At 51.7% G+C, this 57,671-nt stretch carries 50 protein-coding genes and 1 pseudogene (2 of these 51 cut by a window edge); 13 read left to right on the top strand and 38 right to left on the bottom strand.

The genetic code is table 11. The features are described from left to right. On the top strand, positions 1-201 hold the 3' portion of the coding sequence (locus AC0VZ8_RS06315; protein WP_475486398.1) for a PadR family transcriptional regulator. The gene continues 345 nt to the left of window position 1, outside the view; 201 of the gene's 546 nt are visible here — the last part of the coding sequence; its start codon lies off the left edge, out of view; it ends in the stop codon at positions 199-201. 43 nt (positions 202-244) lie between these two features. Continuing rightward, positions 245-1,396, top strand: a complete 1,152-nt coding sequence (locus tag AC0VZ8_RS06310; protein WP_475486397.1) for an MFS transporter — start codon at positions 245-247, stop codon at positions 1,394-1,396. On the opposite strand, the gene AC0VZ8_RS06305 is transcribed toward AC0VZ8_RS06310, so the two are convergent. Further along, positions 1,368-1,658, bottom strand: coding sequence for a hypothetical protein (locus AC0VZ8_RS06305; protein ID WP_475486396.1), 291 nt, complete (start codon positions 1,656-1,658; stop codon positions 1,368-1,370). The two genes, AC0VZ8_RS06310 and AC0VZ8_RS06305, sit on opposite strands and share 29 nt — an antisense overlap. On the opposite strand from AC0VZ8_RS06305, the gene AC0VZ8_RS06300 reads away from it, so the two are divergent. After that, the gene (locus AC0VZ8_RS06300) at positions 1,650-2,276 is read left to right on the top strand and encodes a DUF3298 and DUF4163 domain-containing protein (RefSeq protein WP_475486395.1); all 627 of its coding nucleotides are present in this window, start codon (positions 1,650-1,652) and stop codon (positions 2,274-2,276) included. The genes AC0VZ8_RS06305 and AC0VZ8_RS06300 overlap by 9 nt on opposite strands. Positions 2,277-2,386: 110 nt before the next feature. On the opposite strand, the gene htpG is transcribed toward AC0VZ8_RS06300, so the two are convergent. From htpG to AC0VZ8_RS06230, 14 genes are all read right to left on the bottom strand, one after another. After that, positions 2,387-4,264 (bottom strand): molecular chaperone HtpG, encoded by a 1,878-nt coding sequence (gene htpG, locus AC0VZ8_RS06295; protein WP_475486394.1) that lies wholly within the window; start codon positions 4,262-4,264, stop codon positions 2,387-2,389. Positions 4,265-4,511: 247 nt separating this feature from the next. Beyond that, positions 4,512-5,756: an MFS transporter gene (locus tag AC0VZ8_RS06290; protein WP_475486393.1), complete on the bottom strand. Its 1,245-nt coding sequence runs from the start codon at positions 5,754-5,756 to the stop codon at positions 4,512-4,514. A gap of 53 nt (positions 5,757-5,809) precedes the next feature. Further along, positions 5,810-8,908, bottom strand: a complete 3,099-nt coding sequence (locus AC0VZ8_RS06285; protein ID WP_475487649.1) for a glycoside hydrolase family 2 TIM barrel-domain containing protein — start codon at positions 8,906-8,908, stop codon at positions 5,810-5,812. 151 nt (positions 8,909-9,059) lie between these two features. Further along, entirely contained in the window at positions 9,060-9,872 is an 813-nt protein-coding gene (locus tag AC0VZ8_RS06280) for a carbohydrate ABC transporter permease (RefSeq protein ID WP_475486392.1), read from the bottom strand. After that, on the bottom strand, positions 9,869-10,882 hold the full coding sequence (locus AC0VZ8_RS06275; RefSeq protein WP_475486391.1) for a carbohydrate ABC transporter permease: 1,014 nt from the start codon (positions 10,880-10,882) through the stop codon (positions 9,869-9,871). The genes AC0VZ8_RS06280 and AC0VZ8_RS06275 overlap by 4 nt, the downstream gene beginning before the upstream one ends. Before the next feature lie 23 nt (positions 10,883-10,905). Next, positions 10,906-12,183, bottom strand: a complete 1,278-nt coding sequence (locus AC0VZ8_RS06270; protein WP_475486390.1) for an ABC transporter substrate-binding protein — start codon at positions 12,181-12,183, stop codon at positions 10,906-10,908. A gap of 141 nt (positions 12,184-12,324) precedes the next feature. After that, positions 12,325-13,497: a response regulator gene (locus AC0VZ8_RS06265; RefSeq protein WP_475487648.1), complete on the bottom strand. Its 1,173-nt coding sequence runs from the start codon at positions 13,495-13,497 to the stop codon at positions 12,325-12,327. Beyond that, positions 13,478-15,223, bottom strand: coding sequence for a cache domain-containing sensor histidine kinase (locus AC0VZ8_RS06260; protein ID WP_475486389.1), 1,746 nt, complete (start codon positions 15,221-15,223; stop codon positions 13,478-13,480). The genes AC0VZ8_RS06265 and AC0VZ8_RS06260 overlap by 20 nt, the downstream gene beginning before the upstream one ends. Before the next feature lie 210 nt (positions 15,224-15,433). Further along, positions 15,434-17,140, bottom strand: a complete 1,707-nt coding sequence (locus AC0VZ8_RS06255) for an amylo-alpha-1,6-glucosidase (RefSeq protein ID WP_475486388.1) — start codon at positions 17,138-17,140, stop codon at positions 15,434-15,436. 365 nt (positions 17,141-17,505) lie between these two features. Further along, positions 17,506-18,198, bottom strand: coding sequence for a YqeB family protein (locus AC0VZ8_RS06250; protein WP_475486387.1), 693 nt, complete (start codon positions 18,196-18,198; stop codon positions 17,506-17,508). Continuing rightward, complete coding sequence (locus AC0VZ8_RS06245) at positions 18,191-18,790, bottom strand: TetR/AcrR family transcriptional regulator (RefSeq protein WP_475486386.1); 600 nt, start codon at positions 18,788-18,790, stop codon at positions 18,191-18,193. Before AC0VZ8_RS06245 ends, AC0VZ8_RS06250 begins: the two co-directional genes overlap by 8 nt. A 166-nt stretch (positions 18,791-18,956) precedes the next feature. Continuing rightward, the gene (locus AC0VZ8_RS06240) at positions 18,957-19,154 is read right to left on the bottom strand and encodes a hypothetical protein (RefSeq protein WP_475486385.1); all 198 of its coding nucleotides are present in this window, start codon (positions 19,152-19,154) and stop codon (positions 18,957-18,959) included. A gap of 21 nt (positions 19,155-19,175) precedes the next feature. After that, a complete protein-coding gene (locus AC0VZ8_RS06235; RefSeq protein ID WP_475486384.1) occupies positions 19,176-20,384 on the bottom strand; it encodes a hypothetical protein in 1,209 nt (402 codons plus the stop codon). Continuing rightward, entirely contained in the window at positions 20,381-20,848 is a 468-nt protein-coding gene (locus AC0VZ8_RS06230; RefSeq protein ID WP_475486383.1) for an RNA polymerase sigma factor, read from the bottom strand. The genes AC0VZ8_RS06235 and AC0VZ8_RS06230 overlap by 4 nt, the downstream gene beginning before the upstream one ends. 147 nt (positions 20,849-20,995) lie before the next feature. Here AC0VZ8_RS06230 and AC0VZ8_RS06225 point away from each other — a divergent pair, with 147 nt between their 5' ends. Together AC0VZ8_RS06225 and AC0VZ8_RS06220 are read left to right on the top strand one after the other, a co-directional pair. Beyond that, positions 20,996-21,583, top strand: coding sequence for a TetR/AcrR family transcriptional regulator (locus tag AC0VZ8_RS06225; protein WP_475486382.1), 588 nt, complete (start codon positions 20,996-20,998; stop codon positions 21,581-21,583). Between the two features lie 195 nt (positions 21,584-21,778). Next, a complete protein-coding gene (locus tag AC0VZ8_RS06220) occupies positions 21,779-23,206 on the top strand; it encodes an MFS transporter (protein WP_475486381.1) in 1,428 nt (475 codons plus the stop codon). Between the two features lie 447 nt (positions 23,207-23,653). Here AC0VZ8_RS06220 and AC0VZ8_RS06215 read toward each other — a convergent pair whose 3' ends face one another. Next, positions 23,654-24,172 carry a TetR/AcrR family transcriptional regulator gene (locus AC0VZ8_RS06215; protein ID WP_071221261.1) on the bottom strand — a complete coding sequence of 173 codons (519 nt, stop codon included), beginning with the start codon at positions 24,170-24,172 and terminating at the stop codon, positions 23,654-23,656. A 242-nt stretch (positions 24,173-24,414) separates the two neighbouring features. On the opposite strand from AC0VZ8_RS06215, the gene AC0VZ8_RS06210 reads away from it, so the two are divergent. Further along, positions 24,415-24,885 carry a DinB family protein gene (locus AC0VZ8_RS06210; RefSeq protein WP_260067082.1) on the top strand — a complete coding sequence of 157 codons (471 nt, stop codon included), beginning with the start codon at positions 24,415-24,417 and terminating at the stop codon, positions 24,883-24,885. A gap of 122 nt (positions 24,886-25,007) precedes the next feature. Here the strand turns inward: AC0VZ8_RS06210 and AC0VZ8_RS06205 are convergent, their stop codons facing one another. The 7 genes from AC0VZ8_RS06205 to AC0VZ8_RS06175 form a co-directional block, all read right to left on the bottom strand. After that, positions 25,008-25,739 carry a nucleoside phosphorylase gene (locus AC0VZ8_RS06205; RefSeq protein WP_071221263.1) on the bottom strand — a complete coding sequence of 244 codons (732 nt, stop codon included), beginning with the start codon at positions 25,737-25,739 and terminating at the stop codon, positions 25,008-25,010. Position 25,740: 1 nt separating this feature from the next. Beyond that, positions 25,741-26,415, bottom strand: coding sequence for a sulfite oxidase-like oxidoreductase (locus AC0VZ8_RS06200; RefSeq protein ID WP_071221264.1), 675 nt, complete (start codon positions 26,413-26,415; stop codon positions 25,741-25,743). Between the two features lie 89 nt (positions 26,416-26,504). Next, positions 26,505-27,428: an ABC transporter permease gene (locus AC0VZ8_RS06195; RefSeq protein ID WP_113060298.1), complete on the bottom strand. Its 924-nt coding sequence runs from the start codon at positions 27,426-27,428 to the stop codon at positions 26,505-26,507. Continuing rightward, the gene (locus tag AC0VZ8_RS06190) at positions 27,412-28,479 is read right to left on the bottom strand and encodes an ABC transporter permease (protein ID WP_475486380.1); all 1,068 of its coding nucleotides are present in this window, start codon (positions 28,477-28,479) and stop codon (positions 27,412-27,414) included. The genes AC0VZ8_RS06195 and AC0VZ8_RS06190 overlap by 17 nt, the downstream gene beginning before the upstream one ends. Continuing rightward, on the bottom strand, positions 28,479-29,972 hold the full coding sequence (locus tag AC0VZ8_RS06185; RefSeq protein WP_475486379.1) for an ABC transporter ATP-binding protein: 1,494 nt from the start codon (positions 29,970-29,972) through the stop codon (positions 28,479-28,481). Before AC0VZ8_RS06185 ends, AC0VZ8_RS06190 begins: the two co-directional genes overlap by 1 nt. A 69-nt stretch (positions 29,973-30,041) precedes the next feature. Beyond that, a complete protein-coding gene (locus tag AC0VZ8_RS06180) occupies positions 30,042-31,085 on the bottom strand; it encodes a BMP family lipoprotein (RefSeq protein WP_475486378.1) in 1,044 nt (347 codons plus the stop codon). Positions 31,086-31,475: 390 nt separating this feature from the next. Then, positions 31,476-35,342 carry an RCC1 domain-containing protein gene (locus AC0VZ8_RS06175; protein WP_475486377.1) on the bottom strand — a complete coding sequence of 1,289 codons (3,867 nt, stop codon included), beginning with the start codon at positions 35,340-35,342 and terminating at the stop codon, positions 31,476-31,478. 189 nt (positions 35,343-35,531) lie between these two features. Here AC0VZ8_RS06175 and AC0VZ8_RS06170 point away from each other — a divergent pair, with 189 nt between their 5' ends. Continuing rightward, a complete protein-coding gene (locus AC0VZ8_RS06170) occupies positions 35,532-38,153 on the top strand; it encodes a winged helix-turn-helix domain-containing protein (RefSeq protein ID WP_475486376.1) in 2,622 nt (873 codons plus the stop codon). Between the two features lie 149 nt (positions 38,154-38,302). Here the strand turns inward: AC0VZ8_RS06170 and AC0VZ8_RS06165 are convergent, their stop codons facing one another. Continuing rightward, entirely contained in the window at positions 38,303-39,655 is a 1,353-nt protein-coding gene (locus tag AC0VZ8_RS06165; RefSeq protein ID WP_475486375.1) for an MATE family efflux transporter, read from the bottom strand. A 213-nt stretch (positions 39,656-39,868) separates the two neighbouring features. On the opposite strand from AC0VZ8_RS06165, the gene AC0VZ8_RS06160 reads away from it, so the two are divergent. Then, positions 39,869-41,143: a chitinase gene (locus AC0VZ8_RS06160; protein ID WP_475486374.1), complete on the top strand. Its 1,275-nt coding sequence runs from the start codon at positions 39,869-39,871 to the stop codon at positions 41,141-41,143. Between the two features lie 121 nt (positions 41,144-41,264). On the opposite strand, the gene AC0VZ8_RS06155 is transcribed toward AC0VZ8_RS06160, so the two are convergent. After that, complete coding sequence (locus tag AC0VZ8_RS06155; RefSeq protein ID WP_071221273.1) at positions 41,265-41,630, bottom strand: MmcQ/YjbR family DNA-binding protein; 366 nt, start codon at positions 41,628-41,630, stop codon at positions 41,265-41,267. A 213-nt stretch (positions 41,631-41,843) separates the two neighbouring features. Between AC0VZ8_RS06155 and AC0VZ8_RS06150 the strand changes: the two genes are divergently transcribed. After that, a complete protein-coding gene (locus AC0VZ8_RS06150) occupies positions 41,844-42,599 on the top strand; it encodes a YheC/YheD family protein (protein ID WP_475486373.1) in 756 nt (251 codons plus the stop codon). Positions 42,600-42,713: 114 nt separating this feature from the next. On the opposite strand, the gene AC0VZ8_RS06145 is transcribed toward AC0VZ8_RS06150, so the two are convergent. From AC0VZ8_RS06145 to AC0VZ8_RS06120, 6 genes are all read right to left on the bottom strand, one after another. Beyond that, complete coding sequence (locus tag AC0VZ8_RS06145; RefSeq protein WP_071221275.1) at positions 42,714-43,100, bottom strand: RidA family protein; 387 nt, start codon at positions 43,098-43,100, stop codon at positions 42,714-42,716. A gap of 82 nt (positions 43,101-43,182) precedes the next feature. After that, positions 43,183-44,712, bottom strand: coding sequence for a Na+/H+ antiporter NhaC (gene nhaC / locus AC0VZ8_RS06140; protein WP_475486372.1), 1,530 nt, complete (start codon positions 44,710-44,712; stop codon positions 43,183-43,185). Between the two features lie 142 nt (positions 44,713-44,854). Beyond that, a complete protein-coding gene (locus AC0VZ8_RS06135) occupies positions 44,855-46,027 on the bottom strand; it encodes a MalY/PatB family protein (protein ID WP_475486371.1) in 1,173 nt (390 codons plus the stop codon). 58 nt (positions 46,028-46,085) lie between these two features. Then, the gene (locus AC0VZ8_RS06130; protein ID WP_071221278.1) at positions 46,086-46,757 is read right to left on the bottom strand and encodes a helix-turn-helix transcriptional regulator; all 672 of its coding nucleotides are present in this window, start codon (positions 46,755-46,757) and stop codon (positions 46,086-46,088) included. 334 nt (positions 46,758-47,091) lie between these two features. Beyond that, on the bottom strand, positions 47,092-47,601 hold the full coding sequence (locus AC0VZ8_RS06125; RefSeq protein WP_071221279.1) for a CYTH domain-containing protein: 510 nt from the start codon (positions 47,599-47,601) through the stop codon (positions 47,092-47,094). A 127-nt stretch (positions 47,602-47,728) separates the two neighbouring features. Further along, positions 47,729-48,193, bottom strand: coding sequence for a DinB family protein (locus AC0VZ8_RS06120; RefSeq protein ID WP_260067096.1), 465 nt, complete (start codon positions 48,191-48,193; stop codon positions 47,729-47,731). 240 nt (positions 48,194-48,433) lie between these two features. Between AC0VZ8_RS06120 and AC0VZ8_RS06115 the strand changes: the two genes are divergently transcribed. Beyond that, the gene (locus AC0VZ8_RS06115) at positions 48,434-49,408 is read left to right on the top strand and encodes an aldo/keto reductase (protein WP_475486370.1); all 975 of its coding nucleotides are present in this window, start codon (positions 48,434-48,436) and stop codon (positions 49,406-49,408) included. A 131-nt stretch (positions 49,409-49,539) separates the two neighbouring features. Here the strand turns inward: AC0VZ8_RS06115 and AC0VZ8_RS06110 are convergent, their stop codons facing one another. Then, a complete protein-coding gene (locus tag AC0VZ8_RS06110; RefSeq protein ID WP_260067098.1) occupies positions 49,540-50,478 on the bottom strand; it encodes an aldo/keto reductase family protein in 939 nt (312 codons plus the stop codon). A gap of 160 nt (positions 50,479-50,638) precedes the next feature. Here AC0VZ8_RS06110 and AC0VZ8_RS06105 point away from each other — a divergent pair, with 160 nt between their 5' ends. Next, on the top strand, positions 50,639-50,977 hold the full coding sequence (locus AC0VZ8_RS06105; RefSeq protein ID WP_036642884.1) for a winged helix-turn-helix transcriptional regulator: 339 nt from the start codon (positions 50,639-50,641) through the stop codon (positions 50,975-50,977). A 139-nt stretch (positions 50,978-51,116) separates the two neighbouring features. Here the strand turns inward: AC0VZ8_RS06105 and AC0VZ8_RS06100 are convergent. From AC0VZ8_RS06100 to AC0VZ8_RS06080, 5 genes and pseudogenes are all read right to left on the bottom strand, one after another. Continuing rightward, a pseudogene (locus tag AC0VZ8_RS06100) lies at positions 51,117-51,323 on the bottom strand (KGG domain-containing protein); the annotation flags it as partial. Between the two features lie 72 nt (positions 51,324-51,395). Then, positions 51,396-52,247, bottom strand: coding sequence for a manganese catalase (locus AC0VZ8_RS06095; protein WP_475486369.1), 852 nt, complete (start codon positions 52,245-52,247; stop codon positions 51,396-51,398). A 164-nt stretch (positions 52,248-52,411) separates the two neighbouring features. After that, the gene (locus AC0VZ8_RS06090) at positions 52,412-52,912 is read right to left on the bottom strand and encodes a hypothetical protein (protein WP_071221286.1); all 501 of its coding nucleotides are present in this window, start codon (positions 52,910-52,912) and stop codon (positions 52,412-52,414) included. A gap of 172 nt (positions 52,913-53,084) precedes the next feature. Continuing rightward, the gene (locus AC0VZ8_RS06085; RefSeq protein WP_475486368.1) at positions 53,085-54,158 is read right to left on the bottom strand and encodes a glycosyltransferase family 2 protein; all 1,074 of its coding nucleotides are present in this window, start codon (positions 54,156-54,158) and stop codon (positions 53,085-53,087) included. 133 nt (positions 54,159-54,291) lie between these two features. Further along, positions 54,292-55,041 (bottom strand): MerR family transcriptional regulator, encoded by a 750-nt coding sequence (locus AC0VZ8_RS06080; RefSeq protein ID WP_475486367.1) that lies wholly within the window; start codon positions 55,039-55,041, stop codon positions 54,292-54,294. Between the two features lie 185 nt (positions 55,042-55,226). Between AC0VZ8_RS06080 and AC0VZ8_RS06075 the strand changes: the two genes are divergently transcribed. Then, positions 55,227-56,186: an LCP family protein gene (locus AC0VZ8_RS06075; protein WP_260067106.1), complete on the top strand. Its 960-nt coding sequence runs from the start codon at positions 55,227-55,229 to the stop codon at positions 56,184-56,186. A 49-nt stretch (positions 56,187-56,235) separates the two neighbouring features. Here the strand turns inward: AC0VZ8_RS06075 and AC0VZ8_RS06070 are convergent, their stop codons facing one another. Further along, entirely contained in the window at positions 56,236-57,015 is a 780-nt protein-coding gene (locus AC0VZ8_RS06070) for an AraC family transcriptional regulator (protein WP_475486366.1), read from the bottom strand. Positions 57,016-57,174: 159 nt separating this feature from the next. Between AC0VZ8_RS06070 and pyk the strand changes: the two genes are divergently transcribed. After that, positions 57,175-57,671, top strand: partial view of a pyruvate kinase gene (gene pyk / locus AC0VZ8_RS06065; protein WP_475486365.1) — the 5' end (the start) only. Its footprint extends 919 nt past the window's final position; only the first 497 of its 1,416 coding nucleotides appear in the window; its start codon is at positions 57,175-57,177; its stop codon lies off the right edge, out of view.

Raw genomic sequence — 57,671 nt, 5'->3', positions numbered from 1 at the left:
CTCGAGCAATATTTAATTTATCTCGAAACTAACCTCCAGCATGTAACGGATTTCGAGGCGAAAATCACGTTCTACAAGCCCGAGCCAGCGAAACAGCGGCTTCAATTGCTGAGGGTGCTGGATCACCGGAAGCAGATGGGAATGACGAATATCGAGTGGGTCAAGAAAGAAATAACGGCCGTTAACTCCGAAGAAGAATAGCGTTCAAGCGTTTTTCACATTGGATATAAGGAGGGATACGAAGATGGAACGTTTATGGACGAAACCGTTTATTCAGATGACGGTCGGGATGCTGTTTCTGTTTACGGGCTTCTATCTGCTGCTGCCCACGCTTCCGCTGTATATCAAGCATTTAGGCGGCTCCGAGACCCAGGTGGGCTTGGCGGCCGGCGCGTTCACGCTGACGGCTGTGGTCTTTCGCCCGATGGTCGGGGGATTGGTGGATCGGTATGGCAGAAGAGCTTTTTACATTTGGGGTCTTATCTTCTTTGTTCTTTCGATGTATCTCTACGATTGGGTCGGCAGCATTCTGCTTCTGCTTGCACTGCGGATCCTGCACGGCGCGAGCTGGGCTTTTTCGACAACCTCTATCGGTACGGTCATTACGGATTTAATCCCGGCCTCCCGCCGCGGAGAAGGCATGGGCTGGTATGGAATGGCGATGACGGTTGCGATGGCCATCGGCCCGATGCTGGGCACATATATTGTCGGTGGATATTCCTTTCAGACCCTGTTTCTTGTCGCTACCGGGCTCTCTCTGATTGCCTTCATACTAGCCTACATGACCAGAGCACCTTATCAAGCCAAACCTTCGGCAGGCCGGATTCAGCTTGTCGAGAAATCCGTTCTCCCTGTCACGGTCGCCATCTTTTTTCTGGCTGTCGCTTACGGGGGAATTACAACCTTCCTCCCGCTGTTTGCCGAGTCCATCCGGGTCAATCCGGGAACCTTTTTCCTGGTGTACGCCGTCGCTCTTACCTTGATTCGGCCTTTTGCCGGAAAGCTGTCGGATCGTTTCGGCGAAGCGGCTGTCATCATTCCGTCCCTTATCGTAACAGCTGGCGCTCTGATCGTCTTAAGCCTGTCGAGCGGATTGCCCGGACTCATTATCGCCGCTATTCTGTACGGCATCGGCTTCGGCTCGGCCCAGCCCGCTCTTCAAGCAGCCACCCTGCGCATTGCTCCCGAAGATCGGAGAGGCGCAGCCAACGCCTCCTTCATGACCGCATTCGATTTCGGCATCGGGCTTGGCGCGATCCTGCTGGGCCTGGTCTCCGAGCGTATCGGCTATGCATATTTGTTCGCGGTTACGGCAGTATCGGTTGTCGTATCCCTGGTCATATTCACGATCTTTGTAAGAAGACTGCTTACGTCTGGCGTTGCAGACAAAGAGTGAAGACTATCCGTTTTCCGGCAAACACGCCCCGGACCGAAACCGCCGCATAAGAGCGTTCTGTCTGCTCGAAAGCCGTTCCGCGGGGGATGACCGAGCTTCCGAGCCTCCGAATTTCCGAGCCTCCAAGCCCACCAGCCTCCGAGGTTCCGTACTTCCGCCGTTCCGGACTTCCGAGCCTCCAGACTTCGTAACCTTCGCGCCCGCTTCCGAATAGGCTAACGTATCTGATGGTTAGATTGGAGCGATGGTACGCATGGCGCAATATGTACCGCCGGTGAGCATCCATACCCTCACGCATACGGCACCCGGTCTCGTGATTCATTATCCGCAGGTATACGGCCTCATGAATCCTGGAGCAGAAGAAGCCATCAACCGGGCCATTATTGTTCAAATCCAGGATATGCAGCGTGAACAGCAGCAAGTTCAGACCGGCACCAACCCGCAAACGACGGGCACTTTTGAAATCAAAACGAATGAACGAGGCATCCTTAGCCTCGTGCTGACCAACTACACCTACTCCCAACCTATGGCACATGGACATACGGTAACGAAAGGCCTGACCTTTTCCACGGCCACCGGTAAATCCTACGCCTTATCCGACCTGTTCCGTGCGGGCGCCGGCTATCAAGCCGTTTTGGCCGCCGAAGTGAATCGTCAGATCAAGGAACGCGGCATTCCCGTGCTGGAGAGCGGTCCGGTCACCGTTTCGCCGAATCAGGACTTCTATTTGGCAGATAAATCACTGGTCATCTTCTATCCGCTATATGCCATCACGCCGTACTATGTCGGCTTTCCGATGTTCCCGATATCGGTATATGACCTCTTGGGCATGGCGCCCGAGAACGGATTGTTATCGGATCTTGCCGCGGACGTGGCGTAGAGAACTGCATCGTGTTCAGGTGACATACAGAAAAAAACAAACCCGAATTCCTGGTGCCATACCAGCGTTTCGGGTTTGTTTATTATCATCGCATGAGCCAGCTACGACGGTTACACCATGATTTTGCAAATATCGTTCGTGAATTCCACCGGATCGGCAATCGGCAAGCCTTCGATCAACAGCGCTTGATTGTACAGGAGATTCGTGTAGAGCTTCAGCTTATCTTGATCCGCTTGCTGTGCCTTCAGCGATTTGAACACCTCATGGTTCGTGTTAATCTCCAGCACCTTGTCGGCTTGGATATCCTGTCCGTTCGGCATCGCCTTCAAGATCTTCTCCATCTCAATCGAGACATCGCCCTCCGTGGACAGGCATACCGGATGGGATTTCAGTCGTTTGGAGGCTTTAACGGATTTCACCTTGCCGGCCAAGAGGCTGCCCATAGCTTCAAAGAGCTCCTTATTGTCGTTCTCTTCAGCTTCATTCTCCTGTTTGTCCGTCTCGGAATCGAGGCCAAGATCGCCGCTGGATACCGACTTGAATTCCTTCTCCTTGTATTTCATGAGCATCTTGATCGCAAACTCATCGACATCGTCGGTGAAGTACAGAATTTCATAACCTTTGTCGAGCACCATTTCCGTCTGCGGAAGCTTCTCGATCCGGTCGATGGAATCACCGGAAGCATAATAGATATACTTCTGATCCTCCGGCATCCTCGATACGTACTCATCCAGGGAGACCAGCTTCTTCTCCTTGGAGGAAGTGAACAGCAGCAGATCTTGAAGATCTTCCTTGTTCATGCCGTAATCGTTGTAGACGCCGAATTTCAGTCCTCTGCCGAAGGATGCGAAGAACTTCTCGTAATTCTCCCGCTCGTCCTTCATCATGCCTTGCAGCGCGCTTTTCACTTTGCTCTTGATGTTCTTGGCAATCAGCGTCAGCTGACGGTCATGCTGGAGCATCTCGCGTGAGATGTTCAGCGACAGATCCTCGGAATCGACCATCCCTTTCACGAAGCTGAAATAGTCCGGCAGCAGGTCGCCGCATTTGTCCATGATCAGGACGCCGTTGGAATAGAGCTCAAGCCCTTTCTCGTATTCCTTGGTGTAATAATCGAACGGCGTATTCTCGGGAATGAACAGAATCGCGTTATATACGACGGCACCGTCCGCTTTGACATGAATGTGTTTGAGCGGTTTATCGAAGCCGTACCGTTTCTCGTTGTAGAAATTCACGTAATCTTCGTCCGTCAGCTCGCCTTTGTTCTTGCGCCAGATCGGCACCATGCTGTTGATGGTCTGCTCTTCCTGGACTTCCTCGAACTCATTTTCGGCATCAGCCTTCGGACGCTGCGTTTTCACGTCCATCTTGATCGGATAACGGATGAAGTCCGAGTACTTCTTGATGATCGCTCTTAAGCGGTATTCTTCCAAATACTCGTCATACTGATCATCTTCCGTGTTCTCTTTGATCTTCAGAACGATCTCGGTTCCGACGGAATCCTTATCGGCCGGCGTAATGGTGTATCCATCCGCGCCTTCGGATTCCCACTTGAACGCTTCATCGCTGCCCAATGCACGGCTCGTCACGGTAACGACATCGGCAACCATGAAGGCGGAATAGAAACCTACGCCGAATTGGCCGATGATATTGTGGCCGTCCTTCGCTTCGTTCTCACTCTTGAATGCAAGGGAACCGCTCTTGGCGATGATGCCGAGGTTGTTCTCGAGGTCTTCCTTTGTCATTCCGATCCCCGTATCGGTAATGGTCAGCGTACGGTTTGCTTTATCTGCGGTAATCTTAACGTAGTATTCTTCTTTATTAAAGGTCAAATTGTCGTCGGTCAGCGCTTTATAGTAAATCTTGTCGATCGCGTCGCTGGCATTTGAAATCAGCTCACGCAGAAAAATTTCGCGCTGCGTATAGATGGAGTTAATCATCATCTCGAGCAGCCGTTTGGACTCAGCTTTAAACTGTTTTTTCGCCATGAAAAAATCTCCCTTCCAATCTGAACGAGGTTTCATTTAGCACTCTTTACAGCAGAGTGCTAACACTTCTTCTATTTAAACATGTACCAATTTTTGATGTCAATATGTTTAAAGACTTTCCATCGAACAAATACGGATTCAGCCTGCAGCAGTGAAGCAGACACCGTAAGATGAATTTGAAAGAGCCTGCTGCAATCGGCAAAAAGGCCGCCTAAAGGGGATTTCCCTCTTAGACGGCCTTTCACATTCATGGCTCGATACCGCTGTTTATTCTCTTGGATAAGACAGGGCGAATCCACCATACGTAATACAGGCCGCATAGGAGCAGCACGCCGGCCGTGGCCAGAAAGGGAAGCCGATAATCCTGCCGGGCCAGGATCAGTCCGGCAACAAAGGTTGCCCCGGACGAGCCTAAACTTCGGAATACCGACCTCATGCCGGCGTACAGATTCCGTTCCTTTTCATTAAAGGCCGACATCAGCAGACTGTCCAGCAGATTGGAGAGCATGGTCACGCCGCCGCCCCGCAGTAGAAACAGCCCGATAAACAGCCATACGGGGAGAATCATGTATAGAGCGGCAAACAGCAAAATATTAACGATAAATACCGAGATAATGGCCGTGTTATAACCGAACCGCTCCATGACGTACGGCGTCATCAACGAGCATATAAACAGCAGGATCGCGCCAATGGCCAGAATCAGGGATACCTGGTCGTCCATCCAATCCAGGCGGAACTTCACGATGACGTTCAGGAATGAGCCGGTCATGGCGATACAGCCGCCGAGCAGCGCCGTAAACACGGCGAACAGCCACAAGGTCCCGGAAGATAGAGGTCCCATTAGCCTGGAGATGCCTCTCGAAGGTGAAACTGCTGCCGCCGCTGCCTCCTCTGAAGCCTTGTTCTCGGCAGGCAGCCAGAACGCCCGGATGACGCCGTGAAGCACAAGCACCAGCCCGGTCAGCAGAAGCGACACTTCATAACCTCTGCTTCCTTCGAGCCCCTTCGAAATATATCCTGCTGCCAGCGTTCCGAGACCCGTAAAAGCCGTAAAGACGGCAAACATCAAGGAAAATGCACGGGCTTCCTCCTTACGGGAACGGCAATAATGGAAGAGAAGCTGGATCTCCGTCGTCTCCACCAGCGTCAAGCCGGCAGACACCAATATTTGAGCGGCATAGAACCACAGCAATTCATCGCTGACGGCAAACAGCACATTGCCCGCGGCAATAAAGAATACGCCGGTAACCAGCAGTTTTTTTCTTCCGGTCCGGTTAGCGAGCAGGGATACCGGAATGGCGAGAACGCCCATGATCAGTATGCCCATCGATACCAACGCGCCGATCTCGTCCTCCCTTAGCCCCCGGAAGAGCAGATGCAGATTCAGGACGAGTGTATAGAGACCGATTCCGATGCCGTAGAAGGCCTCGCTTATCAGGAACCGGCGCACCCCCGTAGACAGCTGCAGCAGGTCTTTGATGTAAATGGACATGTTATTCCCCTTCTCCAGAAAATCCGAAAACGATCTGAAATGAAATCAGTCGGTTACTTGTATAATTCCGCTTCCGAGCGCATCCGCCGGCTCAGCCGTACCGGGTCGGTATCCTCGGCAGCGTGAGCCATCAGCAGAATGCGGAACGAGAACGGCTCCGGCTTGATTGAGTGCTCGGGAGCCTGTGCCGGACCGCAGCTGTTGCTGCCAAGCCCGTTCTGCCGGTAATCCAGGTTCAGCGTAATGAAACTGCGCGGAACAAGATCGCTGGCATGCGCCGCAGCCTCGACATCCTGATCGGTGTACCGGCTCGCACTGAAGTTCAGGGCGGGCTCGCCAACGGCGAGAAGCCCCATTCCCGCGCCATCCGCAAGCGAGATCCAGCGGACATCCGATCGGTTCCCATTCTCCTGCGGATAAATATAAGGCGTAAACAAGCCGTCCACGGTGCTGCGGTATTCCCCGAACCGTCCCGCTTCCAGACTGTCCGGGTAGCTTTCCCCAGGTCCTCTGCCGTACCACCGGACATGTTCCATGTCGTCCGCGACCTGCATTTGCAATCCGATTTTCGGCAGCATGGCAGGCGGCGTGCCGATCGGCTCTCCCTTCACGTCCATGATCATCAGACCGCTGGAGGTGATCATATAGGTCGTTTCGCAGCGGAAGCCCCAGTCATATACCGGCGGGGCAATGCGGGAAACCCGCCGTACCTCAACGCATTCCTGGTCTAATCGCTTCCATTCGAAATGATCGATCCGTTCAGAGAGCCGGTCCAGATGGGCCTTGCGCCAATCCGGGAGCACGTACATATCGTTATCGATCGGCGGACGCCAGAAGTTCAGCGCGGGACCGCCAAGCATGATTCTTTTGCCATGCAGGGATAAGCCTTGGAAGCCTGAACGGAGAGCGCTGAGTGATAACTGAAAGCTTCCATTCCCCACTTGAAGGCTATGCTTCTCCTCGCTAATCTGCAAGGGGCCCCGCCGCAGGGCAGCCGTTGACTCGAATTCTGGCTTGGACGATTCCCGCAGCAGAAGCTGGGACCACGCCACCTCATGTCCCCGTTCCGCCCAGCGGCAGTCCGCAGCCAGCGAGAGGGATACCTCAAGCCACAGCTCGGCATAAGGACTCACGCCTATTGTCGCCTGCTCCAAAACCTTCGAGAGGCTAAGCTCTGCACTTGTGCCTGCTTCGATGCGGGGAAGCTCCAGCGCTCCGCTGTGGACAAGCTGCCCGTCGGACAATACCCGGTAATGAGCCTGCAAATGATCCAGCAAAATGAAATCATAACGGTTCATGATATGAAGCACACCGTGACTTCCCATCGTCATACGGACCGGTTCTATAACCTTTTTGTATTCCAGAAGCCCGGGTGAAGGCGTCCGGTCCGGACGAACCAAACCGTCAATGACAAAATTGCCGTTGTTCGGCACATCGCCGTAATCGCCGCCGTATGCATAATCCTTCTTGCCGTCCGGAGTCCTTCTGCTCAGCCCGTGATCGATCCATTCCCATACGAAACCGCCCGCCAGGCGGGGATACGCTTCAAAGGTATCAAAGTAGGGGCGCAGTCCGCCGGGCCCGTTGCCCATCGCGTGCGCGAATTCGCACAGAATATGCGGCTTGGGATGGTCGGTCATCTTGCCGAAGCCTTCCATCTTCTCAACGGAGGAATACATCGTGCTCACTACATCGCACACCTCGGCTTCGCGGTCCTCTTCGTAATGGATCAGCCTCGTGGGATCATTCTCCCGGCACCAGTCCGCCATTGCGCGGAAATTGCAGCCGAAGCCGGATTCGTTGCCGAGGGACCAGAACAGCACGGACGGATGGTTTTTGTCCCGCTCCACCATCCGACGGACGCGGTCCACGTACGCTTCCTTCCACTCGGGATCGTCGCTCAGGCGGGAAATGTTGCCGAGCGGCTCGAAGCCGTGGGTCTCCAGATCCGTCTCTTCCATCACGTACAGCCCATACACGTCGCACAGCTCGTAGAACCGCGGATCATTCGGATAATGCGCCGTCCGTACGGCGTTGATGTTGTGCTGCTTCATCAAGCGGATGTCCTCCCGCATCGTGGACAAGGTGACGGTTCGGCCCGTATCCGGATGATGGTCATGGCGGTTGACCCCTTTCAGCAGGATCGCCCTGCCATTAACGAGGAGCTGCCCGTCCTTTACTTCGATGGTGCGGAAGCCCACGCGCTGCGCCAAAATCTCCAGCGTCTCCCCCTGAGCATCCCGCAGGGTGATCACCAGATGGTACAGTGCCGGTGACTCGGCACTCCATAAATCCGGCCCGGCTACCTCTATGGCAAAGTCCTCCACGGCGGAGTGCCCGACGTCTTTCCCGATTGATCCCACTTCCGCTCCGTCTCCATTCAACAGCCGCAACTGGGCGGAGCCGTGCTCTCTTCCTCCCAGTTCCAAACGTACGTTCAGCTTGGCGTTCAGATACTCCTCATCCAGCTCGGTCGTTACGCGGAAGTCGTTGATGCGAAGCGCTGACGGCTCGGCCACCAGATACACATCCCGGAAAATGCCGCTCATCCACCACATGTCCTGGTCTTCCAGATAGCTTCCATCCGACCACTGGTATACCCGGACGGACATCCTGTTTACCCCAGGCTTTAAATAAGGCGTCAGATCGAATTCCGAGGTCAGCCGACTGCCTTGGCTGTAACCGATAAACGACCCGTTCAGCCACACATGAAACGCGCTGTCCACCCCGTCGAATTTAACGCAAATCTTTCTGCCGTCCCAATGTTCCGGAAGCTCGAAATCGCGTACGTAACTTCCGGTCGGATTCGCATTTGGCACATGCGGCGGATCCACAGGAAACGGATAGTACAGGTCCGTGTAATGCGGATGCCCGTAGCCCTGCAGCTGCCAGTGCCCCGGAACGGGAAGGTCATCCCAGGCCGATACATCGTAATCCTCTTGATAAAATGCTTCAGGAGCGCTCTCCGGCTCCTCGGCATAGTGGAATTTCCACACCCCGTTCAGCGATTGGTACCAGGCCGAGCTGCCTCTGTCATAACTGAGCGCTCCGTCCTCATCCGCGAACGGAATGAAATAGGCCCGGCTCTTCGCCCGGTTCCGTTCCAGCACGCTCAGGTTATCCCAGTCGCGGCCGATATGACGGTCTTTCATCATGTCTCTCCATCCTTTCCCAAGCGGTCTAAGCTTCTAGTTGTCGTTCAAAAGGTCAACTGTCCATGACTTTTTGAACACGCACTTCTATGTTTGGATATTGCATCATGCAACATATCGATCTTGGATGCCTATTATCAACCGGCACCGTTTATCCCTTGATCCCCGTCGTGGCAATGCCGCCAACGATAAAACGCTGCGCGAAGAAAAAGACGGCCAGCGGCGGAATCGAGATCAGGCAGGTGATCGCCATGATGGATTGCATATCGACGCCGTGCATGCCCTTGAATTGGGATAACCCCAGCGTCAGCGTATATTTTGTCTGATCGTTCAGGAAGATGAGCGGACCCAGATAATCGTTCCAGCAGCTCATCATATGGAACACGGCCACCAGAATGAGCGAGGGTCCCATCAGCGGCACGATGATCCGCAGCAGAACCGTCATTTTGCCCGCCCCGTCAATCGTTGCCGCTTCATCCAGCTCCTTCGGCAAGGTCATGATGAACTGGCGCAGCAGAAAAATAAAGTAGGCGGAACCGAACCAGGACGGAACAATCAGCGGTTTGAGCGTATTGATCCAGCCCAGGTAGTTGAATTCCATATACTGCGGAATCATGGTCACTTCCCACGGAATCATCATGGTGGCAAGCACGATCAGAAACAGCGCATCCCGCCCCTTGAACTGAAACCGGGCGAACCCGTACGCCACCAGCGTGCACGATATGAGCTGACCGAGCGTCGACAGCAGTGTCACAATCACCGTATTTTTCAAAAACAGGTTAAACGGCTGAATGCTCCAGGCTTCCGCAAAGTTGCTGAATCTCCACACGGAAGGAAACCATTTTGGAGGAAACAGATACAGCTCCTGCTGCGACTTCAGCGCTGTTGTGATAGCCCAGAAGAGCGGAGCAATGAACAACAGCGAGCACAAGATGAGCAGTGTGTAAGTAATTACTTTTTTCATGCGGAACGCCCCTCTCTGCCGGCAGGCACGCCTGCTTTGGCACGCTTCGGCTTCGGCTTCGCCTTCTCCTTCTTCATCTCGCCCTCATAGAACACCCAGGCCTCCGAGGACTTAAACACAAGAAACGTCAGCGTTAGCACGATCAGGAACATGAACCAGGCGTTGGCTGCGGAATAACCCATCTTGAAGTACTTGAACGCATTCTCGTACATGTACATCGCATAGAAAAACGTCGACTTCAGCGGGCCCCCGCCCGTAAGCAGAAGCGCCAGCGTCAGCTGCTGGAAGGCAGCAATGATGGACGTAATCAGGTTAAACAGCAGGGTCGGCGTGATCATCGGGATGGTCACATTGAAGAACTGCCTGATCTTGCCCGCTCCATCTATCGAGGCCGACTCATACAGGTCCTTCGGAATGCCTTTGAGACCCGCCAGAAAAATAAGCATCATCGAGCCCTGTCCCCACAGGCTTGCAATGACCATGGCGACCAGGGACCACTTCATATCGTTCAGCCAATCCGGCCCTTCGATGCCGACAAGCGATAAGAAAAAATTCAGGATCCCGTAATCCCCGCTGTACACCCAGGACCAGATCATGGCGAGGGCTACGCCGGAAATGACAGACGGCAGGTAGAAGGCAGTGCGGAAGAACGCGCTCCCTTTTACCTTCTGATTGAGCAGCATGGCGAGTCCCAGAGCCACGATGATGTTCAGCGGCACGAACAAAGCCGCGAATTTTAACGTAACCAGCAGCGATTTCCAGAACAGCGGATCGTTCGAGAACATCTCCACATAGTTGTCGATGCCGACAAAGGTCACCTGGCCAACGATCGGCCAATCAAAAAACGAAATGACGAGGGAAAACAGCAGCGGACCAAGCGTAAAAACGAGGAATCCGAATATCCATGGAAAAATGAAGAGGTAGGGCACGGCCCCACCCCATCGTTTTGGTCCAAGTCGCTTCGGGGCCGCTGTCTGCTGTTGTGAGTAAGGTGCATGAGTGTGGGCCATTTTCGCGAACCTTCTTTCTTCGTTTATTTCAAATAGCGTTCGCTATCCTTCACCGCCTGGTTCAGAACCTCCTGCGCATCGCTGCCGAACATGGCGGATTCCACGGCTGCCGACAGCTGGCGGTTGACTTCGTTCCATTTCGGATTCAGCAGGAAGGCCGGCGTATTGTCCGAACGCTCCAGCATCGTGTAATACGGCTTGTAGAGCGGATCCTGGTCCTTCTTCAGCTCGTTGACCACGCTGACCCGGACCGGCAAATCGGCCACGCGCATTTTGATCGCTTCATCCGATACATAGAACTTAATGAATTCCCACGCCAGATCCTTGTTCTTGGAATCCTTCGCTATGGATAGCGCGGATTCGGCCAACACGCCCTTCACAGGTTTGCCCTCGAAGGCCGGCATCTCCACCGTACCCACATCGATTCCGGCTTCCCTGAAGGATTCCAGCGGCCAGATACCGCTCTCCCACATGGCAATTTTGCCGGCCTTGAAAATATCCTCACCGCTCTGCTGCCCTTTGCCTCCAGTCAGGACGGCTGAGCCGTTCTTCAGCATATCGCCCAGCATCTGAATGGCTTCCGCCGTTTCCTTGCTGTTCATGTACCCTTCAATCGTTGTCCCGTCCTCCGAAATAAAGGAACCGCCGTTGCTCCATACGAACCCTTGAAGGTCATACGTATCATTCTCGGCCCGAACGCCGAAGCCGTACTGCTTCTTGGATTTATCCGTCAGCTTCTGGGCGATTTCCTGGAATTCCGTCCATGTCCATCCATCGCTCGGGTAGGCAATGCCCGCATCGTCGAACATCTTCTTGTTGTAGTACACCACCCGGGTCGTAAAGCCCGCCGGGATTCCATACAGCTGATTATCAATCTTGCCGTAGTTAAACAATCCTTGGTAAAAATCATCGATATTCAAGTCCTCATCCTTGGACGCGTAGGAATCCAGCGGCTCCAGGGACTGGTGATACGTCGGAAAATCCCACATGTACATCACGTCCGGCGGATTGGCTGCGCCAAATCCCGCGGCCAGCTTCTGATCGAAGCCGTCGGCATAGGCCTCCACCTGTACCTTGGTTCCTGGATGCGACTCCTCGAACTTCTTGGCGATCTCTTGTTCAATTTTCAGCGCATCTCCGGTATCCCAGGTCGCGAAGCGAAGCGTCGTTGCCGCGCCCGATGAATTGCCGTCCGGCTCCTTTGATGCCCCAGTCCCGCCGCTGCCGCCGCATGCGGCCAGCAAGGATGCCATTAACGTCATCACCGAAACCAACGCGATCCATGACATTTTCTTTTTCATATTGTCAGCTCCCCTAAAGTATTGAGTTGATATGAATTGAACCGCTTTCATCATAACTCGGATGAAAGCGGTTCAAAACGTGCGCTGATTCGCAGATGATCGTATTTTTGTTCGAACTTGCATAGACGGGTGTTCATTTGTTTACGATGGCTCCCCTTTTTGTTCGGCACGGTATTGGCTTGGCGTCTGACCCGTGCAGCGTTTGAACCATTTGCTGAAATATTTGCTGTCGCCAAGCCCGGTCTTCTCGGCGATCTCCTGCATCGTTAAGGAGGTTTCGCGCAGCAGGCCATAGGCGAGACGGAGCTTGCGCTTATATTGGAATGTGATGAAGCTGTCGCCAACCGTTTTCTTGAACAGGATCGAAAAATGGCTGCGGCTCAGCCCCACCTGCTGGGCCAGCTCCGCTGCCGACCACTCGTCCGCGGGATGTTCGTGCAGCAGATGAACCGCCTGCAGGATCGGCTCCGGCCAATGCTCGCCGCTCAGACCATACACCCGTTCCAGTTCGGCTTCCTTGTGCAAGGATTGAAAGGCTGCCTGCACATCCATTGAATCGTGAAGACATTCCCGCGAATTCCATATGAGCTTCCCGCACCGGCTCTTGATCTCCACCAGCAGGCTGTCTGCCGCTCCCTTAAACTCCTCCGGTATAACCCAGTAACAGCTGTCCGCGCCGTAAGGAATCAGCTTGCTGCTGCGTAAACCCGGCTCATCGGTGCCCTGCTCCTGCAGCAGGTGCTCCCAATTGCTGCTGCAGCCCGCCGTTTTGATCAGATGCAGCGAGATGGGCTTGCCCTCTCCCAGCCCGACGCGGCTGCAAAGCTTTCGGAGTTCTCCAGGGAAACGGTCACTGTGCCCGTTGAGCCAAGCAAAAAGGTGAGCAGAAACCTGCTCTTCCAACTCGTACCCGTGGGCCGGCGCATCGGACAGCTCACGCTGGAATTTCCCCAGCATCGCTTCGAGCTCTTCGTCCTCGAAGGCGGTTTTCAGCAGATATCCCGAAGCGCCGAGCCGCATCCCCTCTTGGGCATATTCGAAATCCCGGTGACAGCTGAGCAGAATGATCCGGGTTTCCGGTGCAACCTCCTTCACCTTGCGCGACAGCTCGATCCCATCCATCTCCGGCATGACGATATCCGTAATGACCACTTGCGGACGAAACTCCAGAAAAGCCTCCCAGGCCGCCTGACCATTGGGGCTGTCTGCCACAACCTCCATCCCGAACCGGTCCCATGGGACCGTGGAGCGGAGTCCCTTCCGCACAATGCTCTCATCGTCGGCAATCATCACCCTAATGTTCCCTGCTTTCATCATCGCAAGACTCCTCCTTTTTCGGCCAGCGTATAGTAATCGTTGTTCCTTCCCCCTTAACCGAATGCACCTTGAGTCCGTACAGAGGACCAAAATGCAGCTTGAATTTCTGATCGGCGTTCCGCACGCCAAGCCCGCCGCGTCCCTTCCGCTTCATCTCCGGCGAGAATAACTGTGCGAGTTTCTCCTCTCTGATGCCGGCTCCGTTATCGCGAAGCGTAAGCACCAGCTCATCGTGATCCTCCTCGACCTTGACATGGATCTCTCCCTGACCATCGGTGAAAGCATGGAAAAAAATATTTTCGAACAGCGGCTGAAGCGTCATCCGTGGAATCAAATAAGGCAGCAGCGCCTCATCGCAATCCAGCTCATAACGGAACACTTCGCCGTACCGGATCTCCTGGATTTTCAGAAAGTGACCGATCATGCGCAGCTCCCTGTTCAGCGTGACGAGCTCCTGTGAAATATCCAAATTCCCCTCCAGCACCATCGTCAGATGATACAGCATCTGACGGATGTCTTCCGCGCCTTCCAGCCTGGCTTTCCACTGGATGGAGTTGAGTGTGTTAAACAGGAGATGGGGATTGATCTGATAATGGAATGCGCGCAGCTCCGCCTCTTTTTTCAGCCGCTCGCTCTGCTCCACTTCGCCAATCAGTGTCTGTACGCCCGTAACCATCCGGTTAAAACTCATATCGAGGCTGCCCAGCTCATCCCTCCCCTCGATTGGCGTCCGGGTATCCAGCTTGCCGAAGCTTACCTTCTGCATTGAGTCCTTCAAGGTCCGGATTCGGGAGGTGAACCGGGAGGAGAACAGATAGGCGATGCCAAAAGCGAGCAAGCAGGAGACGATGGCAACAACCATCGTGTTCGCCCGGATAATGCCCGAGGATTGATAGAATGCCTTGGCGGGAATTCTGGCTTCCATGGTCCATTGGTTGACGTCAAGCGTCCGCGACCAGGTCACATCGTTGTCATGGGGCGTATACGGAGCATCCGTCTCATACACAATCGTCCCATCCGGCGATGTAATAAGCAGGTGGGCATGCGTGTCGGCCTCGAACTTGGCATAACTGCGCAGCAGCTCCTCGGCGTTCTCCTCGATCAGAATGATGCTGCCGTCCTGAGCTTTGTCGGGGTGATGGATCGGCACCGCCAATCCAAGGACGGGCACATTGTCGTTATCGCTGCTCTTGATGGAATGATCCTGTTTATAAAAACCGAGCCAATAAGTCCCGGCATATGCTTTCGGCCTCGTGTTCCACAGCGGGATATTGCCGAGTTTATTCACATCCAGATTGTTCTCCCCATAGTAATAGCCGGAGGACGTTATGATGTAAATTCCTGCTGTCAGCTGCGTCCGAAGAGACTTTAACAACGATTCGAAGTCGTTCTTCTCCATAATGTCGCCGTATGTGGATGGCGTCCCGGCTCCGATTCCCGAGTGGCTCGGGTCCAGTAAATAGGAATAGATCGTCTCCGCCGTCTGCTTCATCCGCTCCAATGCCGAACTGGTCTGCTGCTCCAGCTGCGCTACGGCATTATCGCCGTATTTGCCGAACTGGGAATTAATCACTTTAGCGGATTGAACATAAGAAAGTCCGCCAAGCGAGAACAGCGGAATCAGGGTGACGACTAAAAAACAAGTAAGCAGCTTGGTTCGTATACTGTGATAGGTGCCGGTGAACAGCCGGCCCACGCGATCTTTGATCCCCTGAAGATTCATGGCTACTCTCCCCATTGTTGTATCGTATCGCGAAACTTACATCCACTCGTTCGCCATGAGGCAGGACTGCGAACCTATCCGTGATACCGCTTTCATTATAAACCCGAACAAAGTGCTTGTAATTAGGCGGCAAATGGAAAATGAGAGAAAACGGAAAAAGCACCTCCCCCGCAAGGCAAAAGCCCGGGAAGAAGTATTTGTCCGTGATCGTTATAGGGTGTATTCATGTCCAAGAATCAAAAATACGCTGGAAGTCCAGGTAAACGCCCGATCGCGCAGCCCCGCTCCGGTCAGGGCATCAAAATTCTCGGCCATGCCGCTGAGACTGACCATCCGGCAGTACCGCTGCGCAATCTCCATTGCCAGCTCCTTATCGCCGGCCGCCGCCACCCCTTCGACCAGCAGCATCGTGGAAGGGGCCCAGATCGGCCCGCGCCAATATCCGTCCGGCTTATAGTAGCGGCTGTTTACGCTCTCGGTCGCCCAGCCATTGCTTGTCAAGAATCGGCCTTCCTCTCGAAGTCCTTCCAATAGAGCCGTGCGGATATACTCTGGAAGGCGTTTTCCCAGCAAAATCGGAACGAACAGCAGCAGGCTGTCTCCCTCGGATACCTCATGCGTTCCCGAACGGCAGGCCGTGAATCGACCGTCTCTCCAGAAATGCCGGAGCATGCGATCCAGCGTATCATCCGCACTCCGTCTCCAATGACTCGATTCCTCGGTCAGGCCCAGCAAACCCGCGATTTCAGCCAGCGTCTCCATCTGGATAATCAAATAAGCGGCAAGATCAGGGCTCTCAACGGGGATGCCGTTATTAAATGCCGTGCTGTTGTCCCAGCCTGAATCGTTGCCGTGGTTATACTGGGGGATGCCGTCGCCGTCATGGTCCCGGTGCGTAAACCACCATTCCGTCCATTTGGATAATGGGCCGTAGACCTCGCGCAGCTGGGTCTCCTTAATGAAATCGGTTCGCCTCATCATCCAGGCCAGCGTCCAGCCGTGAATCGGCGGTTTGTTGCAATTCCAAAGCTCGTATTTATCGTTCACGAAGTCGGGGATCAGGCCGCTCTCATCCTGCCGGTCAAAAAAGATCATGAACTGATCCCAAGCCAGCTCCGGCTGATGCCGCACGAGGGCCATCGCGTTAAAGCAGTTGTCCCAGCTCCAGATGTTGGTCATCCAATTCTTGGACATATACATGGCTGGGTGGGTTAAACAGCCTTCGGCCGGAACTACGCAGGACCAGGTAATATAGGCAGCGAGCTCCCTTGCTTCCTGCCACCGCTCAGGGACGGTCAGGGTATTGTTCAACCAATCGGCATAATCCTCGCGAACGCTTTCAACCGCATCGTCGAAGGACTCCCAGTCGGTACGCGGCGTCATGACGGTCATGAACTCTTCTACGGCGAATTCAGCTGTATCGGTTGCAGTATCCACGGAGAAGTCGGCGGTCACCCGCGAGCTCTTGATCTCGTTCCATTCGACCTCCATGCTCATCTGGCCAACAAGCCGGGTCAGCATGAAGCGGCAGCCGTGCGTGAAGCTGTTCACTTCCCAGCTGTCCGGAATTGTCTCGTAGGCGTAGTCATACGCTGCGGGGAAAAAAGTAAGCCTTATGCCGCAGCCTTCCGCGCGAAACCGGACGGTCCTGGAGTCCGATATGCAAATGTCCGCATGGCCTTCCGAATCGGAGGCCGTTAGCCTGATTTTGTCGGGTGATGCTACAGGTTCAAAGGGAACCGGCTCGTTCTGCCGGTTTAGCAGCTCTATCAGAAACGCCTCGCCAAACTTGTCGTCCCCTCCGCGGACGGTTCGCAGGTAAAGTCCTGGTCTGCGGTCCTTTGCCGCGGGCAGAAGGGAAATTGCCAAGAAGGACTCTCTACGGCTGAAAGGTACGATATTCAGATCAAAATTCATAAGACATCTCCTTCGCTGAGGTATCGCTTTCATTGTAAAACTTCTCATGGGAAGAGAGGACTGCCGGATGTCTTGCCGATAGAGGGATATTGTTTGCCGCAGGCTTGACTGAGCGGGAGAGGTGTCATTTTGTTCGATAAGAAGGGGGACAAATGTAATGACAAACCACAGCGACGCGAAGTTTCTATAAAAACGAAGATGACCGCATCATCGGCTTATGGATGACAATGGCGATCATCTGGTTTAGCTGGGCGCCTACAGCCATCTAAATGAACCGCTTGTCGTTCAGCCGGAATTATGCGATTCGGTATTTAGTGAGCCATTATGTCGCTAGGATGGCTTCGTCTGCTATAGCTGCTCAGGTGCTATGGCCTCTGCCCGTGCTGCCTCCAATACTGTTTTTTTCCGTCATCCCGCACCGTAATGCCCAGCTTCGAAAGTTCCCGGCGCAGATCGGCTGCATCCTCTTTATCCTCGTTCTCCATCGCCTTCTCTCGTGCCAGGAAAAGCGCGTTCATGCCAGGCGTCAGTTCCGGCGAATCAGCAACCCATCTGACGTAATCATCAGCGAACGGATCTCGGTCTCTCCAGGAGTAACCGTGCCGTTTGAAGGCTTCAGCCACTGCATCCCGCTTGGCTTCCGGTTTCTCCCGGTAGAGCTCCTGCCCCTCCGTGCCCAGCAGGACCAGCTGCTTGCCATCCAGAAAGACCGCAGAAACCTCTTCTCTCGCAAAGGTTCTTTCAGTTTCATGAATGCGGAGTGTAATCTCCTTATCCGACAAGCGAACGGCAAGACTTTCTTTAATGGCAATGTGGGAGAGCACCATGCCCGCAAGCAGGCCCAGAACAGCGGTTACGATGACGATCCAAGGTCCCTGTATGGTTGCGATTAACTCCAGCGGTCCTTGAAAAGGCACCCAAGCCAGACCCGTCGCCCAATCCGCAATCGCAGGCAGAAACCAGCCGACCACCGCACCTAATAAAGGCGGCACGGCCCAGACCAGCATTCGGTCTGCCCACGATAATCCGAGATCACTGTATTCCATCCCGTTATTCAATGGTATCCGCTCCTTTCCTGAGGATACTGTTCACCGCTTCTCTCCATATCGCTTGGTAATCCAATCGAATATCCATCATGATATAACTCGTGATATTATCAATGACCAGTGCCAGCACATACGCCTTGGAATCCGCATTTTGCCGCTCAATGATCCCGAAGTCTGCGCCTAAGCGCATCAGTTCCCGAAAGCCGTCCAGAAACGATTGCTGCATGGCGACCACTCTCTGGCCGTAATTGGCACTCCGGCTTGCGGTCAGCATGAACTCGCTCAATAAGCGCATCACCGGCACATAAGCCTCTTCCTCTTCCGGAAACATGCGCAATCCCCCTTGATACAGCTTCTCCGCGAAGTTGCGCTCGTTCATTTCGGTCAGGGAGAAATAATGATCGAAATGATAATCGCTGAACATATAATCAAAGACGCGTTCCACCAGTTCATCCTTGGATGCAAAATGGTAGTAAATCGACGGTTTCGTAATGCCCACCTCGCCGGCAATCATCGCCAGACTGGTCTTCTCAATGCCATGAAGCGCAAACAATCCGATGGCGGCCTCAACGATTTGCTGCGAGGTCAAGTCTTTCTTTTTCAACGTATAATCCCACTCCTTTTTTAACTACCGTTAGGTAGAATTTTAAAGCAGAGGATATGGGGTGTCAATGTTTTTTAACTATCGGTAGGTAAAAAATAAAAATCGCCGACGCTTACCGCGTCGACGATTCGTATAATTTCGTTTAGTACCCTAATCGGCTCACCGATTAAAGCATTCTTCTTCCCATCATGATGATGGTTTCAAGCAGCGACTTCCACTTTCCTTCGACTGTACGTGCAGCCGCTGTGGCGTAGACCGCTTCATTGCGTTTAGAGCGCCATTTCGTTGCCATCCGGCATCGTTCCAGTTCCTGACGGAGATCGCGAACATGCTGTTTGGCAATATCTTCATTATTGATATTCATGGTTTCATTCCTCATTTCTTTTTATAGCGACAACATTCCGACATTACCAATACCTGCAAGCTCCTCTTCCGTCCCCTTCACTATAATACTTCCATTGTTTACCCGAAGGTAAGGGTACAAAATGCCTTTAATTCTTTTTTCCCCTACAACGACTTCGCCGAAAAGATCCAGGGAGGACACCGAGGCCTTAATATCTTCCTCGGTGACGTCATCGTCAAAGGTCAGCGTCCCGTCAACGATGAAGCTCGCCGGCTGGCCCAAAGCCGCCAGCTGTTCCTTTGACCAGGTTTCCTCGCCGCTGATGAACACAAACAGCCGCTCATAACTTACGATCTCGGTATTCAGGTTGGGGCAGCGCTCCCAAACCAGATCCTCGATCTCTTCGCCGCAAATGATAAACGAATTTGATTGAATCTCCGACACGGCCTGGCTGAAAGCGTCACGGGTCACGTCCGCCTCGAGAATTAGCGGCTTTTTCGTGTAGAGCTTATGGCCTTTAAAGCGCCGAACGGTTCTTGCGTTTAGCCTTAACGGTTTGGTTACATACTCGAATCCTGCCGGGATCACCTCGACCAAGCCGTTGATCTTTTTCAATTTATCGTAGAAATAAGGGGATTGATGTTCATGGATAATCGCCTTGCCGTTTACTTGGATCTTTTCAATCCGTGCCGAGAACTGCTCCATATCCAGCTCCTTATCCAGATGAACCATGCCGTTCAGGACCAGCTCCATAGGCTCGCTGCCGGAGGCCAGATATGCATTGTTCAACTGCACTTTCCCGGACTCGAACCTGGGTTCGTATTCGTAAGCGTGAATCTCCGCGCTGGCGCCTCCCACTTTGAGGAGTGCAGAGGTAACGGCAGCGGCCAGATGCCGGGGAGCATAAACCTCACCGTTGACCACCAGGTGCAGCGTGCCGTTCTGGAATGCTTCAAGCGATACTCCCTTATCGATGATGACCGTGCCGTTAACGAATACGCGGTCCGGCTGCTCCAAGAGCTGAAAATATTCCTCGTCCAGCCGCAGCGTGCCGCTGTAATAACGATGTCCCTCGGGGATTTCAATCGTCTTGCCGATATTGCCTGTGTTTTTCAACAGCGTGAGCAGGTGTGCCGTCTCTGCCCGGTATATCACAAGACCTACGTTTCCGATCCGTTCGATGCTTGTTACGGTTTCCTCCGTTGCCTGCGTAAGATCCAACATTCCCACATTTTCAATGATTCTGCTCATTTCATATCTTCCTCCCATAGTTTTCTCAATTTTTTGATGGCGGTTTGCAATTTGTACCGAACGGTGGCTGCCGGCATGCCCAGCTGCTCGCCGATTTCCTGGCTGGACATGCCGAGCCAATAGCGCTTAAACACGATATCGCTCTGCGATTGCGGCAAACGGGCGAGCCATTCCGTCATTTCGATATTGCGGCTTGAAACGGGGAGCTCGGTGACGTCCAGATCATCCTCCCACGATACGAGCCGCTTCTCCCGGCGGCTAATATCGATCATGCGATTTTTGACGACTCTGAAGAACCAGGCCTTTTGCTTGTGAAGGGGCAGAGCTGCCAGGTTCGGCTCCTTGATGGCCTTCATAAAGGCATCCTGGACCAGATCATCCGCTTCGTAGGCATGCTTGGCGATGGATCTGGCATAACGCTGGACATCGTCCTTCAGATTTTCATAGAGATCACATACTTGCATTAGCCAACCTCTCACTTTTCGTTTTGTCTTTTCTGTTAATATAACGTTTGGGCAAAAGAAACTGATGGATTTCTCTAAAAATTATTTTCTTGACCAAACAGTCCGGAAAATATATGATGTGTAATTAAAGGGGGCGTCATGAAGACCATGGGAAGAAGCAAAGAGTTCGACACAACGCTTGTTCTTCATAAGGCCATGGAGATTTTTGGCCACTACGGTTACGAGGGCACATCGCTGCAAAATTTGCTTGACGGGTTAGGCATAGCACGACAAAGTTTATACGACACCTACGGGACGAAAAAGGATCTGTTCATATTAGCTGTGAAGCACTACGTGAATGAGAAATCAGCGGCGGCCGTCTCCATCCTGGAACGTCCCGGTTCGGTGAAGGAGTCCGTGGCAGCGATCTTTAAAGAGATCGTCACCGTGCTTAAGGATGAGCAGCGCCGCAATGAATGCTTTATCCTGCACAGTGCCATTGACCAGGTTCCTCACAATCCAGAGATTGCGCAATTGTTCCGGCAGGATTCGGAGCGACTGGAAGAAGCCTTCTACACGGCTCTGGTCCGTGCCCGGCAGCAAGGTGAATTAACCGATCGGCAGCATGACCTGCGGGCGCTTGCCAGATATTTATATCATGCGCGATATGCGTTAACGCAAGCCGCGAAGCTTTCAACGAATCCGGCAGTATTGGACGATATCGCTGCAGTCACGCTGTCTGCACTGGATGCCTAATAAAGAATGAAAAAAATAATGAAGCGATTGGGTTTCGCTTCATCATTTTTTAGATATTTCAGACCAATCAGTCTAGAAAGGAGGTGGTAGTTATGCCTTTTACTTATCTAGGAGTGAGTATTTTCAACACCTAATTTTTTTTGCAAATTCCAGACTATTTAGTCTAAAAACATGATGAAAGGATGTTCATTCGATATGAATCCAAACAACTATAAAGGATTAGCATTGGTGCTGTTAGCCGTATCCCAGCTCATTCTTGCGCTGGATTACACCATTATATTTGTTGCATTGCCGTCCCTTGGAGCGGAACTTGGTTTCTCGGCCCTGCATCTGCAATGGGTAGTCAGCGCTTATTCATTGGTCTACGGGGGGTTCCTCCTTATCGGGGGAAGATTATCCGATCTGCTCGGCAGACGCCGAATGTTTATGATTGCCATGGGATTATTCGGCCTGGGTTCTCTGCTTGGCGGCTTGGCTGACTCCCAGTCCCTGTTAATTATTGCAAGGGGACTTCAAGGTCTTGGAGGCGCCCTTCTATCGCCCGCTACCTTGTCATTGATCATGTCTAATTTTGAAGAAGGCCAAGAACGCAATCGTGCCATGGGAATCTGGGCTGCGATGGGTGGAGTCGGCTTATCGCTTGGACTTCTTCTCGGCGGATTATTAACGAGTTACATCGGTTGGCAGTCGACGTTCTTCGTGAATGTGCCGATTGCCGTTCTTGTCCTTATTCTTGCACCGATCGCCCTGAAGGAGAGCAGAACATCGTCCCGTTCACGCCATTTTGACGTGGCCGGCTCACTGTCTGTAACGGCAGGCATGCTGCTGATTGTCTATTATCTGATTCAATCTCCGGTAGATGGCTGGCTGAATTTCAGAACGATCATCCCCGGGGTCATAGGAATAGTTCTGCTCATCTTGTTTGTTATTATCGAAACCCGGACGAGGGAGCCTTTGATTCCCTTTAGACTGTTTCGATTGCGCAGTTTAACCGGTGCCGCTCTGACCGCCACCATTTTTTCCGCGTCATTCGGAACGCTCTACTACTTCTTAACGCTGTATACCCAAGAGGTTCTTCACTATACTGCCGTCCAGTCGGGTCTCAGTTTTTTGCCGCTGACCTTAAGCGCTCTTCTCGGTGCCAAGCTGATAAACAAAATGATATCCACCATTGGCGTTGCCGGTACCATTGCCGGCGGTATGGGCCTTGGTGCTATCGGTTTTATGCTCCTTACCGGATTGTCGGAAACAGGCTCTGCGTGGGGCATCATCCCGGGCATGGTCATCATCGGTCTAGGTCAAGCGTTCGTATTTACGACAATGTATATTGCCGGCAGTTCAAATATCCATATGAACGAGCAAGGTCTTGCATCCTCGATCGTCTCGACCGGACAGCAAATTGGAGGAGCCGTGGGATTAGCTGTCATCATGGCAATCATCTCGTCAAGCTTGGGTACAAATACGCCTATGGAATCAATGGATCCTGGTGATTTGAACGGAGCCATTCGGATCGCTTTCATTATAAATACAGTAACAACATTAATCGGTATCCTTGTAGCTTTCGTTACGCTCAAACAGAAAAAAACGGCATCTCTCGATACGAATGCTAAGCCTCTTCATTAATTGACTCAGCACCGCAAACCACAAAAGCACGCTAACCCCCCGTGGTCAGCGTGCTTCCATCCTTTAATCCCACATCGAGAACAATACCAGCAGTACCGTTATAACCCCGAACAAGAACGAATACTTTGAGAACCACATGGAGTCCATATTTTCCTTCATGATCATTTCACCCCCTATCATTTAGTTAATCCAACATGACATTACGTCCCCTGTCCTTAATCCCACCAGCTGAGCACGCACAACAGCGTGACTGTAACGAATATCCCATCAACGAATTTAAGATGAAGTTTAGCCAACCATATCACCTCCTAAAGCTAATCTACACTCAATTTAAAAGTTAATGATTGATTGATCAATCACAATGATTTATAAAAAAGTGCCCTTATCCCGCCGCGCACCAGCCTTGAGGTACGCGGGCGGCACTGTCAGAGCGCGCCTGGGCGTGCTCTATCTTATGGGCATCATATTCGGCATATCCATCGCCATAGCTACATTGCACAGCATGCCTCGGGCCAGAAAATCGGAAGTTTTCTTGTCGGCATCCTCAAATCCCGCTCGCACAAAGGCATTCTCCACGAGATCCTTCACCTCATTCATTCCCTGCTGCATCGCTTCGCGGATGGGCGCTTCCTGAATCGTCTGCGCCTGCATCTGGAGCAGGATCTCGCTGCGATGCGATTGCACAATCCCTTCGTATGCCTGAATCAAACCCAACTCCAGATTCTCTGAAGAAGCGGATTCGATCACCGCTTGGAATGCCTTCACAATGCGCTCCCAGGAAACAGCCAGCGATTCCACAAGCAGCGACTCCTTGGTAAAGAACCGATAGACGTAAGGCTGTGATATCGCTGCCCGTTCGGCAACCTGAGCCGTGGTCGCGCGATAATACCCAATTTCTGCAAACACTTCGATGGCTGCCGCCACGATATCATTGCGCCGATTCGCAGAGGTTGATGCTCTAGCCATTTCTTCCCCTCCTTTCTTTCATTTCGATCCATTATTGATTGACCAATCACTAATTAAACTCAGTATATACGGTACGCTTTATTTTTGCAACTGCTTTTTCCAAAATTATTAAATTCAACATCTGGCTACAGCTTAACGCGTAGGGAAGGAATCCGCTATTTCTTATCGAACTGTTTTATGAACCGCAAATTAGCCGCATCATCCAAGAAATTTATTCTGTGATCGATCAAGGAGGACAAATCATGAGTCATGAAGGTCAACAGCTATTCGAACGATGGCATAAACACCGTACGGTCTTGCTTCATCTGCTGCAGGACGTTCAGAGCGAGCATTTGGACTATAAACCGTGGGAGAACGCCTATACCTTGGGCGCATTAGCAGTTCATATTGCGGCGTCCTCAGACATGTTCCTGCGCTCCATTGTAAAAGGCTCGTTCTCTCCACCCTCTATTTCCACCGAATTCGAAAACATCGATGACATTAGAAATATCGTTCAAGCCTCGACCGAATCGACTACAGCGGTTTTTAATGAATTGTCCGACATCCTGCTGGAGCAGCCGCTGGACTTTAACGGGTTTGTTGCCCCAGGAAAAGTGTGGCTGAGCAACATGGTCGACCACGAAATCCACCATAAAGGGCAACTATTCACTTATGTTCGAGCTGTGGGTATTGAGAAGGTTCCCTTCTTCACGGTCCAGCCGTCCAAACAGTAAAGATGGGTATGACTGGATTTGCAGCTGCAAGTTCCTGATACTCCCCGAATTCATCTCACGCAAAATAAAAAGCCGGGTCTCCTGCAGCTTACGCTCAGGAAACCCGGCTTTCTTACCCCTTACTAACCCTGCTTCGCCAGCTTCACCACAGCCTGCAGGGCCGTGTTAATTTCGCGTTCCACCGCGTCGGCAACCACATTCGTGTTCGGGTCGTACTCGGCCGCGAGGTCGGCGTCGGCAAAACCGTCCATGGCGACAATCGCGCCTGCGCGAACGCCGCGGATCGCCGCAACGACGTACAGCGCCGCAATCTCCATCTCGACGCCGAGCGCTCCTGCTGCTTTATACTTCTGGTGCGGTACTTCTTCAACGCCGTTAAAGAACACGTCCAGGGTTACAGTAATCCCCTTGCGAACCACGCCTTCGCCAATTGAAACCGCGGATTCGTACAGTGCCTCCGCTACCTGACTGTCTGCAACCGCTGGAAAGCCGTCTGGCACGAGCTGTTTCGTCAGGCCATCCGTGCGGATCGCAGCCGTGCTGACCACAAGGCTTCCCGCGGGAGTATCCGCCCGATAAGACCCGGCCGTGCCCACGCGAATCAATGTCTTCGCCCCCGCGCGGATCAGCTCCTCAAAACAAACTGCAGCTCCCGGACATCCAACCCCGTGGCTGGTTACCGCGAGTTCAACGCCTTCATACGTTCCCACGAAGGTGCGGTACTCGCGGCTGAACGCGAGCTCGCGCGCGTTTGTAAGCTTGCGGGAAATGGTCTCCGCACGCTTGGGATCGCCGCAGACGATCACAAATTCAGGTATATCTTCCGAGTTCACTTGCAAAATAGGCATCAACATATTAGTCAAACTCCTTACGTGTCCATTCGTCTTCGGGTATATCCAGCGCCTCGCCGCTAAACCGCTCTTCCTTAAACGGGTCTGCTTCATTATGGAAGCCGTTGCGTTCCCAGAAGCCCGGGCGGTCTTCCTTCATAAACTCGATGCCGCGCAGCCATTTGGCGCTCTTCCAGAAATAGCGATGCGGCACAACCGTACGCAGCGGCCAGCCATGCTTGTCCGTCAGCGGCTCGCCGTTAAAGCGATAGGCCAGCAGCACATCGTCCTTAAGCAGATCCTCGATGGGTACATTCGTGTCGTAATCGGGATCGGCATGAAACATGACGTATTTGGCATCCGGCTTGATCTTCAGCCCCGCCAGGAAATCCCGGAACAGGATTCCCTCCCATACCGTATCGAACTTGGACCAGCGCGTGACGCAGTGAATGTCCGCGTTCACGGTCACCGTTGGCATCGCCAATATATCTTCATAAGAAAACGTCCGTTCCTCTTCGACTTCCCCGAACACCTTGAGCGTCCACTCCGACATGTCGTAATGAGGAACCTCCCCCTCGTGCAAAATGGGGAATTTCTCGGTCAGCGTCTGCCCCGGCGGCAGCTTGGCACGCTGTTCCTCGGTCAGGTTGCTCACCGCCACCGGCTTCATTTTTTTCAATCGTTCTGCCTTTTTGTGCACCAAATTCATCTCCTTTACGCTTGATCGCTGTTGCATCCTTATCGTTTGGATGACTTCAGTCACAGGTCGTCGCGGCGCGGCGTACGCGCCTATCTGGAGCTGGATCCCTGCTTCAGCGCATCCTGCTGGAAGCTTTTGTCCTTAAAGAAGAACATCGCCAGAATCGTCACGACATAAGGCAGCATCTGCGTAAAATGCGTTGGCAGCGCCAGCCCCTGGAACCGGATGCTGAGTGCATCCATAAAGCCAAACAGCAGGCTTGCCGCCGTTACCCCAAGCGGACCCGATTGGCCCAGCATCGTGGCAACGAGCGCGATAAAGCCGCGCCCGGCCGTCATGCCTTCCGTAAACATCGTCACTTGTCCAAGCGACAGCTGCGCGCCGGCAAGCGCACATAACACGCCGCTCGCCAGCACGGCTCCATACTGATACCGTCTTACACGGATGCCCACGCTTTTGGCAGCGAGCGGATTTTCGCCGGCAGCCAAGAACCGGAAGCCATTCTTCGTGCGATAGAAATAATACCACATGAGGCCCGCAATCAAAAACGACAGATAGACAAGCGGCGTCAGGCCGGCCAGAATGGGACCGAGCACCGGAATATCCTCGATAATCGGAATGTTCCATTTCGGCAGCCCGACCATCGTATTATCATAAAATGCACCTTTTACATCAAAAATAGCCCGTAAACTAAACGTGGTCAATCCCGCCGCCAACGCATTCATCGCGATACCGACCACAATGACGTTCGCCTGCAGATTGATGCTGAGATAAGCAAATATAAAAGAAAAAATCGAAACGATTGCAATCGCGAACAATATCGCATAAAAGACGTTGCCGAAGAAGTGGTTCCCCACCACGGCAGAGAAAGCCCCCAGCAGCATAAAGCCTTCCAGACCGACATTGAACAATCCGACGCGCGAACACAGGGCACCGCCGAGGGCCGCAAGCAAGATCGGAGTGAGCACGCGGAGGGCCGAGTTGATTAAAGCAAGATCAAACAGCTGTTCCATCGGATTTGTTCCCCTTTCTGCGCTTCAGGAAGCTGTATGTGAATCGGGCGGAGATAAAGAGAATCAGCACGGCTTGGATGATTGCTCCTACCTCAAGCGGCACTTCCGTATTTCGTTCCACGCCCATACCGCCTGTCTGCAGCGCGGCCAAGAAGATCGATGCAATCAGCGTGCCGATCGGATGCGATCCTGCCAACAATGCAGCCATAATGCCCGTCCAGGCATAGTCGGCCGTAGATAATGCACCATCGATATAGCGATATTGGGAGCCCAGAATTTCAACGGCGCCGCCAAGTCCGGCCAAGCCGCCGCTGAAGAACATGGCCCCAAGCATCATGGGACCGCGTTTAACGCCCCCAAACAGGGCAAACAGCGGGTTGCCGCCAAGCATCCGCACCTCGTAACCAATCACGGAGCGCTTCAGCAGAACGAATATAATCAACGCAGCCATCACCGCGAGCACAAAGCCTACATGCAGCGGCATACCGGAAATCAGCTTTGGCAGCCACACGCTGTTATCCAGCATTTCGGATTGAGCCATCGCAGCCGAGCCCGAACGGTCTTTCAGCGGATAGGCAACCAGATAACCTGCAAACAATACCGCCACATAGTTCAGCAGCAGCGTGGAGATCAGCAGGTTCACCCGGAACCGGGCATCAAAATAACCGGCCATCACCGACCATAATCCACCTGCGATAACACCTGCGAGAATCGCAACGATGCACACCAGCCAGCCGGGACCCGGCATGTACAATCCGACCAATGCGGCAGCGAGTGCGCCAAACACCATCTGACCTTCCGCGCCAAGGTTAAAGAAACCTGCACGGAAGGCAAACGCTGCGCCCAGACCGATCAGAATGATCGGGGTCGCCCGGGACAGCGTATTCGTGAAGAAATACATGCCGCCGAAGGCACCCTTCCACATCTCCGCGTAAGTCTGCAGGATATCGCCGCCGGCAATCATGATGGCAATGGCACCGGCGAGCAACCCCACAATGATGGCGGCGATCGGCTGGAGCAGCGGAAGCGTAAATTTTGTCCATTTATTCATTACAAGGTTCCTCCCGCCATCAGCAGTCCCAATTTCTCCTCTGTCGCTTCCTTCGCCGACAGCTCGCCCGCGATCCGGCCTTCAAACATAACCAGAATGCGGTCGGACAGTTTCAAGATTTCCGTTAATTCCGACGATACGAGCAAAATTCCCGTGCCCTCTTCGCGCCGCTTGAGCAGCTCGCCATGAATCGTCTCCATGGCCCCGATGTCGACGCCGCGCGTCGGTTCGGCTGCGATCAGGAACGGTGTTCCCTGCTCCAGTTCCCGTGCGACGATCAGCTTCTGCAGATTGCCGCCGGATAAATACTGCGTGCTGGTCTCCAGGGAGCCCGTCTTGATCGAGAACTTCTGAATCCATCCGGAAACCAGCTTACGAATGTCCTTCAGATTGAGGAAGCCGCCCTTCTGCAAGCGGCGATGGTGACCCATAAGCCCGGTATCCATAACGGTTGCAATGCGATTCGCCCCCCACACATACCGATCCTCGGGAATATGAGCTAATCCGTGCTCCCGTATTTCTCTTGTCGACATGCCGGTTACGTCCTTGCCCGAAACGGCGATCCGCCCGCTGTCCGGCTGAGCCAGACCGGAGATCACCTGAAGCAGTTCGGACTGCCCGTTGCCGGAAATACCGGCAATCCCGACAACCTCACCCGCACGGACGTCCATATTGACGCCGTCCAGAACCGGCTTTCCTTTCGTACCGCGGATTGAAACATCCGATACTTCCAGCACCTTCTTGCCGGGCGTGACCGGCTTACGATCCAGCTCCATGAGCTCACGGCCGACCATGAGACGGGAAAGCTCATGGGCATCGGTATTCCCCTTCTCCACTACGCCTGTCACGGCGCCGTCACGGAGCACCGTGATGCGATCGGCCACATCAAGGACCTCGTTCAGCTTATGGCTGATCAGAATAAAGCTCTTTCCCTGTTTGGAGAGCTGTTTAATGGCATCCAGAAGCTCCTGAACCTCAAGCGGCGTCAACACGCCTGTTGGCTCATCCAATATAATGATCTCGGCGCCCTGATACAGCACCTTCAGTATTTCAACCCGCTGCTGCACGCCGGGGGCGCTGCTGCTAACGGTGGCGCGCGGGTCCACTTTCATGCCGTATTTTTCACAGAGTCCTTCCACGATCTTTACGGCTTGCTTGCGGTCAAACCCTGCACCTGAGCCCGGCTCATTGCCGATCACGATATTCTCGGCGATCGTAAACGTAGGAAACAGCATGAAGTGCTGGTGCACCATGCCGATTCCGCCTTGAATCGCGTCAAGCGGGCTTGCAAACGAAACTTCCTTGCCATTCAGCCGAATCGTACCCGAGGTTGGCTGCTCCATCCCGTACAATATCCGCATCAGCGTCGTTTTGCCTGCACCGTTTTCCCCGACTATCGCATGAACCTCACCCGCGCGCAGCGAAAAATCAATGCCGCGGTTTGCGCTGAACTCGCCATACTTTTTCGTAATATTGTCCATCTGGAGTAGCATCGAGTCATGCCTTCCTTTCACTTCTGAATGAAAGACCGACTGCTCATGTGCAGCCGGTCCAGGTGAGAACTAATTTTGTTCCAATGCGTTGGTTACTTTAATCTTTCCGGCGATAATATCGTCGGAAATCACCTTAAGCTGATCCACGATGTCTTGTCCAATGAATGGGTTAAGCGGTGTTTTGCTCTCATGGGTTACGTAAGTAAGACCCACGCCGCCTTCTTTCAGACCGTAATCACGAATATCGAATGAGTATTTGTCTTCTGCAAAGTCTTTAACCGTTTCGTAGACAACAGCGTCTGTACCTTTCAATTGAGCAAGCACAACGTGCTCGGGATCCGTGCCCGTGTTATCCGTATCTTGTCCTGAAGCGTAGAAGCCTTTCTCTTTCGCGGCTTCGAATACACCCAAATCACCAACAGCGGAAAGGCCTGCAACGAAATCGGCACCTTTGGAGTTCTGCAGGAGTGCGAGTTCCTTCGCTTTAGCCGGATCTGTAAAACCGCCGACGTAGTTAACGAAAATTTCAACGTTAGGGTTTACCGATTTCGCACCTTCTGCAAAGCCGGTCATATATTTATGCATAATAGGAATGTCGTCTGCAACCACGTTGCCAACCTTGTTGGTCTTCGTAGCCAATCCAGCTGCTGCACCAAGCAGGTAAGCTGCTTCATGTTCACGGAATACGACGCTGCGGACATTCGGCAAATCCACTACCGTATCGATAATGGCAAAAGGCACGTCCGGATTCTCCGGTGCAACCTTCTTCAGTGCATCTTCCATCTGGAAGGTGGATGTAATAATCAAATCATATTTTTCGGCAACCGCCGTACGCAGGTTTTGCTCAATCGAAGCCGGGTCTGTCGATTCAATCGTCTTCACTTCGACATTGAAATCGGCAGCAGCCTTCTGCAATCCTTCTTCCATCAATGCAAAGAAAGGATTCACGCCGATCTTCTCAGGGAGAACAAGTGCAATGCGTTTCTTATCTTGAGATCCTTCAGAACCGCCATTAGCTGCACCACTGTCAGTAGACTTATCATTATTGCCGCAACCTGCAAGCAATCCAACGGATAATACGAGTGTTAATAGAATTGACCATGTCTTTTTCATTTCCTGACCTTATCCTCCTAAGTGAGCACTTTTTATACTATTATCCTATGGTATAGACAAGCATATGTCAAAACAAAAATTTTAGCGTTTTATGTAGTTTAATGTGTTTTTTAGCAAAAATTTGGTGGAAAACTGCGGATATCACAGAACATTACCTTATCCAAATGTCGATAATGTTCGGAATTTGCCAACATTTGATCAAACGTTTTCGACAAGGATCAGGATGAAAACGCATTATTTTCAATTTCTCGTATCCTATAAACATACCTGCAAAAAAAAGGATGCCTGATGGCATCCTTTTGAAACTTGATTTCTATTTAGATGAAGCAAGCAACATATGAGATGCTTCTCGAACCTTCCTCCATCATTAAGGAAGTCTTTGTTTGGCGCTCAATCAATCAGCTCTGCCGCTCTCAATAGTCGCTGCAGCATGGCTGCTGCTTCGCCGCGGGACAGCCCCTGCAGCGGCATAAGGTCTTCATATGATCCATGGATAATTCCTAGTTTCACCAGTGCAGCCGCAGCCGGTCTGGCCCAAGGGGACAGGTCTTCACGGTCTTTGAAAGATGAAAGGACAGCAGCTGATTCCATCTCATTCATTGCAGTCGTTAATCCTGCCAACTCCATGACTCTACCCATGACCGCCATCGCCTCTTGGCGCGTGATGCCTTGAGCCGGCCGGAAACGGCCGTCCTCATACCCCTGAAGAAGCTCATACTGCCCAGCTTGTGCAACGACGGCGGAATACCAGTCGCCTGCGCTGACATCCTGAAAAGCAGGGACTTCGCCCTTCGCCTCAGGCATACCGAGTGCCCTCACGATCATAGCAGCAAACTCCGCACGGTTCACTTGAGCATTCGGCGCGAAATGAAGCGCCGCGGACTGATTCGCACTTGTGCCTGCCGCAGCATCGACAAGTCCGTTTCCATTCAGGATCATTCGCGAAGCAAGATCGTTGACGGCATCCTTGGACCAATGAAACGAAACATCGGCAACGCTCGCTTGATGAGATGCGAAAGCAACGGTTCCAGCAGCGAGACGGTGCAAAACAGCCTCGCTGCTTCCATCCTTCTTCATCTCTATTCGCGTCGGTATATGATAGAAATCTCCATTCTCATCCAACCCAACAGCTGTAGTCATTGGGCCAGACAGTCCCTGTGGCCAAGAAATTCGGTGCTCCACATATTGTTGAAACGGATCCAATTGCAGGGATTGGTCATGAATCTTAGCTGTAATCTCAAAATCGACAGGCAAACCGACAAGGGTTATGCCGGATTGCAGCGCCGCCTTCTGAACGGCCTTTACCTTAGCTGCATTGCTGGCCGCCATCGTCAGAGTCACCAACATTGGATCCGCTGCTATCGGCTGATCCAAACTTCCCGACTGTTTCCAGCGCGATGACGCCATCACCGCAGCAGGAACACGGAATGTACCGAGAACAGATCGGATTTCGATGGCGCCTTGCTTAGCATCAAGATGGTTAATTGCAGCTCCGCTTATTTCCAGGGAGACATGATCCGCAGGCTGTGCAAGCGCAATGACGATAACCGGATTGTATTCCACGGTCCTTAAACGTGCTTCCAGCTTTGCCGTATCCAGTTTCATCGAAACGACAGTATGTCCATCTGTCTCATGGAACAAGCCTGTAACCATCCCTTCCTGAGATTCATCGTTTAGCGTAACTCTGACATTCACCTTATTCTCTGATGGCGTGGCACTGCCTGATGCACCTGAATTAGCGTATTCCGAGCTTGAGCCGGTGCCTCCAGGAGACGAACCTCCTCCCGGTTCTTCAGGCGTTCCACCTCCGGTTGACGACGCTCTTGTGACCATCGCTTTATATTTCAGATGCTGGCCATCGGGCGCCGTCACAACGACCTCGATGACATGGTTGCCGACGGAAACCGGCAATTCCGGGCTCTTTTGGCCGGAGAGGATTTTGATCGGCCCCACTTCCAAATCCCCGGCTTCCCCGTACACGCTAACCGTTACCTGCACACGGGCGTCATACACCTGAGCAGTCACCGTGAGGCGATCATTTTCGTTGGCTACCTGTGCCTTGTAATCATAGTGATATCTATTGAATGCAGGGCTCAGACCGACTTCTCCTCCAGGTGAATTCAGCGCCAATGCTTGCAAGGTGGCGTCATACGCCGGGGCCGCAGGTTCCCTGACCGTAAAGCTCCAGGTATCAGCTCCTTGAATTCCGGTGAAATAGGTGCCCGAATGGTTACCGGTAAAGGCACCCGACTCAATCTCAACATAATAGCTCTTTCCATAGTCGAAATCGGCCAACGGATCTAGAGTCACCGCGTTCCCGAGAATCGCTACTTTACCTGCATCGGCAGCATCGAAACTCTCCACAACGCGCTGATCCGCAGCTTGCCTAATCGTAATCGACTTACCGGACACAGCCATCACGTCTTCATTAAAGACAATCTGCAGGGTCGCATCACTTTCCACGCCTACAGACTGATGAGCCGGCGTATACGATACCGCCGTAAGTTCAATCGATGCCGGGTTCTTACTCCATTTGGCATACAGCGTGACATCCTGCGTACCGAAGGTAAGCTTGCCGCCGGCTGGATAATCGATCCCGCTTCCGTCGGCCTTCGTATTCCAGCCGACGAAGGTATATCCATCCTTGCCCAGTTGACCCGTATTGCCCGCCACAACCGTTTCGTCGCCTCTGGCAAACAAACCACTGCTTACCGGAACATTCCCTGCGGTATGTCCATTGCCGTCATAGGTTAACGAGTAGATTTGCGGCCAATTGGTTGTCACCTTCAGCATGCGGTATGCGCTTTTCCTGCCGACGGCATCTTTGGCAATGACGTTAAAATAATAATCCGTGCCTTCCGTAAGTCCGTTTACTACAAGTCCGGTTTGATCCGCCGCGTAGCTTCCGACCGGCATTCCATTCCTCTCCATTTGACTGACATCCCCGACATTCGGGCTGCCGGATATATATAACAGATACTGCAGCTCGTGCTGCTCCGTCATATTGTCACGGGCCTTAGGCCACTCCAATCCAACCGAGTCCGAGGTAATGCTGTACGGATTCAAGATCCCGCTCCCTGGATCCGGGGTCGTGGTATCCAGCACGGCCTTCGACAGGGTAGGAATATCCCTCGTATTATTGTATGTCCCATCCCCAATTTGTCCTCCGGCGTTAGAGCCCCATGCCCAGACGCTTCCATCCTTTTTCATGGCCACGCTATGAAAGCCGCCCGCGGAAATTTCACGAACATGCTCGATCCCTGACACAGAGACCGGAATTAGGCCGGAAACATTAGAGCCCAGGCCGAGCTGCTTCTGACTGTTATCCCCCCAGCTCCATACGTTTCCTGCTTGGTCCACTGCTAGGCTGTGGTACCCTCCGCCTGCAATCGCAACAATATGCTCCAGGTTCCGAACCTGCACCGGTTTCGTTCGGTTTGTTCTCGTGCCGTCCCCAAGCATGCCGTATGTGTTTTTTCCCCATGCCCAGACGGTGCCGTCTTGTTTAACGGCCAAACTGTGGGAACCCCCGGCAGCGATCGCAATGACGTCCGTCAGCCCGTCAACCTGCACCGGAACGTATCGGTCCGTTGTCGTCCCGTCGCCAAGCTCCCCGCTTCCGTTCACGCCCCAGGCCCATACGGTACCGTTCGATTTCAGTGCAAGACTGTAGTATCCCCCAGCCGCAATCGCCATCACATCGCTTAGACCGTTCACCAGAACCGGAGCGTTTTGTTGTATTCTCGTTCCATTGCCCAGCTCGCCGTTGTCATTTTTCCCCCAAGTCCATACGCTGCCGTTCTCGGTAAGCACCATGCCGTGATAGCCCAATCCGCCCGATATGGCCTTGATCCCGCTTAAACCCGCAACTTGCACGGGAGCGTTCACATTCGTTGTCGTACCGATTCCTAACTGTCCGTTCTCGTTTGCCCCCCAGGTCCATACCGTTCCGTCCTGTCGGAGCGCCATGGAGCTGCGGACGCCGGAGTGTATGTCAATGACATGGTTCAAATTCTTCGCCATGACCGGAGCGATCCGGGTATTCCAACTGTCGTCGCCCAGCTGCCCCCTGTCTCCATACCCCCAAGAGTAAACCTCACCGCTGCTTACGAGCGAAACGGTATGATAGTAACCGGCAACAAGCTTCGGTGCAACCGCGGTGGCCGCGAAGGCTTGCCGGTATCCGAATACCCCATCCATCTGCATCAACAACAAAGCTATGCACAGCAGGATTTTCCCTGAACGCTTTATCATCATCTCCTCCTCCTTCATTTCATCAGCGCTTATAAACCACAATCCGGATCGGGACCGTGGTACCAAGGATGCTATCAAATAAATGGAAGGGAAACGATTGACAAACGTTAACTTTTCATCATTTTTTTCATATAATCTAGTTATCTTGACTCAAATTTCGTAAAAATAACGTTCGTATATGGCGAGGTACCTATGAAATTACTGACCGATTCACCCATCCTGAAAACGAAAATAAGCCTACCCGGGCTAAAAAAGCATCTCATTCACCGGGATCGGCTTATTCAAGCGATGACAGCAGGTCACAATGGACAACTGACTGCCATTATTGCCCCTGCCGGATACGGCAAATCGACGCTGCTGGCCCAATGGGTTCATGGAGCCAACGAGCGATGCGCCTGGGTGTCACTGGATGAACGGGATAACGATCCCGTCCGCTTTTGGCGATACGTAACAGCCGCCTTGGCTTCGGTTCTTCCACAACAGCAAGGAGATCGGCTTATGAACCATACGCATCTGCTGCCAAGCGCCTCGATTGAAACCTTTTTGGACACGCTGATCAGTGAATTATATGAGGAGCAAGAAGCCCTCAATCTCATTCTCGAGGACCTGCACTGCATTCACTATAAGGCAATCCATGAGGGAATTTCCTACTTGATTGATTACCTCCCTGAGCATATTCATCTATTCATCTCATCCCGAACCGAGCTCCCATTCCCCACGATGAAAGGGATGGTTAACCATGAGGTCAACCATATCGGCATGAAGCAGCTGGAATTCACCTCCGATGAAACGGAGCACTTTTTCCGTCATGAATCAGATAGCAGCCAGCCCCGTCTTTCTCCGATACAGCTGGATACATTACTTAATCAAACGGAAGGCTGGATAACCGGGCTCCAACTTGCCTCGCTTTCCCTTCGAGCCGGCAACGATCTGGAGCCATTCATCGAAGATATGAAGGGAAATCAACTTCTAATCTCAAAATATCTGTTTCAGGAGGTGATAGGCAGGCTACCTTCCAAGGTGCTCACTTTTCTCCTGCAGACCGCAGTCCTATCCGAGCTTCATCCTCAGGTGTGCGATGCTGTAACCGATCTCAGCGAGAGCCGCCCGATGCTGGAGGAGCTGCTGAAGCTGAATCTGTTTCTGGTTCCACTGGATGATCATCACACCTGCTTTCGCTATCATCATCTGTTCTCGCAGTTTCTGCTGGACCTCCTGCGACGTAAATATAACGGGGAGTATATAAAGCGTCATCGGCTTGCCGGGCAATATTACATTTCCATCGGTTCAATGGATGAGGCCATTAACCATATGTTTGCAGCACAGGATATGGAGAGTGCCGTGAACTTGCTGGAGCAGCATATGCAAACCGTGCTTGAACGGGGGGAAATTGCTACCTTGCTTGAATGGTTTGACCGCATCCCATCCCAATTTTCGATTACGCTTGAAATGTCATTAGCACATGCCTTTATCGTCGTTCTGGCAGGGGATCTGGAGCGGTCGGAGCGCATGCTGTCCCGGATTGAAGAAACGTGCGCCGCACTCGCGGCATCGGATCGACGGGAGCAGCTCCGAAGCAGCATCCTGTTCGTGCGTTCCAATCTTGTTTTTCTGAACGGGGACTTCGGTAAATGGTTCACTTTCAGTGAGGGCATCCTTGACAACCTGGTGCCCGACAATCCGATATACTACCAATTCGATTACAACCGACGTGAGCCTTACGTAAGGCGTACCCCTCTCGGCATGAAGGGAGCTCTTTCCGCCGATACGGAGAGGATCGCGCACCTATTCACCGGTGTGCTGGAATCCCATGGATGGGAGCATTCGCTCATGAATTTATATGTAAAGGCATCCTTGTGCGAGGGGTATTACGAATGGAACCGGCTTGCCGAATGCCGTCAGTTGCTGGTGCAGATTCGAAATGCGCCCCCCGCCAAGGAAACCATGGGTTTGTTCGTGCCGCTTCACATAACCGATGCCAAGCTGTACGCTGCAGAAGGCAAGTTTCATCTGGCTCATTATGCTCTGGATGAAGCGTGGACCGCTGTCCTCGCCAGGAAAGCAAGCTCATGGCTTGCTCCGTTAAAGGCTATACGATGTTTACTCTATATCAGGGAGGGGCGTATAACCGAAGCCCGGAAGGAAGCTGCCGGCCTCCCTATTTCCGTCAAGGACAAACCAACCTACAGCCGGGAAATCGAATATCTGGCGTTCGTTCGCCTGTTAGGCAAACAGCGTAAGGAGGCCGAGGCGCTTCACCTCCTGGAGCTATTGAAACCCCAGGCTGAGCGCGAACAGCAGCGATCCAGCATCATAGAAATCACAGGCCTGCAAGCGCTGCTGGAATATCAGCGTGGTCAGCGAAAGCAGTCGCTTCTTCTCCTTGGCGACGCTTTGCGTATAGGAGCACTGAACAGTTATGTCCGTTCCTTCCTGGACGAAGGAGAGGAGATGTACCAACTGCTGAGGCTGTATGCAAACCACCAAAGACAAGAAGGCGGCATAAAGCCGGAGCAGCATCAGCTGCTTGAATATGTAAGCATGCTGTTGGAGCATTTCCCGGTTTATTCCCAAGGGGATCCTTCATCGGCCAAAGTACACCTTCCTGTTCTCCCGGAACAACTGAATCGGAACGAAATGAATCTCCTGCGCCTGATCCGGCAAGGTGCCGCCAATAAACAAATGGCCGCTGCACTCGGCCTGTCCGAAGGAACGATTCGAGTATATTTATCCAGACTGTATGGCAAGCTCGGCGTGACTACCCGCACCCAGGCTCTGGTTAAAGCCCAGTCATTAAACCTGCTGGAGGATTGAACTTATAACCATACAAAAATGCACCCCCTAGAATTTCATCGGATAAACCAGGGGTTTATTCCAATGTCCATTCTAAGGGGTGCACTTCACGCATTCCCGAGGTTTTTTTACTCTATGGATTTCCTTATCTTATGGCTATCGTCTACCCATCATGAGCTGAAGGATCGTATCCATTTGAATCGGTTGACCTTCACGATCGCCACAAAACACTTCAGAATCTGATCGGACTTCAAGCAAATGAATATGGCGAGCGGTGATAAATGGAACACAAACGCGCATAATGCCGATGATGGCAGCACGATCAGCCACATAAAAATCAAATCATTGTAGAGCACAAAGCGGGTGTCTCCCCCGCTTCGCACAATGCCCGTCAATGCCGGCATTTGATAAGCCGTTCCGACGACGGTGATCGACAACACCGTCATGAAATGCAGCGCGAGTGTCTTCGCTTCATCGGAGATGGAGTAGAAGCCCAGCACGAAATCCTTAATCACAAACAGCACGGTGCCCGTCAGCAAGCCAAGAAGGATATACAGAATCTGCAGCGTTTTGGCATAGGATATGATTTTGTCCATCAAACCTTCTCCGATGGTCTTCCCAATCAGCACAGCCGTTGCGCTGGCCGAAGCGTATACGATGACTGTCACCATCTGGAAAATCGTTGTGGCAATGCTGTTGGCGGCGATCGCCGATTCTCCCATATGCCCCAGGATGGCGGTTTGTGCCGCCATGGCAAGCCCCCATATCGTGTTGGACATCAGAATCGGGGAGCCTACGCGAATATACTGTTTGAAGAGTTCCATATCGAACTGCAGGAAATCCTGCATTTTTAACAAAATTTTACGGTCGAACCGCTTAATATAAACGATGACAATCACGCATTCAATGATTCTTGCCGTCAGAGTAGCGATAGCCGATCCGGCAACGCCCAGTTCAGGAAAACCCAAATACCCGTAGATGAGGATATAGTTCAGGCAGATGTTGATTATCAAGGTCGATAACGATACCACAAAGCCGATTTTTACCGTTTCCACGCTACGCAGTGAAGCCAGCAAGGAATTAGTGACGGCAAAGAAGATATAAGAAAAACAGATGATTCGTAAATAGTCCACGCCGGCGACGATGACATTCTCTTCCTTCGTAAACAAAGACAATACCTCATGCGGGAAAAAGAACACGATTATCCATAACACAATACTGAGGAAGATCGCCATGCGCATGCCGATGCTTGCCGCTTTTTTGATGGAGCCTAAATCCTTCGCCCCCCAGAATCTGGATGACATGATGACCAATCCTTCGCATACGCCCAAAACCAGCATGTGCAGCAGGAATTGGATCTGGTTCGCGAGGGCAACGCCCGATAGCGCCGATTCACTGTATCCTCCCAGCATGACGTTGTCCGACAAATTCACGCCGACCGATATCAGGTTCTGCATCCCGATGACAAGCGTCAGCCAGAAAAAACTTTTGTAGAACCCTTTTTCGCGAACAAATAAACTCATGTCAGTTAACCCTTCTTTGTCTATAAGATGATGAATCTCTAATATATATATGAAATTACGCAAATGAACAGAACAAAATGAAGTGAAGGATCCTTTCATTAGAATCATAGAATCATAGAATCAAAAACATAATAACATTATAATGTTTTTACTAACATACCGTATATATGATGGCAGTGTAATCCAATCCCAATGATGCAGAGGAGAATGTGTATGACCGTGTGGAAATATCCGTTATCTCGCAAGATGATCCAGCGAAGTATGATTGCAGCCCTCGGCGCTGCCCTCCTCATGCCCCCGCTTCATGCCTTTACAGCCGATGAAGCGCCCCAAGCCGATGCATCTTCCACTCATTCGGCAGCCGGCGCTAGATCCGGCACCTCGGCTCCAGCACAAATCACGGAGAGTCCAATCGGTTCCCTGGCGATCGGGAAGCATAGGCTGATCAGCCGGAAGGAGATCGACCAGAACTGGGACGGCCTCGATCCGGATTATACACCGGAGAATGCGATCGCAGCCGTTAAAGCGCTGCTATCGGAGGAAGATTTCGAGGCGTTGTTCCCTTACCGGCTGGGTTCGGCGGAATGGTTTAAAGTCGCCAGTGGCAAAGAATACTACAAAGCCGATCAGACAGATTATTTCTCATACGATAATCTCATCAACGCGGTCGCGGAGGTCTCCAATCTCAAGATCAAGATCAGCACGCGGCAAGGAACTCCTTCCGCACAGGAGATTTACCGATTAGACAAGGACGCCCGCGTTGAAACACTCGTTGTGCGTTCAGCTGACTTCCATTCGGCTGAGAACCTTAACAAAACGATTGAAACCGTTATCATTGATGGCGGCACTTTCCTGAGGGAAGGGTTCAAGAAGGACCGTAAGCGCGAACTGGCAGCCTTCCTCGCCAATCTGTCCCACGAGACGGGCGGAGGCTGGGCTACCGCACCTGGAGGCCCGCTCCGTTGGGGTTTATTCTGGAACGAGAACATCGCCGGCCGGACTGGCGTTAATAAAGACGCCTTCGTCGATCCTGCCAACGCTGAGCTGTATCCCGGAACACCAGACAAACGCTATTATGGACGGGGACCGATCATGCTCAGCTGGAACTTTAACTACGGCCTGTTCAGTTCCATCATCTATGGAGACAAAAGCGTGCTGCTGGACCATCCGGAGATCGTTGCCACTGACGGTAAGATCGGCTACATGACCGCCATCCTGTTCTGGATGACGCCGCAAGACCCGAAGCCTTCCGCCCACGACGTCATAGTTGGCAGATGGAAACCTTCCCCGCTCGAGAAGTTCAGAGGGCTTGGCGATCCCGGCTTCGGTACGACCGTAATGGTCTTGAACGGCCTGGAAGCCAACCTCGGTGAAACCGAGGGCAGCCCGGTGCAGCGGCGCGCCGGCCATTACCGCGATAATACAAGCCGTATGGGTGTTGATACTACGGGAGAGAAAGTAGATACGCTGGGAATGAGACCATTCTGATACGAAACCTTCCTACGGAGGTTGGAACAGGCATAATGGTATCCTCTAATCATCGCCCTCTGGCAAATGGATGTTTTCCTGCCTCCACTCTGCCACAGGGCGATGATTCATTCATCAGGCTTCAGACCAGCCGCTGAGCGATTGCAACGCGCTGAGCTTTCGGTAAACTCTTGAGCACCAAATCATAGGAATGATCAATCATATCGTGCAGGTCCGCTTCCGTTAAGGAACCATCCACGGCAACCGTATTCCAATGTTTCTTGTTGAGATGATATCCGGGCTGCACCGCGTCATGCTGCTGACGCAAATTCTCTGCGATCACCGGATCGCATTTCAGGGATATATGGCTGACCTTCTCTCCTGCCGTTGTGGTAATCAGGGCAAACATTTTGCCCCCGACTTTCATGACGATTGGAAGCGGTCCGAACGGATAGTCTTCGGTTGCAGCTTTCTTGGAAAGACAGTAAGCAATGAGTGGGCTTCGCATCTGGAAATTCTCTCCTTCTTTCATCAGATCTATTTGATTATAGTAGATGATGTTTCCCTGTTCAATCTAGTTGCAGCAGTCTTATTTATCATCTTATTATTTTCGATAAAAAAAATTTTTCAAACACATAGCTTGGTTCAAGGCCAACGTGGAGGCTTGCTCTACTTTTTCGGCATATGCTGAACAAAAAAGAGAGAGGTGAGCCTCTTAACTATGAAATATAAAAGCAGTACCATCAAAAGCAAATGGAAGAAAACGAAATGGTTAAACGAAGATTCTTATTTCAGACAATACGTACCGCACACATTGCCGTTCAGCAAAAAAAACCTGAACGCTATGCTGGCGGACTACACCACGGTTTTCTTCAAACCTACGGATGGTTCAGGCGGTGTAAACATCATCCGAATCCGCAAAACGGACGGGGGCTACCAAAGCCAGCTGAATACCAAGAAAACGTCGTACTCCAGCTCATCTCAATTGTACCGTGATCTGAACCGCTTTGCCGGGAGCAGACCCTACCTGCTGCAAAAAGGAATTCGTTTGGCCAAAAGCAATGGCAAGCCATTCGATATCCGGGTGATGGTCCAGAAGACTAAGCAGGGAGCCTGGGTGAGCACCGCCTTATTCACCAAAGTCGGCAACCCTAACAAAGTCGCAACCAATTATAATCAAGGCGGCACCATTGGAACGTTCCGCAAAACGATGAGCGGCGCCAATTTCACCTCGGCCTACACCCAGCAGCTGGAGTCCGAGCTCAAGGGACTTGGCGTGGCTGTTGGCAAAAACTTTGACCGCCATTATCGCGGTTTCAAAGAACTGGGACTCGATGTGGCTGTGGACTCCAACGGCAGACCATGGATTCTCGAGGTGAACACCAGACCGCAAATTTATCCGCTCAAAACGTTAAAGGATCGGAGCCTGTACTATAAAGTTCTCTCTTACGGAAAGCATTATGGGCGTACGAAATAATAAGGATAAACCGTTCTCGCATAAACAAAACTGCCGGGCTTAGTGCCCGGCAGTTTTATTGAAAACTAATGATGTTCATATTCCTATTTGCAGTACAAAGAAAAAGCGATGGTGTTATGACTTGCTAGCTACCACTTCAATCTCAACCAGTCCATCCTTAGGCAGACGGGCAACCTCCACGGCGCTCCGTGCCGGATACGGCTCTGAAAAGAAAGAAGCATATACCTCGTTGACGGCTTGGAAATCATTCATATCCTTTAAGAAGACCGTCGTCTTGACGATATTCTCCATACCAAAACCGGCAGCTTCCAGAATTGCCTTCACGTTAAGCAGCGAGCGATTCGCCTGCTCTTCTACCGTCGGGGCAAATTGCCCCGACGCATCCATACCAAGCTGACCGGAAGTAAACAGAAGATTTCCGTATTGCACCGCTTGGGAATAAGGGCCGATTGCTCCTGGAGCCTGCTGGGTTGCGATGGTTTTTCTCTCTTGTTGTGTCATGGTGTTCTCTCCTCTTTTGCGTATAAGATCACGCATTTATATTGATGATTTCTTGCCTTTATCAAGAAATATTCATCCTGCATTAATGGACAGATGCAGCTCCTGCATCATCCGCATGAGGCCTGTTCTGGCTGCCTTTATGCGGATTGTCGTACTCCTTCAGCATTTCCTTCTGCTGCTCGGGCGTAAGCTTCGCGATGCCGAACCCGGTAAAGCCCCAGATCGTTGCAAAAATAATCCCCGTCCAGCACAACACCGCCCAAGGCAAATAGGATAGTGTCGCTACGCCCAGCGTACCGGCCATATAGGCACCCGCTGCCGTCCATGGCAGAATCGGTTCGGTAATCGCTGCGGAATCCTCCACCGTCCGCCCCAAATTCTTCGGATGCAGACCGCGTCGGATGTAAGCCTCGCGGAGCATCTCGCCCGGCATCAGGATGGAGACCTGCCCGTTACTGGTTACCCCAATCATGGTCAGACCAGTTGCAATGGTGGCCAGGATCAATGATCCGGTGGAGCGCACATGCTTCAAGAGCTTGTCCACGATCAGCTCCAGCGATTTGGTCAGCGATATGGTGCCGGCAAATGTGATCGCGCTGAAACAGATAAGCAATGTCCCCATCATGGAACTCATCCCGCCCCGGTTAATGAGACGCGGAACATCCGCAATGACGGCACTGGGGTCAAAATTGCTGACATGAACCATCGCGATATCGAATCCGCTGACAACCGAAGTCACCACATCATGCAGCGTGAAGCCATGAAATATCATGCCGTTCACCATCGCCACAATCGACGACAGCAGCATGACGGGAATCGTAGGCTTCTTGGTGATCGAGCCGTACAGAACAATCAGCACAGGCAGGATCAGGAGCAGGTTCCAGTCGTATATCGTTGCCAAGGTGTTCATAATGTCGGTTACCTTCTCGGGAACTCCTATGCTGGACACATGCGTGTTCAGTCCTGTAACCACGTAGACGATCCCCGCCACGAGGAAGGACGGCAGCGTCGTGTACAGCAAATGGCCGATATGCTCATACAGGTTAACGCCGGTGGACAAGGCAGCGATGTTGGTTGTATCCGAAAGCGGAGAAAGCTTGTCCCCGAAGTAAGCCCCCGCTACAACCGCGCCGGCCACAGCCGCAAGATTGGCGTCCATTCCGGCACCAACCCCCATGAAGGCAACTCCGATCGTCCCTGCGGAACCCCAGGAAGTGCCCGTGCATACGGAGACCACGGCCGTAACGAGAAAAGCGGTGATCAACAAAAATTGCGGGTCGATGATTTTCAGGCCGTAATAGATCATCATGGGGATGGTTCCGCCGACCATCCATGCACCGATCATAAATCCGACCACAATCAGGATTAAGATCGCCGGCATGGTTTTCGCAATTTTTTGCGAGATGGATTCCAGAATATCGTTGTAGCTGTAACCCAGCTTAATCGCGATCAGGCCTGCGACAATGGCGGATGCAATAATTAGCGGTTCGGGCGGCAGCTCAAATAATACGTAACCAAGGCACAGCAAAATCACCATCGTAAAAATAGGAAGCAGTGCCAGAAACATGGTCGGCTGCTTTATCATTCGTTCCTCTTTTGGTTTAGCCATCATGGATTCCCCCTGGATGTAAATAAGAAAACATATATCGACGTACCTTCTCAGAAGACAGACCTCATATAGCGGAAGTTTTCTTGCGAGATAAGGATAGTAAGCCTTTGAAGTTTATTCCTTCTGATCTCTTAAACTTTGGTTGTTAACGCTGTAGCGGATAAGCCGCGGCAACCCGCTCGAGGCCTTCCTGCAATACAGGGCGCGGCGCAGCCACGTTGACCCGGATGAAGCCTTTACCGCCGGGTCCGAATGAGGAACCGAAGCTGACGCTGACGCGCGCTTTTTCCTGGATCCACTCTACCAGATCCTCTTCTTGGCGGCTCACGGCCGTACAGTCGATCCACAACAGATACGTCCCTTCAGGATCGATCACGGCCAGCTCCGGCATATGATCGGCTATAAAGGTTCTGGCATAAGCAATGTTGTCTTTGATATAAGCACGAAGTTCCGTTAACCATTCATCACATGATGTGTATGCAACTTCCAGCGCAGGCACGGAGAAGAATGTGGGATTATGAATTCCGGCCTGCAGTAGACCATGCTTAAACCTCCCCCGGAGCTCATCATTGGGAATGATGATGTTAGCGATTTCGAGACTTGCCAGGTTAAAGGTTTTGCCCGGTGATGTGCAGATAATGGAACGATTCGCAATCTCTTCGGACAGCTTGGCGATGACGGTGTGCTCGTGTCCCTCATGAATGAAATCAGCATGGATATCATCGGACACAATCAGTGCGTCATACCGGATGCAAAGCTCCGCCATGCGTTCAAGCTCATCCCTTGTCCATACCCGGCCAACCGGATTGTGCGGGGATATGAGCAGGATCATCTTGACCCCTTCCCGCATTTGCCGCTCCATATCATCGAAATCGATCTCATACCGCCCGTCCGTAAGGATAAGCGGACTTTCAACCAATATCCGATCATTTAACGTAACCGCTTTCGCAACAGGCTGATAAACAGGCGTGTGGATAAGAACCTGATCTCCGATCTCCGTGAACTTCTGTATAATGACCGAAACGGCTTGAATAATGCGCGGACAAAATACGATCCAATCGGGCCGGACCTTCCAGTCATAGGCTTTATCAAGCCAAGTGCGGACAGCTTCGAAGTAAGGCGGGAACGGATCGGTATATCCGTAAATGCCGTGACGCGCAGCCTCCGCGACCTTATCCACCACCAAGGACGGTGCTGGCAGGTCCATATCGGCCACGGAGAGAGAGATCATGTCGTCACCCATGCTCTGCGCCATCCCGTCCCATTTCGCGCAGTTCGTGCCAAAGCGGCTGACAACCTTATCGAAATTAAATGTCATGATGTCACCTTCCATTTGTCTCAGGATGCAATGCGTTTATGATTAGGATGAGAGCCGCTTATTTCAGCTTCTGCAAATAGCGGTACACGGTAGGCTCCGATATGGATAAAGCCGCGGCAACCTTGGATACTCCGCCCTTCAGCAGAAATACGCCTTGCTCATTCAGTTCCTTCACAATCTCGATCTTCTCATTCGAAGATAAACGGTCCGCCGGAATGCTGATTTTGCCCAGGACGGTCTGGATAATATGCTGCAGCAAATCGTCCACGTTCCCCTGCAGGTATTCTGTGGACGGCTTCTCCTCCTTGGGTGCATCCAGGGCTGCCGGCGGCGTAAGCGATCCTCCCTGCAAAATGCTGTTGATCCAGTCGGCCGCAACCTCCATATGCGTAATGTCAATGTTCAAGCACATGAGACCGACCAGCTCGCCGCTCCTGTTCTTAATGAAATACGTAGACGATCGGAAAGTCTGCCCCCGCGCGCCGGAAGCTTTGTAGTTCGCGATGAACTGCTCTTCGCGGTAGGCCTCCGCTTTCAAAATCTTCAATACGAGGTCCGTGGAGGCATCGCCGATCCGACGTCCGCTAATATGACCGTTCTCAATAAAGATGATGGAGCGTTCCGGATCGCTGATATCGTGCACGACCACCTCGCATTGAGGTCCGATGATCGCCGCGATAAAAGAAGCAATCGGAAAATAGCTTTCAAGCAGCTGCTGGTTTTCATTCATGAAGAGCCTCTCCCTTCTCTGATACGCCATCATTTATTATGGATATCATCCATTAGATATAATAATTAATTATCATGATAATATTATATTATAATAATAAAACGTTTACAATGCTTTTGTCAAAAAAAGTCGAACGCTTCTCAAAACACTTTTCAATCGACCATTACAATAAGCCTTACAACAGGATTGTTAAATGCCATAAAAAAGGCTCTTCGCGGACGGTCCGGTATGACCGCTCGCAAGAGCCTTTTTGCAACCACATGAGAACGCGTAGTATCCACATCCCAGCTGCATGCATTTTCTAAGTCAGCTACCCCTTTTGTGACGACTTCCCCTACAATTCCCTGCCAGCTTGCTGCTGCAGTTCCCGCCATACCTTCTTGTTGCTGTATTGTTTCTCCGTGCTGATATCCTGTCCAAACCACGCCGGCGGTACAAAGCCGTCTGCGGCTTCCATAGAAGGAAACTCTACCTCCAGCACCAGCAATTGAATCTGCGCATAATCGTCGATTTCGATGATCGTGTTCCCTAAGCGGGCGGTAACCCGTCTCTTGGTCAGCGGAATCGCGCCATGCGCCTTCACCACTTGGTCATAGAGTCCTTCGGAAATGGCGAACTCTACTTCCTCCCTGGCAATGCCCCACCCTTTTTTGAACGTATGGGTGAATTCAATCTGACCAGATGTCAGATCCGTTATTTTGCGGACACGAAGCTCCTGATCCCCATCCAGCGCCAAATACGTCTGCTCGATGAACTGCTCCTTCTCGACCACGATGCTTCCTTCCGAGATCAAGTCTTCCGGATAAGCCTCCAAAAGGTATTTGCGTTCGATTTCAATCGCCATATTTACATCCTCCAATCGATGATCCCCATCTGTGCCTGATCCCATTATAAGGATCGATCACGGCAGCGACAAACAAAAGCGATAGAAGGATGCGCGAGGGCACTCTTCTATCGCTTCGTTTTCATCGTTACTTTATTAATTTTCTGTATGCCTTAATCGTCTGCGTGTGCATTCCTTCATGATACAAGCTGAACACAAGAAATTCCCCCACGGTTTGGAACGTCAGGGGACCGATGGTCAGCGGATGAGCTGAAGCCTGGTCAAGGCGATTGGAGAAGGTTTCTCGAATTCGGGTCGTTTGCTCCTGCAAAAGCTCTACCAGTTCGGAAATCGCAGGCGGCTTCGACGTCCAATCGGCCGGTTTGGTTCCGGTTGCAAACCACGCCTCGAATCCTTCCGGAATACGGGGCTGCTCGCCCGCCGTTGCAAAAGCGAACTGCTCATGAACGGTATAGATATGTCCCAGGTTCCAGCGAATGCTGTTCGCAAATCCTTCCGGGATGATATCAGCCTCTTGCTCCGTTACATTTTCTACCGACTTTAAGGTCCCGCCTCTGGCAAAATCCAATTGGTTAAAAATCGCTTCATTCATATGATAATCCCCCTTCCAAATGGTTCGTAACTATCCTATCGTAATATTGAGCCTACCGCAAGGAGTCCTAAGGCATTCGCACAGCCTTTAGTATTTGCGCACATACCACTTCATCGATTAGGCTATAAGATATAATTATCTTACATCTATATCATTCTATTGCGTTCGATTCATTTGAACCGATTCCGGAATCATGTTTATACTATAGGAAGAATCATATACATAAAGGAGTGGATCAAGATGAACTACCGCCGTCTTGGCAACAGCGGACTGAAGGTTTCGCAGCTCGGTCTGGGCACGAACGCTTTTGGCAAAAGGGCTGATCAAGGGACATCCGCCCGCATCATTGACCATGCACTGGACCACGGCATCAATTTCATCGATACCGCTAATATTTATGCAGGCTCGGAATCCGAGCGCATCATCGGAGAGGCGCTCGCCGGCAAACGCCATAACGTCGTATTAGCCACGAAAGCCGGGCTCGTAAGCGGCCAAGGGCCGAACGAACGCGGTTCTTCCCGCTATCATCTGCAGCAAGAGCTGGAGAACAGCTTAAAGCGGCTAAAAACCGATTATGTGGACCTGTATCAGATTCATACGTTTGATCCGAATACTCCCCTCGAGGAAACCTTACGCACGCTGGATGATATGGTATCGTCGGGCAAGGTCCGATATATCGGCGCTTCCAACTATGCCGCCTGGGAAATTATGAAGGCGCTCGGGATCAGTGAGCTTCGCGGATACGCCCGGTATGTATCCACCCAAACGAGTTATTCCCTTGCCGACCGTACGCCGGAACTGGAGCTTGTTCCCCTCTGCCTCGATCAGGGCGTTGGCATCATCCCGTATTTCCCGCTGGCCGGGGGCATTCTCACCGGTAAATACGGTCAAGGCGCCAGCACGCCTTCCGGCTCACGTGCGGAAACGGACCCGAACTTCAATCGCTTCCTGGAAGATCGCAATCTGAAGCTTGGGCAGCAGGTCAGCCAGTTGGCTGCAGAGCATGGTCATTCCCCAAGCGCCCTGTCCCTGGCCTGGCTGATGAATCGTCCTGCTGTCTCCACTGTCATTGTCGGAGCTACAAAAACCGAGCAGCTGGACGATAACTTGAAGAGCCTGGAGATTGAGGTTGATGAGGCACTAGGTTCCAGCCTGGATGAAATCAGCGACGACTTTGTTTATGCCAAGCCGTTCGCGACTTATCGATTGGGGTAAACAGCGTTATTACAAATCGAAGAGCTGCGCTAGGGACGATTGCCCTTTTGGCGCAGCTCTGTTTTTTCATCTAGATTTAGAAACTATAATTTAGACAGCACTGAAGATTAGATTACCCTTGAACTACTTCCCTATTTCAAAATCTCTTCAATACGAGTTTGAACATCTTCGCTGAGCTCAATGCCGGCTGCCTTCACGTTCTCGGTTACCTGCTCCGGACGACTTGCGCCGACAAGCGCACTGGCTACGTTCGGCTGGCGCAGAATCCAGGCAAGCGCCAGATTGCCCACCGACACTTCAAGCTCACCCGCAATTTTCTCCAGCTCGCGAACCTTCGCGATTTTCTCCTCGGTAATGCCTTTGCGCATCCACTCCAGCTTCGCGGCACGGCTGCCCTCTGGAATATCGGAAGCCGAAGTATACTTGCCTGTTAGCAAGCCTTGAGCCAATGGGGAGAATACGACCTGCCCAATGCCGGAACGCTCGCTGAGCGGAATGATTTCCTTTTCGATATAACGTTCAAACATATTGTAGATGGGTTGATTGACCACGATGCGGTCGAGCAGGTAACGATCCGCTACTGTCAATGCCTCCGCGATTTGCGATGCCTGCCACTCGCTGACGCCGACATAAAGCACCTTGCCCTGGCGAACAAGGTCGTCGATCGCGCGAAGCGTCTCGTCAAGCGGCGTTTCCGGGTCATGACGATGGCAGTAGAAAATATCCACGTAATCATGGTTAAGCCGCTTCAAGCTGGCATGTGCCTGTTCCATAATATGCTTGCGGGACAAGCCGCGATCGTTCGGGCCATCGCCCATGGGCCAAAAAGCCTTGGTCGCCAGCACGTAAGACTCGCGCGGATACGCTTTCAGAGTTTCGCCAACCAACACTTCCGCTGCACCTTTTTCATATACATTCGCCGTATCAAAAAAGTTAATGCCCAGATCATAAGCCGTTTTAATTGCGTTTACCGCGTTCTCGCGTTCCACATAACCACCGTATGTAAGCCAGCTTCCCAAGCTGATCTCACTAACCTTGAGACCAGTGCGTCCTAATCTTCTGTATTTCATGGCAATTCCTCCTTCAATCGAATAACTTGGATGCTGCATTATCTATTCTAAAGTAGTTCCTATTCCCAGGGAAGAAGTGAAATGTTCTTCACTATATTATAGAGAGGATAGTTGATATACTTGAGTATAGTTAATAGAATACCGGAAGGAGCCTACCCATATGGGAAATAAATCGAGCAGTTACATACCGAAAACACCCGAACATATCGAATGTAATATTGAAAAAACACTGTTGGTCTTAGGCGGAAAATGGGCATTTCTCGTCATCCGCGAGCTCTTTGGCGGCACGAAGCGTTTTGGCGAGCTGCAGCGGAAAATCCCGAATGTCAGCCCGCGGGCGCTGACCACGACGCTCCGCCATCTGGAAGAACAGGGCGTTCTTGAACGCGAAGTATTCCCTACCGTTCCGGTTACGGTGGAATACACGCTGACGCCGAAAGGCATGGACCTGCATGTCATCTGCAAGGAAATGAAGCTGTGGGCGGCGCGGTGGACTTGACTTCAAGTTGACTTGATGTATCTTTGCAACCGTGCTTGGAACCAGCGTTCAGCACAAAAAAAGCAGCGACGGATTCCGTTTAACCGGAACCGCCGCTGCTTTTTTAAGCTTGCTATTTTTTTATTATAGATTACATTTAATCGTTATTGTTTTGATTGCCGCGGGATTCTCCGCCCTTGCGGCCGATTTCCTCATAGAATTCCTTATCATGGGACTCCGATGTGGCTTCTCCGCCTTTACGGCCGATTTCCTGATAAAACTCCTTGTCGTGATTCTTGGCCGTTGCTTCGCCGCCTTTGCGTCCCGCTTCTTCTCTGCTCATTTTGTTACCGTTGTTGTTAGCCATTGTTCATCACTCCTAAGTTGTTTTTTGTTGCTGCTATGTCATGTATTTAACCCATCCGTAAACAATTAAACATTACTTTTCAAATCCTTCATTCACCACATATGGACCTGTGCCAAGCGTAGAATGCTGGTGTTTTGCCGGAGGATTTAATACGGGTGCGTCACCGTAGGCTGTCGGATTAGCCACATATTCGAAATCGCCGGTACCGTCCGGCAGCGGTCCGTTCGCCCAGCGTCCCGCACTGCTCTCCTCGCCAACCGAGAAATTCATGAATTGGCGTGTAGCTTCTTCTACGCTGCGTTCGCGCGGGAACGAAGCAGGAGCAATCGGACCTTCAATGGCCTCGATCTCTTCAATCGCGGCCAGCCACTGGTTCTGGTGCATGATATCACGGGCTATCATGAAGGACAGCATGTCCCGGACGCCAGGATCCGTCGTCTGCTCATACAAGCGTACAACCTGAAGCAGACCTTGCGATTCGGCATTCAGATTCGCACGGAAGTCAGCCAGCAGATTCCCGCTCGCTATGATGTACTTGCTGTTCCATGGATATCCGTTGCTGTCCGTCGGGGTTGCTCCAAGTCCCGATACGATTGAATGCTGAGGATTCATGCCCCCGAGTGCGGCGGCAATCATCGGGTCCTTCGCCGCTTCATCGACTTGATCCGCAGGAGCGCCGTCAAGAAGCTGGGCTATCATCGTGCTCAACATCTCGACATGGCCAATCTCCTCGGTTCCGATATCCAGCAGCATATCCCGATACTTCCGGTCTGCCCGGCAGTTAAATCCTTGGAAGAGATACTGCATCATGACGGACATTTCACCATACTGGCCACCCAACACCTCTTGAAGCTTTCTCGCGTATACCGGATCCGGCTTCTCAGGTTTTGCCCGGAACTGAAGTTCTTTCATGTGAATAAACATCCATATCGTCCTCCCTCGTATGCGTGATGGTAAGTCCGATTATTTCTTACCCGGTCCGATCGAGATTAAACAGCGGTAACTCATGATGTTCCCAGCTTCTATGTACCGGTAAAATGATAAAAGCCGCGACCCGCGCGGCTGAATCATCAAACTATATTGCTATATCAATTGATCCGGACCCCTTCAAACCGGGTAGCGAATCCGCTGAGAATTGTGCCGTTTTCTCCGGTTGCCCTTGCAAATACCTCCACTCGATCGCGAGCCATTAATTGTATCAGTCCGGCGGCATCAATTTTCCCTGTTCTCGGCTCAAAGTTTTCTTCCTCCGATATTCTCGGGACGCCGTTAACCCGAATCTCCAAATCCATTCGAACAGGCGTAAGCGTGATCGTTGTAAAAGAAACGCTGGCCAACAGGGAGTAGATACCTCTTTGCTTAGGAGTGAAGGTCGATGTTGATGAATTGTATTCATTCTTAAGATCCAATTCTTCAACTTGATATTGGACTTTGCTGAATACGCCGTCAGTGATTTCTTGGTCGATGCCAGAAACCGCTCTAAACGCGGATTTTCTTATTTTTCCGACACGCTTCTTCTTAGATGCGGCATGCTTACTGAGCGTTTTCTTGTGGACAGGCTTTCTGGACCCTGATCGTTTGAATGCCATTTCACTCTCCTCCTGTCGTTCTATCCATATTCTCTACGAAACTAGTTTCATAGTAGTATATCGATTCATAGATTTAGCAGAAACGGCATATGCCCAAACGACATAAAAAAGGCACGATCCAGTACTCCAACATGACAGAACCGACAGGGCGGCGGTTAGAGCCGTCGATTACTTACAAGCGGAGCTTCTCCTCCAGCAATTGTTTGTTATATAAAATGTCGGGATCATCCGGAGCGTACGATAAAGCCCTCTCATTATGTTCATAAGCCTGCTCCAGCTGCCCTAGTTTTCCGTAACAATATGTCAGCTGCAAATGGGGAAACCATGTCCATGCCGCTTGATTAACGCCGTATAATCGATTGCCCGGCATCTCCAGCTTGAGCGCCAATTCGTACCAGTGAACCGCTTTTTCATAATCGTTGAGTTCTTGGAAATAGTACGCGATCCGGCATACATAGTCGGCCCGCGGAACGTCATAATTAAACGTCTTTAACAGGGATTGCAGTTCTTGTTCTTTTTGTCCCAGCTCGTGGTAACAATGCGCCATGCGATCACACGCATCCAGTTTTTCCTCAAAATAGCTGACCGGATCATGAATAATCGTTTCATATATTTCAATGGCCTTGTCATAATAGGCGCTCGCAGACAATTCCATTGCATAATGCAGCAGCTGGCGCTTGGAGAGGGTGCCTCCCTTCGCAAGATGGGCCTCATAAATACGCAAATTCCGCCCGGAATCCGTGTGTACGCGTCCATGACTAACGGCAATGTCGGATAACATGATATTTCCCTCAACCTCTAAATGCTCATGCACCGGATCACGCCATTGAAACTGCCTAGAACGCTTCACCAGCCGGTTTCTTTTAACAACTGCCGTGGGCTTCCCCAACGGATCGAAGGCAAGGTAGTAATCCATGCATACGGAGTCCACCGCCGGGTCCAAATTTGGTTTGAGTGCCTTGAACCTTTCCAGATCGGCTGGCTGCAGCCAATCATCCGCATCCAGCCATAAGATATACTCCTTCGTCGCATGAGAGAACGAATAGTTCCTTGCAGCGGAAAAATCGTCGATCCAATCAAAATGAAAGATTCGAGCCTCATATTTGGCTGCAATTCCGAGCGTATGGTCCGTTGACCCCGTATCTACGATGACAATCTCGTCAACGACATCCTTAACGGAGTTTAAGCACCGATCCAACACTTGCTCCTCGTTCTTTACAATCAAGCACAAACTAATCGTTATCATGTCCAGACCCCCCATAAACTTGTCTCCCAGACATCATATGGAATGCCATCTCGAGAGGTTTGGACAATAAATCATAGACATAGCAAAAAAGACCGCGATTTAAGCGGTCTTGATCGATGGAGAACGGCCTGTATTATGTCTGTTGTGCGTACGCCTCGGCAGCCGCATGCAGATAATAAGCCAGCCCCGTCTGCTGCTCCTCCAGCATCCGGAGATGAAAGTCGTCACTCAGGAAAAACTTCGTTTGACCCGCAAAATCCGCAGCCGTAAAGGCGTGGCCCTGCTCATTCATAAACTGCAGATGATCGCGAATCGAATCTCTTACTTGCGCATCATCGTGCTTAATCCCCGTTATCAACGCGTTTGCCATGCCTGCCATAAAGGCAGCCGCTTCCCTTGCCTGCTCGTTCATGCTTGGAACATCGACGGGTTCACCTTCGAGCAAATCCATATCATACTGCTCTTTCAGGTGTTCATTCTGCTCCGTTAAAGCTGCCTCCCATTCTTCTTCGCTCTCAAAACCTTTGAACAATTCCTGAGGCTCCATGCGCTTGCCCTCCTCTGTACTGGTTATGGATATTCTTAAGGTTTTCAGAATTGCATTCAATCGATCCGCGCGGTCCATCAGCAACTTCTCCTGTTGTAACAGCATCTGCCGCCGTTCAGGAGTTTCCTCCATCAGCACCTTGATTTGTTCCAGCGGAAAATCCATTTCCCTGTAAAACAGAATGTGCTGCAATCGCTCCAGCTCGACTGCACCGTACAAGCGATAACCTGCTTCGCTGATCTCGGCCGGCTGAAGCAAACCGATTTTATGATAATGATGCAGCGCTTTGATGGTCACCCCAGACAGCTCCGAAACCTCTTTTACCGTGTATATCATAATGTTCTTCCTCCTTCGACTTCCAGTCTAAGGTCTCCCCTTGGAGGAGAGTCAAATTCGTTATTTATCTAAGGTTTATTGCCTCTTGAGAATCGCTTCTTACGGGAAAATATGATTTTTGTTCATTATTTTGCTAGAATGGTCCATTATGCAGTTAGTAAAACAGAAAGGATGTTATAGAAACTATGAAAAGGAAATGGCTAAAATACACCATGCTCTTAGTATCCGTTGGAATCTTGGGGATTATCTCGTACTATACCTACGCTATCATACAGTTCTCAAACCAAATTTCGACCGCATCGAATCCGGTGGAGCCAACGGAAACGTCAGGTTCCGCATCAGAGGAAATCATCGAAATACCGAAGTGGGAGGGTAAAGAACGCATTAATATTCTCTTAATTGGAGGCGACTCCCGTGGAGACGATGCCGGCAGATCCGACACCATGCTGGTGGCCTCCATCGATCCTGTCACGAAAAGAGCCCATTTGTTCTCGATTTTGCGAGACACCTATGTGAATATCCCCGGCCATGGCAAAGGACGACTGAATTCGGCATTTGCTTACGGCGGAATCGAGCTGACCAGACAAACCATCAGCGATCTGCTGGACCTGCCTATACATAAATACGTTTACACCGATTTTGTCGGATTCATAGCCCTAGTCGATGCCATTGGCGGAGTCGACATTGAGGTTGAGAAAGACATGTATTACACAAGCAAAGCGGACAAGCATATGTACGACATCGATTTAAAACAAGGCCTGCAGCATCTCGACGGCAAGATGGCGCTGCAGTACGTCCGATTCCGGCACGATGCGAAGTCCGATTTCGGCCGTACGGAACGACAACGGATTCTCATGACGGAAGTCGCCAAGAAGATGCAGACCACGGGCTCATTAATCAAGCTTCCCAGCATCCTGGATTCAATTGCGCCATACATCGAAACCGATCTAAGCCCTAAAGAAATGCTGAAGCTGATGGCTCTGGGTTTTGATGTGAATCTGGATAAAATCGACCAGCAGCAGCTCCCGCCATTCTCGCTGCTGACCAACGAGAAGGTCGGTCGGGCACAGGTGCTCGGCGTAGATAAAAACAAATTGCAGCAGTATGTGAAGCAGTTATTCGAAAATGACGCCGGAATAAAATAGCGATCATCGAAAGAGGGCATAGATAGCCCTCTTTTCTACGTTAAATCTCCTATATCGTTCGTGGACGCTCATGCAATAAATCCGATGGAGCGGTGCCCGTGACTCGTTTATAGATTCTATAGAAGTAGGAGAGGTCCTGATATCCGAGAAATACGGCAATCTCCTGTACCGTCAGCTGCGATTCCGTTAACAAATACACTGCCCGTTTGATCCGCTGAGCGTGCACGTACTGGCTGATGGTCTGCCCTGTAACGCTTTTAAAAAGTACCGCTGCGTAATTGGGGGTTTTGCCGATGACATCGCCCAGCTCCTCTTTTGTTATTTTCTCACGGTAATGCCGCTCGATATAAGACTTCATCCGGTCCACGTTCAAGTGCTTCTCCGGCGTGGTGACGCCCTTGTCCAGCTCACGGCTGATATAAATCAACACTTCGGTCAATAATGCTTCGATCATCAAGACATAATAAGATGGGCGTTCCTGCCACTGCTGATGGATCACCTTCAACCGTTCGCGGATTAACTCATAAACACCCGGTTTAAACTTCAAGGCTTCTTTCCGATCCAGCATGGATAAGTCCGACGAGGCGCCTTCCGTCCATGCAACGACGATTTGCGTGTGCGTCACGGTAGGGATGCTTTTACCATAATACGGAACGCCGGCTGGAATAAGCAGCAATTCCCCTTTCTCCATAATCTGCTTATCGCCATTCACCCAATATACGCATTTTCCATAGGTCACAAGGCTTAAGCGCCATGCTCTTTGCTCATGATCAGCTTCATCATACCAATCGACACCGCTAATTTGCTCTACTTCTATCGGAGTGATCATAACTCACCTCAACTGCGATACTATAATCCATCCATTGTACTATAGTTCATATCATGATTCGACAAGACAGGCTACAATGTGATCATTAGGGAAGTTTGAATGAAGTCGAAATGCTGTATAAAAGCAGAAGAGAACAAATAAAAGGAGGAACAAACAGCCATGCTAAAAACTAAAATCATTTGTACGATGGGACCCGCGTGCGATTCCATTGAGCTGTTGAAGAACATGATTCAGGAGGGAATGACCGTTGCCCGTTTGAATATGGCACATGGTGAGCTGGAGGATCACGTCACCCGGATCCGGAATGTTCGCCGGGCCGCAGCCGAATTAAACACGTATGTCCCGATCATGATGGACATAAAAGGACCTGAAGTACGGATCGGCAAGCTGAAGGAGGCTTCCTGCCTTCTGAAACCAGGTGAGGAGCTGATCCTGACTACCGAAGAAATTCTTGGCGATGCCCAGCGCATCTCGGTCAATTATGCCGAGCTGAATCTAGTGGTTAAACCGGGAGACCGCATCCTGATCGATGACGGCCTCGTGGACCTGAACGTTCTGCGCGTCGACGGACCGGACATTCTTTGCAAAATTATCAGCGGCGGGGTGCTTAAACCACGTAAAGGCGTCAACCTCCCTGGGATCAAAACGACGCTTCC

This window comes from Paenibacillus sp. QJM3NY_38 (genome assembly GCF_056173265.1).
This window is presented reverse-complemented; position numbering and strand designations above follow the sequence as displayed.

Bases quoted from the DNA above. Each gene is read 5' to 3' on its own strand.
- AC0VZ8_RS06080 (WP_475486367.1), bottom strand. From the start codon at position 55,041: ATGATATACACGGTAAAAGAGGTTTCGGAGCTGTCTGGGGTGACCATC.
- AC0VZ8_RS06105 (WP_036642884.1), top strand. From the start codon at position 50,639: ATGGGAAATAAATCGAGCAGTTACATACCGAAAACACCCGAACATATC.
- AC0VZ8_RS06220 (WP_475486381.1), top strand. From the start codon at position 21,779: ATGAATCCAAACAACTATAAAGGATTAGCATTGGTGCTGTTAGCCGTA.
- AC0VZ8_RS06095 (WP_475486369.1), bottom strand. From the start codon at position 52,247: ATGTTTATTCACATGAAAGAACTTCAGTTCCGGGCAAAACCTGAGAAG.
- AC0VZ8_RS06240 (WP_475486385.1), bottom strand. From the start codon at position 19,154: ATGAATATCAATAATGAAGATATTGCCAAACAGCATGTTCGCGATCTC.
- AC0VZ8_RS06275 (WP_475486391.1), bottom strand. From the start codon at position 10,882: ATGGCCCACACTCATGCACCTTACTCACAACAGCAGACAGCGGCCCCG.
- AC0VZ8_RS06300 (WP_475486395.1), top strand. From the start codon at position 1,650: ATGGCGCAATATGTACCGCCGGTGAGCATCCATACCCTCACGCATACG.
- AC0VZ8_RS06205 (WP_071221263.1), bottom strand. From the start codon at position 25,739: ATGTTGATGCCTATTTTGCAAGTGAACTCGGAAGATATACCTGAATTT.
- AC0VZ8_RS06265 (WP_475487648.1), bottom strand. From the start codon at position 13,497: ATGAAAGCAGGGAACATTAGGGTGATGATTGCCGACGATGAGAGCATT.
- AC0VZ8_RS06260 (WP_475486389.1), bottom strand. From the start codon at position 15,223: ATGAATCTTCAGGGGATCAAAGATCGCGTGGGCCGGCTGTTCACCGGC.
- nhaC (WP_475486372.1), bottom strand. From the start codon at position 44,712: ATGATGGCTAAACCAAAAGAGGAACGAATGATAAAGCAGCCGACCATG.
- AC0VZ8_RS06270 (WP_475486390.1), bottom strand. From the start codon at position 12,183: ATGAAAAAGAAAATGTCATGGATCGCGTTGGTTTCGGTGATGACGTTA.
- AC0VZ8_RS06165 (WP_475486375.1), bottom strand. From the start codon at position 39,655: ATGAGTTTATTTGTTCGCGAAAAAGGGTTCTACAAAAGTTTTTTCTGG.
- AC0VZ8_RS06225 (WP_475486382.1), top strand. From the start codon at position 20,996: ATGGGAAGAAGCAAAGAGTTCGACACAACGCTTGTTCTTCATAAGGCC.
- AC0VZ8_RS06075 (WP_260067106.1), top strand. From the start codon at position 55,227: ATGAAAAGGAAATGGCTAAAATACACCATGCTCTTAGTATCCGTTGGA.
- AC0VZ8_RS06160 (WP_475486374.1), top strand. From the start codon at position 39,869: ATGACCGTGTGGAAATATCCGTTATCTCGCAAGATGATCCAGCGAAGT.
- AC0VZ8_RS06190 (WP_475486380.1), bottom strand. From the start codon at position 28,479: ATGAATAAATGGACAAAATTTACGCTTCCGCTGCTCCAGCCGATCGCC.
- AC0VZ8_RS06135 (WP_475486371.1), bottom strand. From the start codon at position 46,027: ATGACATTTAATTTCGATAAGGTTGTCAGCCGCTTTGGCACGAACTGC.
- AC0VZ8_RS06150 (WP_475486373.1), top strand. From the start codon at position 41,844: ATGAAATATAAAAGCAGTACCATCAAAAGCAAATGGAAGAAAACGAAA.
- AC0VZ8_RS06175 (WP_475486377.1), bottom strand. From the start codon at position 35,342: ATGATGATAAAGCGTTCAGGGAAAATCCTGCTGTGCATAGCTTTGTTG.
- AC0VZ8_RS06125 (WP_071221279.1), bottom strand. From the start codon at position 47,601: ATGGCGATTGAAATCGAACGCAAATACCTTTTGGAGGCTTATCCGGAA.
- AC0VZ8_RS06115 (WP_475486370.1), top strand. From the start codon at position 48,434: ATGAACTACCGCCGTCTTGGCAACAGCGGACTGAAGGTTTCGCAGCTC.
- AC0VZ8_RS06290 (WP_475486393.1), bottom strand. From the start codon at position 5,756: ATGTCCATTTACATCAAAGACCTGCTGCAGCTGTCTACGGGGGTGCGC.
- AC0VZ8_RS06285 (WP_475487649.1), bottom strand. From the start codon at position 8,908: ATGAAAGACCGTCATATCGGCCGCGACTGGGATAACCTGAGCGTGCTG.
- AC0VZ8_RS06130 (WP_071221278.1), bottom strand. From the start codon at position 46,757: ATGAATGAAAACCAGCAGCTGCTTGAAAGCTATTTTCCGATTGCTTCT.
- AC0VZ8_RS06185 (WP_475486379.1), bottom strand. From the start codon at position 29,972: ATGCTACTCCAGATGGACAATATTACGAAAAAGTATGGCGAGTTCAGC.
- AC0VZ8_RS06280 (WP_475486392.1), bottom strand. From the start codon at position 9,872: ATGAAAAAAGTAATTACTTACACACTGCTCATCTTGTGCTCGCTGTTG.
- AC0VZ8_RS06180 (WP_475486378.1), bottom strand. From the start codon at position 31,085: ATGAAAAAGACATGGTCAATTCTATTAACACTCGTATTATCCGTTGGA.
- AC0VZ8_RS06210 (WP_260067082.1), top strand. From the start codon at position 24,415: ATGAGTCATGAAGGTCAACAGCTATTCGAACGATGGCATAAACACCGT.
- AC0VZ8_RS06155 (WP_071221273.1), bottom strand. From the start codon at position 41,630: ATGCGAAGCCCACTCATTGCTTACTGTCTTTCCAAGAAAGCTGCAACC.
- AC0VZ8_RS06215 (WP_071221261.1), bottom strand. From the start codon at position 24,172: ATGGCTAGAGCATCAACCTCTGCGAATCGGCGCAATGATATCGTGGCG.
- AC0VZ8_RS06170 (WP_475486376.1), top strand. From the start codon at position 35,532: ATGAAATTACTGACCGATTCACCCATCCTGAAAACGAAAATAAGCCTA.
- AC0VZ8_RS06255 (WP_475486388.1), bottom strand. From the start codon at position 17,140: ATGAATTTTGATCTGAATATCGTACCTTTCAGCCGTAGAGAGTCCTTC.
- AC0VZ8_RS06310 (WP_475486397.1), top strand. From the start codon at position 245: ATGGAACGTTTATGGACGAAACCGTTTATTCAGATGACGGTCGGGATG.
- AC0VZ8_RS06110 (WP_260067098.1), bottom strand. From the start codon at position 50,478: ATGAAATACAGAAGATTAGGACGCACTGGTCTCAAGGTTAGTGAGATC.
- htpG (WP_475486394.1), bottom strand. From the start codon at position 4,264: ATGGCGAAAAAACAGTTTAAAGCTGAGTCCAAACGGCTGCTCGAGATG.
- AC0VZ8_RS06090 (WP_071221286.1), bottom strand. From the start codon at position 52,912: ATGGCATTCAAACGATCAGGGTCCAGAAAGCCTGTCCACAAGAAAACG.
- AC0VZ8_RS06085 (WP_475486368.1), bottom strand. From the start codon at position 54,158: ATGATAACGATTAGTTTGTGCTTGATTGTAAAGAACGAGGAGCAAGTG.
- AC0VZ8_RS06120 (WP_260067096.1), bottom strand. From the start codon at position 48,193: ATGAATGAAGCGATTTTTAACCAATTGGATTTTGCCAGAGGCGGGACC.
- AC0VZ8_RS06195 (WP_113060298.1), bottom strand. From the start codon at position 27,428: ATGGAACAGCTGTTTGATCTTGCTTTAATCAACTCGGCCCTCCGCGTG.
- AC0VZ8_RS06230 (WP_475486383.1), bottom strand. From the start codon at position 20,848: ATGCAAGTATGTGATCTCTATGAAAATCTGAAGGACGATGTCCAGCGT.
- AC0VZ8_RS06145 (WP_071221275.1), bottom strand. From the start codon at position 43,100: ATGACACAACAAGAGAGAAAAACCATCGCAACCCAGCAGGCTCCAGGA.
- AC0VZ8_RS06235 (WP_475486384.1), bottom strand. From the start codon at position 20,384: ATGAGCAGAATCATTGAAAATGTGGGAATGTTGGATCTTACGCAGGCA.
- AC0VZ8_RS06070 (WP_475486366.1), bottom strand. From the start codon at position 57,015: ATGATCACTCCGATAGAAGTAGAGCAAATTAGCGGTGTCGATTGGTAT.